Annotated in this window: 39 protein-coding genes (1 of these 39 running past the window's edge); 19 read left to right on the top strand and 20 right to left on the bottom strand. The window is 67.9% G+C overall.

Going from position 1 to position 57,671, the window contains the following annotated elements:
* The 6 genes from KEG57_RS00195 to KEG57_RS00170 all read right to left on the bottom strand — a co-directional run.
* Positions 1-1,129, bottom strand: partial view of a cytochrome P450 gene (locus KEG57_RS00195; protein ID WP_272418707.1) — the 5' portion only. The gene continues 107 nt to the left of window position 1, outside the view; the window shows 1,129 of its 1,236 coding nt (coding positions 1-1,129); its start codon is at positions 1,127-1,129; the stop codon falls past the left edge of the window.
* 52 nt (positions 1,130-1,181) lie between these two features.
* Positions 1,182-1,511, bottom strand: a complete 330-nt coding sequence (locus KEG57_RS00190; RefSeq protein ID WP_272457972.1) for a 2Fe-2S iron-sulfur cluster-binding protein — start codon at positions 1,509-1,511, stop codon at positions 1,182-1,184.
* A 30-nt stretch (positions 1,512-1,541) separates the two neighbouring features.
* Positions 1,542-2,786, bottom strand: coding sequence for an NAD(P)/FAD-dependent oxidoreductase (locus KEG57_RS00185; RefSeq protein ID WP_272418709.1), 1,245 nt, complete (start codon positions 2,784-2,786; stop codon positions 1,542-1,544).
* Positions 2,787-2,866: 80 nt separating this feature from the next.
* Entirely contained in the window at positions 2,867-3,655 is a 789-nt protein-coding gene (locus KEG57_RS00180; RefSeq protein ID WP_272418710.1) for a sigma-70 family RNA polymerase sigma factor, read from the bottom strand.
* A complete protein-coding gene (locus KEG57_RS00175) occupies positions 3,652-5,235 on the bottom strand; it encodes a DHA2 family efflux MFS transporter permease subunit (RefSeq protein WP_272418711.1) in 1,584 nt (527 codons plus the stop codon). Before KEG57_RS00175 ends, KEG57_RS00180 begins: the two co-directional genes overlap by 4 nt.
* 10 nt (positions 5,236-5,245) lie before the next feature.
* Positions 5,246-6,490: an HlyD family secretion protein gene (locus KEG57_RS00170; protein WP_272418712.1), complete on the bottom strand. Its 1,245-nt coding sequence runs from the start codon at positions 6,488-6,490 to the stop codon at positions 5,246-5,248.
* Between the two features lie 124 nt (positions 6,491-6,614).
* Between KEG57_RS00170 and KEG57_RS00165 the strand changes: the two genes are divergently transcribed.
* Positions 6,615-7,268, top strand: coding sequence for a TetR/AcrR family transcriptional regulator (locus KEG57_RS00165; protein WP_272457971.1), 654 nt, complete (start codon positions 6,615-6,617; stop codon positions 7,266-7,268).
* Positions 7,269-7,282: 14 nt separating this feature from the next.
* Positions 7,283-8,650 (top strand): cytochrome P450 family protein, encoded by a 1,368-nt coding sequence (locus KEG57_RS00160; RefSeq protein ID WP_272418714.1) that lies wholly within the window; start codon positions 7,283-7,285, stop codon positions 8,648-8,650.
* A 2-nt stretch (positions 8,651-8,652) separates the two neighbouring features.
* Here the strand turns inward: KEG57_RS00160 and KEG57_RS00155 are convergent, their stop codons facing one another.
* The 5 genes from KEG57_RS00155 to KEG57_RS00135 form a co-directional block, all read right to left on the bottom strand.
* Positions 8,653-10,710, bottom strand: coding sequence for a sensor histidine kinase (locus tag KEG57_RS00155; RefSeq protein WP_272418715.1), 2,058 nt, complete (start codon positions 10,708-10,710; stop codon positions 8,653-8,655).
* A gap of 46 nt (positions 10,711-10,756) precedes the next feature.
* Positions 10,757-11,671 carry an STAS domain-containing protein gene (locus KEG57_RS00150; protein ID WP_272418716.1) on the bottom strand — a complete coding sequence of 305 codons (915 nt, stop codon included), beginning with the start codon at positions 11,669-11,671 and terminating at the stop codon, positions 10,757-10,759.
* A gap of 18 nt (positions 11,672-11,689) precedes the next feature.
* Positions 11,690-12,205, bottom strand: a complete 516-nt coding sequence (locus tag KEG57_RS00145) for a hypothetical protein (RefSeq protein WP_272418717.1) — start codon at positions 12,203-12,205, stop codon at positions 11,690-11,692.
* A 74-nt stretch (positions 12,206-12,279) separates the two neighbouring features.
* Positions 12,280-13,491, bottom strand: coding sequence for a glycerophosphodiester phosphodiesterase (locus KEG57_RS00140; RefSeq protein ID WP_272418719.1), 1,212 nt, complete (start codon positions 13,489-13,491; stop codon positions 12,280-12,282).
* A gap of 154 nt (positions 13,492-13,645) precedes the next feature.
* Entirely contained in the window at positions 13,646-14,461 is an 816-nt protein-coding gene (locus KEG57_RS00135) for a metallophosphoesterase family protein (RefSeq protein ID WP_272418720.1), read from the bottom strand.
* Positions 14,462-14,602: 141 nt separating this feature from the next.
* Between KEG57_RS00135 and KEG57_RS00130 the strand changes: the two genes are divergently transcribed.
* From KEG57_RS00130 to KEG57_RS00115, 4 genes are all read left to right on the top strand, one after another.
* Positions 14,603-15,802, top strand: coding sequence for a glycosyltransferase (locus KEG57_RS00130; RefSeq protein ID WP_272418721.1), 1,200 nt, complete (start codon positions 14,603-14,605; stop codon positions 15,800-15,802).
* A 191-nt stretch (positions 15,803-15,993) separates the two neighbouring features.
* Positions 15,994-16,989 (top strand): PEGA domain-containing protein, encoded by a 996-nt coding sequence (locus tag KEG57_RS00125; protein WP_272418722.1) that lies wholly within the window; start codon positions 15,994-15,996, stop codon positions 16,987-16,989.
* A gap of 22 nt (positions 16,990-17,011) precedes the next feature.
* Entirely contained in the window at positions 17,012-17,422 is a 411-nt protein-coding gene (locus tag KEG57_RS00120) for a hypothetical protein (protein WP_272418723.1), read from the top strand.
* 19 nt (positions 17,423-17,441) lie between these two features.
* The gene (locus KEG57_RS00115) at positions 17,442-18,704 is read left to right on the top strand and encodes a type 2 periplasmic-binding domain-containing protein (protein WP_272418724.1); all 1,263 of its coding nucleotides are present in this window, start codon (positions 17,442-17,444) and stop codon (positions 18,702-18,704) included.
* A gap of 19 nt (positions 18,705-18,723) precedes the next feature.
* Here KEG57_RS00115 and KEG57_RS00110 read toward each other — a convergent pair whose 3' ends face one another.
* Entirely contained in the window at positions 18,724-20,742 is a 2,019-nt protein-coding gene (locus KEG57_RS00110) for a serine/threonine protein kinase (protein ID WP_272418725.1), read from the bottom strand.
* A gap of 119 nt (positions 20,743-20,861) precedes the next feature.
* On the opposite strand from KEG57_RS00110, the gene KEG57_RS00105 reads away from it, so the two are divergent.
* Both KEG57_RS00105 and KEG57_RS00100 read left to right on the top strand, forming a co-directional pair.
* Positions 20,862-23,267, top strand: coding sequence for a PhoX family protein (locus KEG57_RS00105; RefSeq protein ID WP_272418726.1), 2,406 nt, complete (start codon positions 20,862-20,864; stop codon positions 23,265-23,267).
* A gap of 4 nt (positions 23,268-23,271) precedes the next feature.
* Positions 23,272-24,936, top strand: a complete 1,665-nt coding sequence (locus KEG57_RS00100) for an Aq_1262 family (lipo)protein (protein ID WP_272418727.1) — start codon at positions 23,272-23,274, stop codon at positions 24,934-24,936.
* A 21-nt stretch (positions 24,937-24,957) separates the two neighbouring features.
* On the opposite strand, the gene KEG57_RS00095 is transcribed toward KEG57_RS00100, so the two are convergent.
* Complete coding sequence (locus tag KEG57_RS00095) at positions 24,958-25,614, bottom strand: 2-hydroxychromene-2-carboxylate isomerase (RefSeq protein WP_272418728.1); 657 nt, start codon at positions 25,612-25,614, stop codon at positions 24,958-24,960.
* 633 nt (positions 25,615-26,247) lie between these two features.
* Between KEG57_RS00095 and mxcG the strand changes: the two genes are divergently transcribed.
* The 5 genes from mxcG (at position 26,248) to KEG57_RS00070 (ending at position 36,789) form a co-directional block, all read left to right on the top strand.
* On the top strand, positions 26,248-30,618 hold the full coding sequence (mxcG, locus tag KEG57_RS00090; protein WP_272418729.1) for a myxochelin non-ribosomal peptide synthetase MxcG: 4,371 nt from the start codon (positions 26,248-26,250) through the stop codon (positions 30,616-30,618).
* Positions 30,619-30,653: 35 nt separating this feature from the next.
* Positions 30,654-31,973, top strand: coding sequence for an aspartate aminotransferase family protein (locus KEG57_RS00085; protein WP_272418730.1), 1,320 nt, complete (start codon positions 30,654-30,656; stop codon positions 31,971-31,973).
* Between the two features lie 7 nt (positions 31,974-31,980).
* Positions 31,981-34,536, top strand: coding sequence for a TonB-dependent siderophore myxochelin receptor MxcH (gene mxcH / locus KEG57_RS00080; RefSeq protein WP_272418731.1), 2,556 nt, complete (start codon positions 31,981-31,983; stop codon positions 34,534-34,536).
* 31 nt (positions 34,537-34,567) lie between these two features.
* Positions 34,568-35,821 (top strand): DUF4374 domain-containing protein, encoded by a 1,254-nt coding sequence (locus tag KEG57_RS00075; protein ID WP_272418732.1) that lies wholly within the window; start codon positions 34,568-34,570, stop codon positions 35,819-35,821.
* A 74-nt stretch (positions 35,822-35,895) separates the two neighbouring features.
* On the top strand, positions 35,896-36,789 hold the full coding sequence (locus tag KEG57_RS00070) for a PepSY domain-containing protein (protein WP_372518165.1): 894 nt from the start codon (positions 35,896-35,898) through the stop codon (positions 36,787-36,789).
* A gap of 19 nt (positions 36,790-36,808) precedes the next feature.
* Here KEG57_RS00070 and KEG57_RS00065 read toward each other — a convergent pair whose 3' ends face one another.
* From KEG57_RS00065 to mxcK, 6 genes are all read right to left on the bottom strand, one after another.
* On the bottom strand, positions 36,809-37,585 hold the full coding sequence (locus KEG57_RS00065) for a 2,3-dihydro-2,3-dihydroxybenzoate dehydrogenase (RefSeq protein ID WP_272418734.1): 777 nt from the start codon (positions 37,583-37,585) through the stop codon (positions 36,809-36,811).
* A complete protein-coding gene (locus tag KEG57_RS00060; RefSeq protein ID WP_272418735.1) occupies positions 37,569-38,498 on the bottom strand; it encodes an isochorismatase family protein in 930 nt (309 codons plus the stop codon). Before KEG57_RS00060 ends, KEG57_RS00065 begins: the two co-directional genes overlap by 17 nt.
* Before the next feature lie 19 nt (positions 38,499-38,517).
* Positions 38,518-40,164 carry a (2,3-dihydroxybenzoyl)adenylate synthase gene (locus KEG57_RS00055; protein WP_272418736.1) on the bottom strand — a complete coding sequence of 549 codons (1,647 nt, stop codon included), beginning with the start codon at positions 40,162-40,164 and terminating at the stop codon, positions 38,518-38,520.
* A complete protein-coding gene (gene dhbC / locus KEG57_RS00050) occupies positions 40,164-41,390 on the bottom strand; it encodes an isochorismate synthase DhbC (protein ID WP_272418737.1) in 1,227 nt (408 codons plus the stop codon). The genes KEG57_RS00055 and dhbC overlap by 1 nt, the downstream gene beginning before the upstream one ends.
* 86 nt (positions 41,391-41,476) lie before the next feature.
* Entirely contained in the window at positions 41,477-42,943 is a 1,467-nt protein-coding gene (locus KEG57_RS00045) for a 3-deoxy-7-phosphoheptulonate synthase class II (RefSeq protein WP_272418738.1), read from the bottom strand.
* A gap of 19 nt (positions 42,944-42,962) precedes the next feature.
* Positions 42,963-44,171: a myxochelin export MFS transporter MxcK gene (gene mxcK / locus KEG57_RS00040; RefSeq protein WP_272418739.1), complete on the bottom strand. Its 1,209-nt coding sequence runs from the start codon at positions 44,169-44,171 to the stop codon at positions 42,963-42,965.
* Between the two features lie 381 nt (positions 44,172-44,552).
* On the opposite strand from mxcK, the gene KEG57_RS00035 reads away from it, so the two are divergent.
* Positions 44,553-45,008 carry an STAS/SEC14 domain-containing protein gene (locus KEG57_RS00035; RefSeq protein ID WP_272418740.1) on the top strand — a complete coding sequence of 152 codons (456 nt, stop codon included), beginning with the start codon at positions 44,553-44,555 and terminating at the stop codon, positions 45,006-45,008.
* A 7-nt stretch (positions 45,009-45,015) separates the two neighbouring features.
* Here KEG57_RS00035 and KEG57_RS00030 read toward each other — a convergent pair whose 3' ends face one another.
* Positions 45,016-48,129, bottom strand: coding sequence for a GAF domain-containing protein (locus KEG57_RS00030; RefSeq protein ID WP_272418741.1), 3,114 nt, complete (start codon positions 48,127-48,129; stop codon positions 45,016-45,018).
* Between the two features lie 305 nt (positions 48,130-48,434).
* On the opposite strand from KEG57_RS00030, the gene KEG57_RS00025 reads away from it, so the two are divergent.
* The 5 genes from KEG57_RS00025 to KEG57_RS00005 all read left to right on the top strand — a co-directional run bounded on the left by KEG57_RS00025 (position 48,435) and on the right by KEG57_RS00005 (position 57,547).
* Positions 48,435-49,835 (top strand): hypothetical protein, encoded by a 1,401-nt coding sequence (locus KEG57_RS00025; RefSeq protein WP_272418743.1) that lies wholly within the window; start codon positions 48,435-48,437, stop codon positions 49,833-49,835.
* Positions 49,836-49,854: 19 nt separating this feature from the next.
* Positions 49,855-54,213, top strand: coding sequence for a sigma 54-interacting transcriptional regulator (locus KEG57_RS00020; RefSeq protein ID WP_272418744.1), 4,359 nt, complete (start codon positions 49,855-49,857; stop codon positions 54,211-54,213).
* Positions 54,214-54,225: 12 nt separating this feature from the next.
* Complete coding sequence (locus KEG57_RS00015) at positions 54,226-55,326, top strand: hypothetical protein (RefSeq protein ID WP_272418745.1); 1,101 nt, start codon at positions 54,226-54,228, stop codon at positions 55,324-55,326.
* 173 nt (positions 55,327-55,499) lie between these two features.
* Positions 55,500-56,903: a selenium-binding family protein gene (locus tag KEG57_RS00010; protein ID WP_272418746.1), complete on the top strand. Its 1,404-nt coding sequence runs from the start codon at positions 55,500-55,502 to the stop codon at positions 56,901-56,903.
* A complete protein-coding gene (locus KEG57_RS00005; protein ID WP_272418747.1) occupies positions 56,900-57,547 on the top strand; it encodes a hypothetical protein in 648 nt (215 codons plus the stop codon). The genes KEG57_RS00010 and KEG57_RS00005 overlap by 4 nt, the downstream gene beginning before the upstream one ends.
* Positions 57,548-57,671 lie beyond the last annotated feature (124 nt).

Here is a 57,671-nt window from a genome sequence, read left to right as displayed (position 1 = left end):
CCTGGTAGAACACCTTCATCTCCAGGCGGGCCAGATTCAGACCGACGCACCGGTGCGGGCCCGTGTTGAACGTCATGTGTTGCTCGGTCCGGCCCATGATGAACTGCTCGGGGTTCGGGAACGCCGCGTCGTCGTAGTTGGCCGCCGGCAGGAGCAACAAGAGCGCGTCGCCTTGCTTGAGGTTCACGCCGTGACAAACCACGTCACGCGTCACCCGCCGGGGCGTGCACGCGACGCCATAGAGACGCAAGAGCTCCTCGATGGCTCCCGGCAGGAGGCTCGGGTCGGCCCGGAGCTTCGCCTGCAATTCCTGATCACGCGCCAGGTGCCGGACGCCGAAGCTCAGGGCATTCACCACGGTGTCGAGCCCCCCGAGGAACAGGGTGATGCTGTAGCCCAACATCTCCGGGAACGTGGGGTTGCGGCCCTGGATGTTCGCGTCGAGCAGCCGGCTGATCAGGTCATCCTCGCGTTTCTCCTGCCGGGCCTTGATGGACTCCGCCAGGATCCCCGCAATTTGTTTGAAGATCCCCTCGCGGGTCGCGTGATCCACCGCGGCGGACGTGGCCTGCGTGGCGAGCTCACGGAACTCGGCGAGGCGGTTGGTCGGCATGCCGGCCAGCTTCATGAACAGCGTGACGGGCAGCGGCTCGGCGATGTCCGAGAGGAAATCGCAGCGTCCCGCGTCGAGCACCTTGTCGATGAGCTCGTTCGTCATGGTCCGAATCGCCGTCTCGAGCCCGGCGACGGATTTGGCCGCCAGCGGCTGGTTGAGCGGTGCGCGGTACGCCGTGTGCTGCGGCGGATCCACCGCAATGGGCAGCATCATGAAGGCCGGCTTCGGCGCCTCGTGTTCGCCTCCATGTGCCTCCGAGGCACCGAAGAGGGCGTTGCTATAGACCTCCGGGTTCATCGTGATGTCCACGATGGCCTGCTTCCGGGTCACGAACCAATGCCCCCCATTGTGGGGAGAGAAAAAGATGGGCGGGGCCTCGAGGATGAGGGAGCGCATCCGGGCGTGCGGATCCTCGAGCATCCGCGGATCTTTGGTGCTGTCGTATTCGTAGACCAGCTCCGGGGGGACGTGCGCGGGAATCGTGTCCAATTTCTGTCCGCTGAACGGGGGCATGTTCGAACCTCTTTCGGGGGTTGGAGAAAAAAGGAGGCGGCCTACCAGGTTCTCAATCGCTCGTCTGCGAGACGGGCAGACGGACCACGAGACCATCGAGCGCGGGCGTCACCTTGAGCTGACAGGTCAGACGGCTATTGGGCCGGACGTGATAGGCGCACGCGATCATTCCCTCTTCCGCCGCATCGGGCGGGGGGACCTCCTTCAGCCAGGCCTCGTCGACGTAGCCGTGGCAGGTCGCGCAGCTGGCGAAACCTCCGCACTCGGCGACGATTCCGGGCACGAGGTTGTCCATCGCCGCCTGCATGACGGATTGTCCCTCCTCTGCCTCGACCTCGTACTCCTTCCCATCCGCCTCGATGAATTTGATCTTCGGCATCATGTCCTCCTGGATTTGGGTGATGGATTGTCTTCAAGCGGCGAGGCTCGCGAGCGGGACGGCCGCGTCGCCCAGGCGGGTGACTTCCACCTGCGCCCGGCTCGAAACCAGCCGTTTCGCGGCCATGAAATCCGCGGGGCGGCCGATGACGTCCGCGGCGATGACGCGTTTGTCCTTGAGATAAAACGCCGAGAATTCCTTGCCCCCGGCGGAGCCTCGCGTGATGCATTGCTCGTAGCCGGCGGAGAGCCCCACCATCTGCAGCTTCAAGCCGTACTGGTCCGACCAGAACCAGGGAATGGCGGCATAAGGCTCCCGCTTGCCCATCAGGGTGGCGGCCGCGACGCGTGCGTGCTCGATGGCATTGGGCACGGACTCGAGCCGGATACGTCCGCCCATGTAGGCGCTGGGCTGATTCGCGCAATCCCCGATGGCGAGGATGGCCGGATCGGCCGAACATGCGTATTCGTCGACGACAATGCCGTCGTCGACGGCCAGGCCTGCCCCGGAGGCGAGCTCCGTGTTCGGGACGAGGCCGATTCCCACCAGCACGAGATCCGCATCGAGCCGCTCGGGCACGCCGTGACGAGCGACGTGGACGCCGCGCACCTTTTGCCGCGCCTCGTCGAGCTCGAGGCCCCGCGCCTCGCAGGAGAGCCGGAACTCCACGCCTCGCTCGTGGTGAAGCTCTTCGATGAACGTGGACACCTCCGGACCCGTCACGCGGGAAAGCAGGCGCGGCGCCGCCTCCAGCACCGTCACCTGCAACCCGAGCTGCACGGCCACAGCCGCGACCTCGAGCCCGATGTAGCCGCCGCCGATGATGAGGAGCCGGTTGCCCGCGACGAACTTCGCGCGCATCGTCTCGATATCGGAGATCGATCGCACCGAGAACAGGTTCTCGAGCTCTGCCGTCTCCATTCCGGGAAGGCTCAAGCGACGCGCCCGGCCGCCCGTGGCCAGAACGAGTTTGTCATAGCCGAGCCGGCTCCCATCCTGCAGGGAGAGCTCCCGCGCGGAGCGATCGATGGCCTCGACGCGCGTGCCGAGCCTGAGCTCGATGTCGAAGCGTTCATAGGTCGAAAGCGGTTTCAGGTAGAGGTCGCTCAGCGCCACCTTTCCCTGCAAAAATCCTTTCGAGAGCGGGGGGCGCTGGTAGGGCGGATGCGGCTCGTCTCCCAGCAGGACGATACGCCCTTGATGGCCCTGCTTTCGTAATCCAGCCGCAAGCTCGCCACCGGCCTGGCCGGCTCCCACGATGACGATGCGCTCTTCCATGACCGCGACGCTCCTCTCTCCGTGCGCCCGGGATTCCGGGGATTCCGCTCGATGCTCCGATCACCTTCGAATGCAGCCGCTCAGAGGCTCCCCGCGAGCGTGCGCAGGTGACCACGCATGCGCTGTTTGGCTTGCTCTTCGACCTGCCGAACGCGCTCCTTGCTCACGCCGAACGCCGCCCCGAGCTCCGCCAATGTCGCGGGTTCGTCCGACATGATGCGGCGTTCGAGCACCTGCTGCTCCCGGGGCGAGAGCTCCGAAAGCGCGGACTTCACGGCGCGCGTGATCTGCGCGCGCTCGTCGGCCCGACAAACCTCCGCCTCGGGCGAGAGCGCGCTGTCCGCAGGACCGTCGCTCTGGGCCCCGGTGTCGATCGGCGCGTCGGGCCCCGCGAGGAGCGGGATCAATTCGTGGGCGCGCTGCTCGGACAAACCCGTCCTCGCGGCGAGCGTCGCCGCATCCCTCACGAATGCCCGGCGGAAGAAGCGCACCGCGCGCCGCTCCGCCTTCGACGTGCCCAGGCGCACGATCCGGTAGTTCCGCGTCACGTAATCGCGGATCTCCGCGCGGATCCAGTAATTCGCGAACGTCGCGAGCCGATATCCGCGCGTCGGATCGAAGCGCTGGGCCGCCTGGAGCAGGCCGATGTTGCCCTGCTGCACGAGGTCCTCGAACGGCGCGCCCCACTGCCGATATTCGCGGGCGATCGTCATCACGTACGACAGGCACGCCTCGATGAGCAGCCGCCCGGCCTCACGATCGCCCGCTTTCCAGCGGATCGCGAGCTCCCGCTCGACCTCCGCGGAGAGGATTCGCCGCCTCGCGATCTCCGCGCGGTACATCGACAACGCGTCGGGTTGTGCGTTCAATGCCCTGCCTCCACCTTGACCCCTTGCTGCGGTTTTCCGAGCAGCATCACCAGGGGCAAAAACAGCACGATGAGCATGCCCGCGAGCCAGAACGTGTCCGCGAACGACATGATCGAGCCCTGCTGCGCCACCGTCCCGGAGAGCAGCGAAAGTGCGCGCTGCTTGGCCTCCGCCGCCGACGCGCCTTTGGCCATCATCGCGCCCGTCAGCATGTTGACCCGCTCGATCGTCACGGGATCGTTCGACACGAGCTTTTCCGCGACCACGGCCATGTGAAACGCCTGCCGCCGGGTCAGCATCATCGAGAGCAGCGCGACGCCGACGCTGCCCCCGAGCATGCGCGTCAAATTGAAGAACCCCGTCGCCGAGGCGACGTCCTTGCGGGGAATGGGGCCGAGCGAGGCCATCGAAAGCGGCAAGAACATGAACACGGTGCCCAGGGAGCGCACGATGAGCGGCCAGAAGAGATCGTCGCCGCTCGTCATCGGGTTCATCGTGGAGAACATCACGAGCGAGCTCGCCAGGATGAGCGCCCCGATCACCAGCATGAGCCGCGGATCCATCTTGCGCGCGAGCCTCCCCGCGAATTGCATCATCACCGCCGTGGCCAGCGCGCCGGGCAGCATCATGAGGCCCGTCTGTTGCGACGTGTAACGCAGGATCGATTGCGCGAAGATCGGCACGGCGAAGAGCCCGCCGTACAGGGCCATGCCCACGACCACCGAGAGGATGCTGCCTGCCCATAACGAGCGGTACCGGAGCACGCGCAGGTCCACGACGGGCTCGTCCGAGGCGAGCGCGCGACGCACGAAGAGCACGAGCGACACGATCGACGTGACGCACAGGACGACGATCATCGGATCATCGAACCAGTCGTGGGAGTTTCCCTCCTCGAGGAACGTCTGCAGGCAACCGAGCCCGAGGGCCAGCATGGCAATGGAGGCCCAGTCGATGCTCTTCGGAGGCGTTTGATGCGGCTCGTCGGGCGGGAGCGCCGAGAGGCAGAGGATCACGGCGAGCACGCCGAGCGGCAGGTTGATGAAGAAGATCCACCGCCAGCCGATGTTCGTCACGATGTACCCGCCCAGCGTGGGGCCGATCGCGGGGCCCGCGATGACGATGGCCCCGAAGAACGATTGCGCCGTGGCCTGCTCCTCCTTGGGGAACGTCTCGAAGAGGATCGACTGCGCCTTGGCCATGAGGCCGCCGCCCGTGATCCCCTGCAAAACACGAGCGATGACCAGCATCGGCAGGCTCGTCGCGAGCCCGCACATGATCGAGGCGATCGTGAAGCCCACGAGCGAGAAGAGGAAATAATTTTTCTTGCCAAACCTGTGCCCGAGCCACGCGGCGAGGGGCAGGATGATGACGTTCGCGACGGCGTAACTCGACACGATCCAGCTCGCCTGGCTGAGCGACGCGCCGAGCGAGGTCTGCATGTCGGCGAGCCCGACGTTGACGATGCTCGTGTCGATCACCTCGAGCAGCGCGCCAATGGCCACCGCGATGGCCACGGCCCACTTGTTGTTCTTGGGCGCGGCGGCGGTGAGCGCGGGCGTTGCAACAGCGAGCTGGGCCACGACGAACCTCCTATCCGCGGGTATCGATGGACAGCTCGACGCTCATGCCCGGCCGGAGCACGAGGCCCTGCGGCACGTCACGCAATTTCACGCGTACCGGCACGCGCTGCACCACTTTCGTGTAGTTGCCGCTCGCGTTGTCCGGCGGCAGCAGCGTGAAGCGCGAGCCGGTCGCGCCGGACAAACTCTCGAGCTCGCCGTGCAATGTGACGCCGGGCAGAGCGTCGACCACCATTCGCGCCGGCTGGCCCGCGTGCATCTTCGCGACCTGGGTCTCCTTGAAGTTCGCCGTGACCCAAAGGAGCGGCGTCACGAGCTGCACGATGGCCTGCCCCGCCGCGACCTGTTGCCCCACGGCAATCGTCTTCTTCGAGGCCACGCCGTCCGCGGGGGCCACGATGCGCGTGTACGAAAGCTCGAGCTTCGCGAGATCACGCGTCGCCTTGGCGATGGCCACCTGCGCGCGCGCCGTCTTGGCCCGCGCATGCGCTTGCGCCACGAGCGCGTCGACGTTGCTCGATTGCTTCAGTTTTGCCGAGGCTTCCGTCGTGCGGCTCTGCGCCACGGCGATGTTTGCCCGCAGCGTCGCGAGCCGCGCCTTCGCCGCCTCCAGGTTCGCCTGCGCCACGGCGAAGCTCGTCTCCTCCTTTTCGAACGAGGCTTGCGGAAGCGCGCCCTGCTCGAGCAGCTTGCGGTTGCGGTTGAGATCGGCCTCGGCTTGCTTGAAGGCCGTCTCCGCGGACTTGACCGACGCCTCGGCCTCCTTGCGCTGATCGGCCGCCGACACCACGCCGCCCTGCGCCGTCTGCAGCGACGCCTCCGCGACGGACTTGTTGCCGAGGGCGTTGATCTCGGCCACGCGCGCGTCGGCTTCGGCCGCCTCGGCCGCCGCCTCGGCGGCTTCCACGTTTGCCTCGGCTTGCGCGAGCTTCGCCTTGGCGCTCTCGTCGTCGAGCACGGCCAGCGTATCGCCGGCCTTGACCGCTTGGTTCTCGGTGAAGAGCACCTGCGCGATCGTCCCGCCCGTGCGCGCCGGGACCGCGATCACCTCGCCGTCCACCTGCGCGTTGTCCGTGCTCTCCAGGGTGCGGTGCGTCCACCCGTACCCCCCTCCGCCGAGGACGGCGACGAACAGCAGGACGAACAGGAGCGCGCGCCCTTTGCTCTTCGGCTTTGCGGAGGCGCCCGCAGCAGCGCTTCCCTGCACGGCAGGGGCTTGGGGAACGACGTCGGAAGGGGATGTCGCGGTGCTCATGCGTGACCCTCAAGGCAACTTGTTGTTGCCATAGTACCCATCTGTGAGTGCATGGCAACAACAAGTTGCCTTTGTGGCGGAACAGCGCGAAAGTTCTGGAGGAACCGTTCGGTAGACTCAGCCCATGCGTCACGACAGCACCCCCCCGCCCGCTCAACGAACCCGTCGAACCGAGGGCACCCGCGTCCGTGGACGCGCGGAGCGCGTGGTGTCGGCCGTGCTGACCGCGACGCACGAGGAGCTCGGGCGTGTGGGCTACGGCGCGCTGCGCATCGAGGATGTCGCGGCGCGCTCAGGGGTGAACAAGACGACGATCTACCGGCGCTGGCCGACGAAGGCGGAGCTCGTCGCAGCATCCATGCGTGCGGCCGCCGAGGAGGAGGAGTTCCTCGATACGGGCACGCTGCGCGGGGATCTCCTGACCGTGGTGATGAGGACCGTGCGGACGTGCCAGACGCCCACGGGCCGGGGCATCGTGCGGATGATGCAGATGGAGCGCGCGGATCCGGAGGTCGAGGCCCTCTCGAGGATCCTGCGCGATCAACGCCGGCGGCGTAACACGGCCTTGCTCGAGCGCGGCATCGCGCGCGGCGAATTGCCCGCGGGCGTGAATACGGAGCTCATCATCGACCTGATCTTCGGGGGGATCTATACGCGCCTCATCCATCGCGGCGAGGACGTCAGCGAGGACTACGCCGCCGCGGCCATCGACACCGTGATCGCGGGCGCATGCGCAGGTGCGGCGCGCCTTTCGAACGAGTCACAGCAGCAGAAGTAGCCAGAGAGGACGATATGACCACGTCATCGAACGAAACGAGCGCAGAGCACGCGGGCAAACCGGACACGAAGGAAGTGCCCGTGCTGGAGTCCGTGGTGCTCGACCGATCCGATCCCGAATTTCTCGCCCGATCTCCCGAGATCTACGCGGAGGCGCGGGCCAAGGGGCCCGTCGTGCGCGCCCGTCATTATCCCTTCCCCCGAGACGAAGAAGAGCGCAAGAGCGTCGCTTCGGGCCATCGCCCGGTCGGCGACGTGCTCTTCGTGAGCCATTACCAAGAGGCGGCGGGCGCGCTGCTCGACGATCGCCTCGCGTCCGACCCCTACGCGCGGATGACGCCGGAGCAGCGGGCGCACATGCCGCCGGTGCCGGAGGAGCTCCGGCCCATCGTTTACTCGCTCCTCATGCTCGATCCGCCCGACCACACGCGGCTGCGCAAGCTGGTCCAGCCGAGCTTCAATGCCCGCGTGATGGAGGCGCTCCGGCCCCGCATCCAGCGCCTCACCGACGATCTGCTCGACAAAGCCGAGCGAGAAGCCGCCGCGCGCGGCGAGTCGGGGCCAGAGCGGCGGATGGATCTGATCAAGGCATTCGCGTTCCCGCTGCCGGTGACGGTGATCAGCGACATGCTCGGTATCCCGGAGGAGGATCGCGAGACCGTCAGTCGCCTGGGGGAGCTCCGCATCGAAAACCGGGACCCCGTGGCCATGCAGGAGACGCGCAAGCAGCTCGTGCAGTTCAGCCACTACCTCGTCGAGCTGTTCGAGCGGAAGCGGCGCGCGCCGGCGGACGACATGATAAGCCAGATGATCCAGGCCCAGGAGGACGGCGACAAGCTCAATGACAGAGAGCTGCTCTCGATGGTGTTCCTCCTCTATTTGGCCGGGCACGTGACGACGGTGAACCTCATCGGCAACGGGGTCGTCGCGCTCTTGACCCACCCTGAGCAGCATGCCCGCTTCAAGGCGGATCCGGCGGGCCTCGCCAAAGGCGTCGTCGAGGAGACGCTCCGGTACTGGGGGCCGGTCGATTACCTGGGCGCCGTGCGCACCGCCAAGGAGGACATGGAGATCGCCGGGGTGTCGATCCCGAAGGGAGGGCAGGTGATGCTCGGCCTCGGCTCGGCCAATCGGGATCCCGCGCAATTCGATCATCCCGAGACGTACGATATCTCGCGCGCCGATGCCCACCGTCACATCGCCTTCGGCAAAGGCATTCACCTCTGCCTCGGCGCGCCGCTCGCGCGCATCGAGGGGCAGATCGCCTTCGAGACGCTGTTCCGACGTTTCCCCGATCTACGCCTCGCCGTACCGGCCGAGACGCTGCGCTGGGGCGGCGCCGCGGGGCTCCGCGGGTTCCGGGAGCTGCCGGTGCTGTTCTAGTCCTACGCCGCCTGCGCGGATGGAGCCGCCGGAAACCACAGCCGGAAGGTCGAGCCCTGGCCCTGCGCGCTCTCCACGGCAATGGTGCCGCCGTGCGCCTCCATCAGCCCCTTCGTGATGTAGAGACCCAGGCCGAGCCCCGTGTTTTTCTCGCGCGCTCGCTGGGCCTGAGAGAAACGGTCGAACAGCCTGCCTAAATCCGCCGCCGAGATACCCGGGCCGCGATCCTCGACCGAGAGCCCCGCGCCTCCTGCCTCCGGTCGGATGGTCACCCGGATCGGCGCGCCGGCGCCCGAGTACTTGGCGGCGTTGTCGAGCAGGTTCGTGAGGATCTGCGCCAGCCGGGCCGGGTCCACGAAAACCTCGGGCACACAGTCCTCCACATGAAGGGTCACCGGGTGCTGTCCGAGGGTCGGCTCGATTTCTGCGAGCAGCGAACGCGTCGCCTCCTCCAGCGACACGGGCAGGCGATCGAGAGATAGCCGCCTGAGCTCGATGCGAGAGACGTCGAGCAGGTCCTGCGTCATGCGCGAGATCCGGCTGCCGATTCGACGCAAACGTTGGAGTTGCTGCACCGATACGACGACCGAATCGTTCTCGGGTTTTGCGAGCAGCGCGTCCAGAATCAGCGTCATGGCCGCGACGGGGTTGCGGAGATCATGAGCGATGACGGCGGCGAACTCGTCTCGCAGGCGGTCCATTTCGCGATGGGCCTCCTGCGTGCTCTCGAATTGCTGGGCGTAGGCGATGGCCAGCGCCGATTGCGCGGCGAAGAGCCGGACCATACGCTCGTCCTCCTCCGTGAACTCGACGCCGCCGTCCTTGTCGCAAAGGTAGAAGTTTCCGAACACCTTTTGCCCGATGAGCAGCGGGACGCCCAGGAAAGACGTCATCGCGGGGTGATGCGCGGGGAAGCCGACCGACCGCGGATCGGCGTGGATATCCGCCACCCGGCTGGGCCGCGGTTCGTTGATGAGCGCGCGCAAAAGCCCTCGGCCCTCGGGTAAACTGCCGATGTCGCGGGCGACCTTTTCGGAGACGCCCACGTAAACAAAGTCGGAAAGGCCGGTGCCCTTGGCGTCGAGCACTCCCAGGGCGCCATAACGGGCGCGGGTCAGCTCGCAGGCCTGCTCCACCAGGCGGCGCAGCAGCTCGCGCAGGGGTATGGCGGCCTCGATGGCCATGGCCACGTCGCGGAGCAAGCGCAACCGGCGGGCCTCGCGGCGTTCGGCATCGCGCTGCCGGGCTTGCCGCAGCCCGAGAGCACAGGCGCCCGCCACGCCCCGGAGCAAGCGGCGCTCGATCGGGCTGAGCTTCCCCGGCTGCCGCCGCGCGAGCCCCAGCACCCCGACCAGCTCGCCCCCTGCGTTCAGGGGGAACGCCGAGACCGCGTGGAGCCCGAGCTCGAGCAGGCGCAGGGTGCCGCGGAAGGTGCCCTCCGGCAGATCCTCGATGCGCGCGATCTCCTGGATGTCGCCGGTCTCGGCTGCCAGCCCCGCGACGGTGGTCGCCAGGTTCAGATTGTAATCTTGCGCGAATGCCGCGGGAACCCCGACCGAGGCGACCAGCCTGAGACGTTCACCGCCCTCGGTGGCGATGAGAAACACGGCATCGGAGCGAACGGCGGCGGCCACCTCGTCGAGCAGCCCATGGGCCAGGGCCGAGGGTTCGTCCGCGCTGAGAAGCGCGGCGCCGATGCTGGCCACGAGGTCGGCGAGCCGGATCGCGAAGGGCTCGTCGGCGACGTTTTCGAACGCGAGCAGCGCCTCGCCGGCCGCCGCGCGGCAGCGCACCAGGAGCAGGAGACGGCGGGCGGTCTGTTGATCGTACCAGACCTCCTCGTCGCTGAAGGACTCGCCGCGAAGGGCACGCCGCCACGGCAACTCTTTCTCGGGGAGGACCGCCCGGCTGCCGAGCCGGGATACCTCGAAGCGCTCCGACAGCCGTTCCGGGGTCGGTGACTCCATCTCCAGGAGCTCGCTCAAGGACGCGCTCGCCAGGACCTCACCCGTGCTGGTCAGCCTCATCATTGGCCAGGGGAGCAAGGACTCCACGATCATGCAGCAGCTCTTGGTACGCCCGAGGGCAACCGTCGAGGCGTGAAACTCACCGCCCGCTCGATGCGCGCGGAGGAGCCGTGGGCGCGATTCGCAAGCCGAGCTTCCCGAGGGCGCGCGCGAGCCCGGCTGCGAGGCTGCTCCGCGTCGACAAACCCGAAAGATCCACGCCGAGCGCGAGGACGGTCCGTGCGACCGCGGGCGAGAGCCCGACGAGGACGAGCTCGGCGCCGAGCAGCCTCGTGGCCTTTGCGGTATTGAGGACGTGTTCTGCCGTCGCCGCGTCGAACACCCCGACGCCCGAGATATCGACGATCACCACCCGGGCCTGCTCCGCGACGATGCTATCGAGGAGCTTTTCGGTGAGCGCCTGCGCGCGATTCTCGTCGACGATCCCGACGAGCGGCACGACGAGAATCCCCTCGTGGACGGTCGCGATGGGCGTCGAGGCTTGACGGATCTGCTCGAGCAGCTGCGTCTTGTCCGCGTAGGCCGCCTGGAGCTCGTCGAGCTGCGCTTTCATTTGCCGCACCTCGATTTCGACGGTCTGTTCCTGGAACACCCGCTCGCGCTGGACCAGGAGATACATCGGGCCGGAGAGCGCGACCTGGAAAAGCCATGATTCGACGAGGCCCCTGCTTTTCGCATCCACGTCGGGGGCCTCTGCCATCGCCGCGAGCAGGGCGCTGCGCAGCGAGGTCGTGAGCAGGCGCAGATCGTAATGTCCGAGCCCTTTCGGAGCGAGGTCCTCGATCAAGCTACCGAGGACGTCGCGTCCCTCCCCGTCGCCCTCGGCCGCGAGGTCCTTGCGGAGGGCCGTGAGGAGGCGCGACACGGCATCGCGCGTCGCGTCCGGGCCGATGGCCCGGAAGATCGTGCCAGCGCGCGAAACGAGGCGCGACGACAGATCCTGCGTGAGCGCGTCGGCCGAGCGATCGAGCCGTGCGAGCAAGGTGGCGCTCATCGTGGTCCCTCGCGTCGATCACCAGCTCACGCGGTAAATGCAGGAGGGCGCGCCGTGCTCCATGCACCCCGTCGCGCCGTGCTCGACGAGGGGACGTGCGCCGACGCGGCTGCAGCAGCCCTGGATGATGCCGATGTTGAGCGCGCAAGGACCCGCCGCCGTCCAGTCGAGCGTGGCGCTGCGGTCGTCGTCGAACGTGCACGTGATCCCGCCGATGCTCGGCCCGCGCGCATTCAGGCGGTATGCCGCGTCGAGGCCCGACAGCATGCTGCGGACGTCGTCGAGGCCCGGCGGGAACACGGCCGCCTCGATCATCTTCTTGCCGACCGCGAGGATGGCGCTCGGCCCGATCCGCGCGACGACCTCGCCGTAGACGACGTTGCAGCCCCAATGAAGATCGTACCAGCGGTCGGGCTCGATGCGGTCGACGCCGCAGCTCTTCAGGATCTTCTCGACGAGCGCTTCCGAATGGCCGAGCGCAAGCAGGAGCGACTGCAGAGCAGCGCCCCGGTATTCCCCCTCGTACTTGTTCATGTGACTCCCCCCGGGATGCCGCGTGGCGCCCCTTCATTCCCCCCGGCGCCATCCTATCCCGGTGGGCGGAGTTCTCAAAGGCCCAAACGGGCGCGCGCCTTCACGGCTTCGTCGGGAAAATCGCTGAACACCCCGTCGATGCCGAGGCGGTAGAAGACCTCGTACTCGGCCGCCGGGGTCGCGCCGTAGTCTTCGGCGAGGAACATTCCTTCGCTACGGAAAGTCCACGTATGGACGAACAGGCCTTTCGCGTGCGCGCGCGTGACGAGATCCGTCGGCGCGAGCGCCTTTCGATCCGCGTCGTCCACGGTCCCGTCGCCATTGACGTCGTCCGCTTCGCCGTCGCCGTTCGCGTCGACGCCCTCCACGGACACGATGTACCGCTTCCACGGCGACACACCGTCCGCGTATGTCGCGACGAACGTGAGCCCCTCATCGGTGAGCAGATCGGCGAACGTACGCGGATCGTTCTGCTTCGCGAAATCGTACGGTTTGTCGTGAGGCGGCGCGAGCTTGATTTTCCCGTCGAGCGCGACGCCGTCCGCGTCGACGAGCTGCACGAGCGGGAGCGACGTCTTTTGCCGCAGGTATTGCAGATTTCCGACCTCGAACGACTGGATGATCACCTTCGCGCCTTCGCCCGTGAGCCCGGCCTGCTCGAGCGCCGCGAGGAGTTTGTCCTCGAGCGGCAGGCCGAGGTCCGCGTGGTAGGTCGGGTGCTTCGTCTCCGGGTAGATGCCGATCACGCGCCCGGTTTCCTCCGACTTCTGCTTGGCGAGCGCGATGATTTCTTCGAGTGTCGGGATCTCGTACTTGCCATTGTGCTCCTGCGGCCTGTAGCTCCGCGGCTGGACGGCGCGGAGCTGCTTGATCTCCGCCAAGGTGAAATCGCTCGCGAAAAACCCTTCGACGGGGGCGCCGTCGACGGTTTTCGTCGTCTTCCGATCCGCGAACTCGGGCTTCGACCCGACGTCGGTCGTCGTCGAGATTTCGGGCTCGTGGCGGGCGATGAGGTGACCGTCCTTCGTGGCCACGAGGTCCGGCTCGATGAAATCGGCGCCTTGCTCGATGGCGAGCGTGTAGCTCGCGAGCGTGTGCTCGGGCAGGTACCCGGAGGCCCCGCGATGGCCGGTGACGAGCGGTTCCTTGCCGTTCAACGTCTTCCAGACCTCGGGCGGGGTCGCATCCGGACCCCCGCTGCTCGTCCCATTGCCGCAGCCGACCAGGAAGGCCAAAAGGAGCACGCCGAGGACGGCCGTCCTCGCTTCGACGCAATTCGTTTTCATGAGAATCCTCGCCGTGGATTGCAGGCGGCGGAGCGCCGCCGCGCCGATGGTCTCGCGATGCGGGGGCGATGGCAAGGCGCTTCACGCCGAAGTCACGGTGGCTTCGCGAGCGCGACGCGGAGAGCCTGCGCGCTTCAGGAACGCCTGAGCGGCGTCAAGCCGCCAGCGCTACATCCATCTCGGGCAAGAGCCGCCCGTGCGTCGCCCGATACAGACGCACCGTGGTCTCCCCATCCACCACGGCTTCCGCACCAAAAACACGCGGCGATGCGCCCGCCCGGATCGATCGATTCTCTGATCGATGCGCATGTCCATGCGCCACGTAGAGCCGCTCGCAGCGCGCGAGCAGCGTGTCCATCGCCTCGTGCGCCTGCAATCCGTCGACCCAGTGCCATGCCGCGATCGCGTGCCGCCCCGGAGGATGATGTTGCGCCGAGAGGACCACCTTCCAGGTGAAATGAGGATCCTCCGCGAGCTTGCCGAGCCGCTCGAGGGTGTCCTGCTCGATGAGGCCACTCGATCGCGTCACGGGCAAGGGCACGGCGGTCGATACGGGTACGATCAACGCGTCCCGGAGCTCGGTCATGGCGCCTCGCCGGCTCGTCGTTGCATAGGCGCGGAGGGGGCCTTCGAGGGCACGCGCGAAGGCCCGCCCATCGTCGTAGAGATCGTGATTGCCGGGGACGAGCGTCACACGCTCCGGCGAGAGCTTGCTTTCGGCGAGCACCTCCGAAAGCACCTCGAACTGCGCCGACACGCCATCCTCGGTGAGGTCCCCCGTCACGATCACGTGATCCGCGTCCGTCATGCGCGCGCGTACGAGCGCGTCCAGCGCGCGCTCGCGCCGCCGACGCGCGCAGGGCGATCGACCGAACGTCAAATAACGCAGCCTCCACCGCTCCATACCGCTGCGGCTGTCGTGGCGATCTTCCAGCAAATGCAGATCCGTCACATGAGCAATCCGCGTCATGGCGCGCGAGCATGCACGGCCAAGTTGACATTCCTGCGACGGCCACGAAAAACCTCGGCGAAAGCTCCGTCGCCGATTGTCACACGAGCAGACACCGGAATGTGACGAACGACCGCTAGCGTGCCCTCCCGAGGTGAAACGATGAAGAGCACACTGGTGGCGCTCCTCGCGGGGGGAGCCCTCTCGTCGATCGGGATGACCGTGGCCTCGCAATGGGCCGCGCTGCGGATTCTGGGTCGGGTCCCATCCGGGGAACGGCCGACGCCGCCGATCACGATCCTGAAACCGCTGAAGGGCGTGGACGATGGGCTACTGGACAACCTGCTCTCCTTCGCGTCCCAGGAATACCCCACATACGAAGTCCTGCTCGGCGCGGAAGACGCGGAGGACCCGGCGCTCGCCGCGGCGCGCGAGGTGATGGCGCGTGTTCCCCATGCGCCGTTCCGGATCATCCATTGCCCGCGCCGGACGGGCATGAATCCCAAGGTCAGCATCCTCGAAGCGCTCGCGGCCCGCGCGCGCCACGAGCACGTCCTCATCTCGGATTCGAACGTGCGTGTGGGGCCGGGCTATTTGACCGCGATGGCTGCCGAGCTCGCGGATCCACGCGTCGGCCTCGTGACGAGCATCATCGTGGGCACGGCGGAACGAACCCTCGGGGCCGCGCTCGAGAACTTGCACCTCAACTCGTTCATCGTGCGCTCGACGCTCGCGGCGAACGTCTTCATCGGGCACGCGTGCGTCATCGGGAAATCGATGCTCTTGCGGCTCGGTGATCTCGCCGCGGTGGGCGGGTTCGCCTCGGTGCGCGACGTACTCGCCGAGGATTATCTGCTCGGAAAAGCGTTCCAGGAGGCGGGCTTTCGCGTCGCCGTGTCGACGGAGCCGGTGCGCACCGTGAACGAGCGCTGGCGCCTCGATCGGTTCGTGAGTCGGCATGTCCGCTGGACCCAAATGCGAAGGCGCGTGCACCTCGGTTCATATCTGGTCGAGCCGCTCTTCAATCCCGTCCCGCTTCTCCTCTTGCTTTCCATCGTGGCCGGCGGCGCGCTCGCGTGGACCGCGCTGCTCGGCGTCGCGCTGAAGGTCGCCCTGGATGCGGCGCTCTGGTCACGAATGCGTGGCGAGGGTATGTCATGGCGGTGTGCCTTCCTCGTGCCCTTCAAGGATGTGCTGGCCACGTGGACGTGGGTCGTCGGGGGACTTCGGCGCACGGTGGATTGGCGGGGCAACCGGATGCGTATCGGCGAGGGCACGCGGCTCGAACCGATCCACGGAGCTGTGAACGTGAGCGAGCAAGCGGAGGTCGCCACGATCGTCGATCAACGATGGGCCGCGTGATCCGCGTCGGTGTGGGGCGCCTGCCGTGGGCCCGAACCCCGACGAGCCTCGAATGAAACGGCCCTGCAACGATGGGGTGACAATCATGTGAAAGCCGGCCCAGGGCAGGGGGCTCGGGTTGAAGTTTCCGCGGTCGTTCATCTACCCTGAACAAACCACCGCAGAAGCTTGCCTGCGTACCCTGGACCTCGATGCGATCCTCCATTCTCCTTGCCCTCTCCTGCGCCCTCTGCGTCGCGCTCGCGGCCCCGTCCGCGCTCGCCGCCGGCCCGAAAAAGCAGCCCACCAAGGAGGAAATGCAGGAAGCGCAGCGTCGCTACCAGCGTGGTCGCGAGCTTTACGAGGACAACGACTTCACGGCCGCGCTCGTCGAGATCCGCCGCGCGTACGAGCTCGCGCCGAGCTACAAGCTCCTCTTCGACATCGGGCAGATCTGTTATCAGCTCCCGGATTATCCCTGCGCGCTTCGCAGCTTCAAGCAATACCTCGAGGAGGGCGGCGGGGAGATCAACCCGCAGCGCCGCGCCGAGGTCGAGAACGACGTCCGCAAGCTCGAAGGCCGCGTCGCGACGCTCAAGATCACCACGCGTCGGCCAGGCGCCGAGATCCTCGTGGATGACGTGGTCGTCGGCAAGACCCCGCTCGACGCGCCCGTCATCGTCGGCGCAGGTAAACGCAAGGTGACGGCGCGCGTCGAGGGCGCCGAGCCGGTGACCCGGGTGATTGAAGTGGCCGGCACTGACGTCGTCGATGTCGCGCTCGACGTGGGCGGCGGGAGCACCGCGGCCGCACCTTCATCGGGCGACGGGACGTCCGCGCCGGGCTCGGGTGAGCCGGGTGGGGACAAGGGCGCGGGGCGCAAAGTGCCTGTCGTCCCCTGGATCATCACGGGCGCGCTCGCTGTCGGCACGGGTATCGTCGGAGGCCTCGCGCTCCGCGCCAGCTCCGATTACCGGAGCCAGCTCGACACGTTTGGCACGACGCGCCCCACGCTCGACGAGTCGTATGGCAACATGAGAAACCTCGCCATTGCGACCGACGTCTTGCTCGGCGCCACGGCGGTCGCGGGCGTGACTTCGTTGATCCTCACGCTCACGGCCGGGCCGAGTGGTCCCAAAAAGGCCGGGCTCGTCCCTGTCCACGTCGGCGTGGGCCCAGGCAATGTGTGGATCAAGGGCACCTTCTGATCGAAGCTCGTACGGGACGAACATGAAAGAGACCAAGGTCCAATCGCCGCATCGTCGCGGTCAGCCTCCCGCCTTTGGCTGGCTCCTCGTGGCTCTCGCGTTTCTGGCCATGGCGGGACTCGCGGGCGCCTGCAACCTCATCGTCGAGGGCGCGACGGATCAGTGCACCACGGACGCCGATTGCAGCAAATTCGGCAATGGCTCCGTCTGCCAGGAGGGCGTGTGCGTCCTGCCCGGCGGCTCGAGCTCGAGCAGCGGCTCGGGCGGCTCGGGCGGCGGGGAGGCGTGTTTCTCCGGCGAGCCGACGAACGACGAGCAGTATCTCAACAAATGCACGGACGCCACGTGCGTCGATTTCGACAATTGCGCCCGTCTCGGGCTCTGCAACGGCGCCGCGTTGCCCCCGCTCGTCGAGCCAACCCCCGTTCCTTGAGTCTTCCCGAGGCATGGTCATGAACGAGATCCGATTCCCCAGCACGAAGACGATGCGTCATCTCGGGGCCGCGCTCGCCCTCGGCCTCGCGGCGACACTCGTGGCGGAGGGCGCATCCGCCGTTCCCACGAAAAACTGCTTCGACTCCGTCGAGCGACCCAAGGTCGTCTACGTCGCCGGATCGAGCGCGGTGAGCGGCTTCCTCGGCGTCATTCAGGGTATCCTCGCGGCCGAGGGGTCGCCGTATACGATCGTGTATCAGTCGCAGGGCTCCTGCACGGGCGTCTCGGCGGTGTATTCCGAGGACCCCGCCGCGCGGCTCATCAAGGACATCCCGGCCGCCGGCGGCAAACCCGCGAACTATGCCAGATTCTACAACGCCGACGGCACGACCGAGGAGTGCTTCCTCGATCCAGCTGGCAACACCGTCGACGTCGGCGTCTCCGACGTGTACGCCAACACCTGCGATTTCCCCACGGCGCCCGCTGGTGTGCAAATCGCCGATTATCAGGGCCCGATCCAGCCGATGACCTTCGTGGTCCCGGCCCTCTCGACGCAAAAATCGATCAGCGCGGAGGCGGCGTACATGATCTTCGGCACGGGCGGCCACATGGGCGCCGCCGCGCCGTGGACGGATCCCACCTATTATTTCGTTCGAAATGCGAGCTCCGGCACGCAGCAGATGATCGCGCGTGCCATCAACGTGCCTGCCGACAAATGGTGGGGCAAGGATCGCGGCGGATCGAGCGCGGTTCGCGACGGACTCAAGATCCTCCTCGACGCCTCCCTCGCCGAGCAGGCGATTGGCATCCTCTCGACGGACGTCGCGGACGATGCCCGCTCCGATCTGCGCGTCCTCGCATTCAAAGCGTTCGGGCAGAATTGCGGATATTACCCGGATTCGACGCCGTTCCTCTTCGACAAACGGAACGTGCGCGACGGGCATTACCCGATCTGGGGCCCCCTTCATTTCTACACCCGCGTCAGCGCGGGCATTCCCACGGAGCAGGCGGGCGTGCTCGTCACCCGCTTCGCCGCGCCCAAGCTCTCGAATGCGCTCGTCGAGGCGATCACGAAGAAGCACCTCGTCCCCAAGTGCGCGATGCGCGTCGACCGGTCCGCGGAGATGGGCCCGCTGAAGACGTACACGACCGACTCGCGCTGCGATTGCTACTTCGAGGAGATCGTCAACGGAAAGACGAGCTGCCAGGCGTGCACGCAGTCCTCGGAATGCCCCGCGAGCGCCCCCGCCTGCAGCTACGGTTATTGCGAAATGCCGTGATCGCCCCCGCTCGGCTCGATCACCAGGGACTCTGGCCGTCGCCGAGCGCGCGCTTCTTCCCCGTCGTCGTGGCCGTCGGCGCAGCCGTATTGAACGGATCTCCATCCCCGAGCTTCCGCTTGGCGCGTGTGCTGGTTGTCGCGGTGGACGCGGGCGCCGGCGGCGGCGTGGGCGTCGCCGCCGGCTCTTCGGACGGCTTTTCGCCCGTCGCCGTATTGTTTGCCTGAGCTGCGCCGCTCTTCGGCTCCAGCACGAGTTCGATCTTCGCGTCCTTGTCGAAGGTGACGATCTGCGCGGCCGATCGATGATCCCGCGCCTCCGCATGGACGCGGTGGCTCGCTCCATCCGCGGGGAACTTGCCGGTGAACGGGTTCGTCGGCAGATGCGCGCCGTCGAGGAAGAGCTCCGCTTGTGCCGGGATCGCGCGCACCTTGATCTCCACCATCGCCGTCCCTTCGGGCGCGTTTGTCGTGGCAATCGATGCCGTTCCGACGGGCGCGGCCGACGGCGCCGGTTGCGGAGCCGCTTCCGCTTGCGTGCTCTCGGCCAACGGCGCCGCCGCATTCGGGGCCGGCGTCCTCGACTTCATGAACGCGAACGCGCCGATCGCCGCGGCCAGGACGATCGCGGCGCCAATGATCATGCTCCCTCGGTTCGACACGGGGGCCGCCGCCACCTGCATGGTCGTTTCTGGCGGCGCCCCGGGGGGCAAGCTGCTCGGGCCTGGAATACGCGCGTTCGATCCCGTCGCGCCCTTCGGATTCGATCCCGAGCCGTTCATGCTGTGCCGCCCGGAGCCTCCGAGGTTCGGGATACTCAGCGAATCGGGGGCCGCGTCGGGCGGGCCCGCGACGTCGGGGATCGCCAGCCTTTCCCCCGATTGTTGCGCCTTCAGCTTGCTGATCTGCTGGTCGATCACCCTCCGGATGTCGGCCCGTTTGTCCCCGAACGCGCCCGTCACGTAACGACCCACGTCCTCGCTCGAGACGCGCAGGCCGGCTCGATCCAGATACGCGAGGATGTCGGCGCGCATCTCGGACGCCGTCGCGTATCTATCGGCCGGATCTCGGGCCATCGCCTTGGCGCAGATCCGATCGATCTCCTCGGGCGCGTTTGGCTCCACGTCGTGGACGCGGGGATATTCTCCCGTCGCGAGCCTGTGGAGCACCTCGATGTCCGTGGCCTTGTCCCAGAGCTTGCGGCCCGCGGCGATTTCCCAGAGCACGATTCCGAGCACGAAGACGTCGGCGCGCCGATCGAGCGGCTTGCACCGCGCCTGCTCGGGCGCCATGTAGCCGACTTTGCCCTTGACGATGCCGGCGCGTGTCTCGCCCGAGCGCACTTCGGACTTCGCAATGCCGAAATCGAGGATCTTCGTGTGCCCGTCGTACGTCACGAGGACGTTGTGCGGGCTCGCGTCGCGATGGACGATGTGGAGGGGCGTGCCGTCGTAGTCGGTGAGCTCGTGCGCGTAATGCAGGCCCGCGAGCGCGTCCGCCACGATACGATAGAGCAGCCCGGGCGGAGGCGGGTCCTTCTTCGCACGATTGATGATGCGGTTGAACGGCTGGCCCTCGAGGTACTCCATGGCCATGAAGTATTCCCCGTCGGACTCGCTCACCTCGAAGGTCTGCACGACGTTCGGGTGGTTCAGCCGCGCCGCGAGCCGCGCCTCGTCGAGGAACATCTCGACGTGATCGGGATCCTCGACGTAATCGCGCCGGAGCCGCTTCACGACCTGCAGCTTGTTGAAGCCGGCCGGGCCGGGGACGACCGCGAGGTAAACGTCCGCCATTCCGCCGTGACCGAGGCTCGCGATGAACCTGTACTTGCCTATGCTCGAATCGCCGTCGTGATGGGGCAGGGGCGGGGCAGCAGACACGGCGTCATGATCCGCTCGTTCCGGTGACGAAGCAAGCACGATCCCGTGTTTCGCGTTTTTCTTCGCGCTTGCAAACGTGACGAGTGTCACGCCGTGAAAATCGTGGCGCGCGGCGTCGATGTGGTTGTCACACAATCGTAACGAGAACGTCGACAACGTGAAACTTGCGTATGCGTCACGCAATCGTGACAGGCTCCACGCCGCTCCGCAACGGAGACGCGTCACCCTCGCGCGCGACCGTTCCAAGAGGAACGAATCAAGCGAGGTGCTTGCGAATGAAACGAAGGATTGCTGGAGCCGGGCCGCGCCATGTCTTCATGTTCGCGAGCGCCGGTGTGCTGCTCGCCGCAGCGCTCGGGGCCTGCGGGAGCGACGGGAAAGACGGGGCGAATGGTCGGGATGGCCTCGACGGGCAGGACGGGGCGCAAGGGCCGCAGGGCGAAACGGGCCAACAAGGGGAGCAGGGGCCGCAGGGTGATCCCGGGGCGCCCGGGGAGCCGGGGACCCAAGGGCCCGAGGGCAATCCCGGGGCGCCCGGGGAACCCGGTCCGCAGGGACCCGCGGGAGAGCCGGGGATCACGTGGCCGGACCCTTCGCGGCCGCTCTCCGGAATGGTCGCGCTTGCGTTCATGGATGACCTCGGCACGGGCGCGGCGGATCTCGGCCAGTACGTGCGGACGCGCGTGGATCAAGTCGCGAAGGGCACCTTGCCGCCCGGCGTGCAGTTTCCGTTGGCCAATGCGGCGACCGACAGCGTGCGCGCCATTGCGGGCCTCTCGGGCAACGTGGTCGCGACCTGGCTCGATCCCCTCACGTTCGATCAGAGTCACACCGCGCCGCGGTTTGGCGCGAACAACGACTACGTCGCGTTCTTCGGGGACGGCTGGGACGCCGCGGCCGGCGCGGCGCCGCAATGGAACGGCAGCGGGGCCTCCGGCTGGATGTGGGTCAACCACGAATACATCTCGAACACCGCCCCGACGGCGACGACGGCTCCGGTGGGGCAACACCTCACGCTCGCGACCTATCTCCGGTCCATGGGCGTCCTCGAGAATGACGTCACCTCGAACGAATGGTCGGACGCGAGCCGCTCGACGTACGTGCAGGAGGCGAAGCGGCAGAACGGCGGCTCGTGGTTCCACGTGGTGCAGGATCCGGCTTCGGGCGAATGGGAAGTTGATCGCGGTGCGAAGGCGGTGCGGTACGACGCGACGAGCCATACCCTCTTGCGCATCACGGGCATCACGGCGGTCGCCGACGATCACGACGATCAGGGCAATGCATTGCCCTCCGGTGTCGTCAGCGGCATCATGGGAGATTGCTCCGGAGGACAAACGCCCTGGGGCACCGTGATCACCGCGGAGGAGAACGTCCAGGATTTTTATGGTGATCTCGAGGCCTTCTGGACCAGCGAGCAGAAGCTCGTCCTCGGGGCCGGAGCCGATCCGGGGGGGCCGATCACGTTCGAGACGAAGGCAAGCCCGACGAGCGAATATGGGATGTCGCCGGATCCGCTGACGCACCACGCGCGGGATCTGTATGGATACCTCGTGGAGATCGATCCCGGGCAGCCGGAAGGCGAATACGAGGGCAAGACCACGAAAGGCGTGGGGCACAAGAAGCTCGGCGCGATGGGGCGCGCGCGCTGGGAAAACGCGACGTTCGCGGTCGACGCACAGTGGAAGCTCGTGCCGAACCAGCGCATCGTCGTCTATGCCGGGGACGATCGACGGAGCGGCCGCATCTTCAAGTTTGTCTCCAAGAACCCGTACACGGCCGGCATGACGAGGGCGGAGACACGCGCGCTGCTCGACGAGGGCTCGCTTTACGTCGCGCATTTCGCCGGCCTCGACAGCACCACCGGCATCACGATGCTCGCCACGGGGCAGGCGCCGACGGAGTCGCAGCCGGGCACGGGGCAATGGATCCTCCTCAGCACCACGAGCACGGCAATCGCGCCGAACGCGGCCGCGCTGGGCGAGCCCGGCAAGACTGTGGGCGCCGCCCTGATGGACATCGACTACAATGGCCTCGGCGGCTTCCTGAGCGACGACGACGTGCGCCGCGCGCTCTTCACGGCCTGCGCGAAGGTCGGCATCATGGAGCTGAACCGGCCCGAGGACGTCGAATACAACCCGAAGGATCCGAGCGGCACGCCTCGGCTCTACGTGGCCTTCACGAACCACGGCCGCAAGACGCAGCTCGATCAGCAAGGCAAGCTCATTGCGCCCGCGGAGCACGACGCGACCTCGCCGAAGCGCCCCGACGCGCTCGGAAACGTCTTCGCATTCCAGGAGGCGAATCCGGCCGATCCGGGCGCGTCGACGTCCTTCACGTTCTTCCGTGTCTGGGCGGGCACGAAGGCCGCAGGACCGTACGACGCGGCAAACCCGGACAACCTCGTCATCGATCGGGACGGCGGCGTCTGGTTCGGCACGGATGGCAACTTCGGCACGAACAAGACCGCCGACGCCATTTATTTCCTCGACCTCGATCCGGCGCACGCAGCGGGGCAGCCCGGCGTCGTCTCGGCGACGTTTGGCAAGGCGTTCCGCGTCGTCGCCGTGCCGAGCGACGCGGAGGCCACCGGCCCGGCGCTCGGTCCGGACATGCGCACGCTTTTCGTGAGCGTGCAGCATCCCGGCGAGAGCGTATGGAGCGTCTGGCCGAACGGAGGGTAGAGCCATGAAGAGGACGCACGAAGCTCGCCCCGGATCGTGGCTCGCCGTCACGCTTTTGTTGTCCCTGGCGGCGGCGGCTTCGTGCGGCCGCCGCGAAGAGCGCGGCGCCGAGGCCGGATACGACCCGCTCGCTCGCGCCCGCGAGGCCGCGGGGCGCGTGCTGAACCCCGAGGCCTCGGTGCCGCCGCTTTGTTATACCAAGACGAACGGCACCTCGAATCCTTGCTGGGTCTGCCACACGAGCGCCCATGGTCCGAATACACGCTCGGACTGGGAGCTCCAGGCCGAGTATTCGTTTTCCGAGGCGGCCCAGAAGAACCACTACGAAAACCTCTTCGTCGATCGAACGGCCGACATGGCGACCCTTTCGGACGAGGAGATTCTCCGCTACGTCCGCGAGGACAATTATGGTCCGCTTCGGCGCGCACTCGCCGGGGCCCGAGGATTCGAGGGCTACGTGCCGGACCTCGACCTCGAACGTGGCTTCGACGAACAGGGATTCGCCAGGGACGGGAGCGGCTATCGCGCGGTGCGGTACAAGCCCTTCCCCGGCGCGTTCTGGCCGACGAACGGCAGCACCGACGATGTCTTCATCCGTTTGCCCGAGCCCTTTCGACGGGACGTGCAGGGAAACACGTCCCGCGTGATCTACGCGCTCAACCTTTCGCTGCTCGAAGCCGCGATTGCCTCGGATCCCGATGCCCCGACGGATCGAATCGATCGCGAAATCGAACCCGTCGACGAGCGCCTCCTCGGCTTCGACCTCGACGGCGACGGGGCCCTCTCGCCCGGCGTCACGCGCGTGCGGCGCTTGCCGAAGACCTACGCTGGCGGCGCGTCGAACGTCCCACTCGAACGAGGCCTTTATCCGCGCGGCGTCGAGTTCTTGCATTCGGTCCGCTACCTCGACCCCGACGCGCCCGGGTATGCCGCGCGGCGAATGAAAGAACTCCGGTATGCGAAGAAGGTCCTCGCCCCCGATCGATGGGCGCTCCTGCGCGCACAGGAGAAAGAGCAGGACGAAAAGGACGAGGGGCTCCTGCCGGTGTATGCCGGGTCGGCGATGAGCGGCCTTCGGAATGCTTTCGGCTGGCAGCTCCAGGGGTTCCTCGAGGACGAGGCAGGGCGGCTGCGCCTCTCGACGGACGAGGAGCATCGGTTTTGCATGGGCTGCCATTCGAACCTGGGCGTGACGGTCGATCAAACGTTTTCGTTCGCCCGCAAGGTGCCCGGCGAAGCGGGCTGGCGCGTACAAGACCTCCGCGGAATCCCCGACGTTCCGCAACTCGGGCACGCGGAGCCCGAGGTGCTCGTGTATCTCCAGCGCGTCTTTGGCGGCGACGAGCTCCGGGCAAATGACGAAATGACGGCGCGGTTTTTCCCGGGCGGCACGCTCGCCGAGGCCGAGGTGAGGCGTGCGGCCCCCGGCGGCGATCGAGATCTTGCTTTCCTCCTGCTCCCGTCACGCGCGCGTGCGCTCGCCCTCGACAAGGCCTATCGCGTGCTCGTACGCGGGCAGCGCTTCGATCTCGGCCGCGACGCGCTGCCCACGGCCGCGGTGAACGTGCATGCCACCATCACGAATGGCTCGACGGGGCTCGGAGAAGCGAATCGGATTTACAGGGACGGCCGCCTGCGCCTCGATTGGGGGGTGGCCAGGCCCCGGTGAGAAAGGCGCGCCGACCGGTGGCTACACGTTTTTGCGGTCCGCTGCGCGTGGCCGCGCGAGCCGCTCCTCGATTTCGGCCTTGTCGATACGGAGCCCGCCGGTGAGATACGTCTCGAGGAAACCGAGTCGGTCATTGCCCCAGAAGAGCTGATCGTCGACGAGGAACGTGGGGACGCCAAAGACGCCCTCGGCGATGGCCTGTTCGGTGTTCTTGCGGAGGCGCTCCTTCACCACTTTCTCTTCGGTGGCGGCGAGCAGCGCGGACCCGTCGAGGCCTGCGTCATCGGCGATGGCGCGGAGCTCGGCGTCGTTCATCAGGTCGCGCCCATGTTCCCACGTCGCGACAATCAACGCGCCGGCGAGGCTGCGCCGCGCCTCGGGGTCGTCGAGGGCGGCGCACATGCGCTGCGCCTTGAGCGGATTGAATGGATGTGCCGGCGGGCCCGTGTAGGGCCGCTTCAATGTCATGGCCCAGCGCGCGATGTCGTGGAGCATGTGGACGCGCTTCGATGGAATCTCCGCAGGCCCCTTGTTCTCGTTCGCCTGGAGGAGCCCCGCGAACAGCACCGGCTGGAGGTCGAAGCGCGCGCCCGTGCGCGCCTCGACCTCGGGAACCTGGGCCCACGCGAGCCAAACGTACGGGCTGATGACGTCGAAGTAGAACCGGACGGTACGCATGCGGAAAAACGATAGTACGTACCGCTCGGGCTGTCGACGATTCGATGCTCGTCCGGTCGTGAAGCGTCAGCTGCCGCAGACGAGCCAGCCATTCTGATTCGAGATGTCGCCGCGGCAGGCGCGCGCATTCGGCAGACAACTATAGTGAGCGCGACCGTTCCGCGTCCGGCACTGCGAGCACAGATCCCCGTTTCGCTTCCATTTCTAGTCCCAGCACGTGCGCTCGAACGAATGCGTCCTCGCCTCTGCGACCCGCGTCGGTGCCATTCCGACCCCCACGGCCGACAGAGACAGGAGCGCCAGCGTCGTGATCACCTTTTTCATGATTCCCCTCCCTTTTCGGTTGGTCACCCTCTGCATCTCCTTGGGCGAACGACCGGACGGGGCAAGTGGGAGGATCGGGCACCGGTCGCGGACCCAGCCCTCCCTCTTCAACCTTCGTTCTACGCTCCTGTCGTAAATTTCCTTCGTCAACAGATGGATGGTTGTTGAGTTCACGCAATTTGTGGAAGAGATGGTCTTGACTTTGAACATCATTTTCAATAAATCCTGTGGAGCTCATGGTGAAAAGTGTCCGTGCAAACATGTGCAGACGACACGCTCCAACCCGTCTTCCTCCGGGAGGACCGGGCAATGCCTGATTCCCGGAAAGAGCGCTGGCCTCTCTCGGCAGCGCAGCACGGTATCTGGCTGGGCCAGGCGCTCGACCCGGCGAGCCCGCTCTACAACGCCGGCGAATGCATCGAGATTCGTGGAGCCGTCGATCCGGCGATCTTTGAGGCCTCCGTACGCCAGGCGGCCTCCGAGGCCGAGACGCTGCACATGCGGTTTGTCCCGACCGAGGACGGCCCGACGCAGATCCTCGAACCATCCCTCGACTGGCCCATGCATCGAATCGACGTCGGTGCGGAGGCCGATCCATGGGCCTTCGTGCAAACGTGGATGCAGGCGGACCTCGAAAAGACCGTGGATCTCATGCGCGGTCCGCTCTTCACGGAGGCGCTTTTCACGGCCGGGCCCGACCGGACTTACTGGTATCAGCGGGCACACCACATCGCGCTCGACGGTTTTGGATTCTCGCTCATCGCGCGGCGCGTGGCGGAGCTCTATACCGCCCGTATCGATAGCCGCTCCCGCGTCGGCCCGCCGTCCGGCTCGTTGCTCCGGGTCATCGAGGAAGACCGAGCCTACCGCGCGTCGCCCGATTGCGATCGCGACCGTGATTTCTGGCTCCGACGTTTCGCCGATCGCCCCGCGACCGTGAGCTTCGGCGGTCGACCCACCATGGTCTCTCGCCCTGCATTACGAAGGATGACCTCGCTTTCGCCCTCCACGATGGAGCGAATGCAGGCGGCGGCACACCGCGCGGGCGCGAGCTGGCCCGACGTGTTCGTCGCCGCGACGGCGGCGTATGGGCATGGCCTCACCGGCGCGCCGGAGCTCGTCCTCGGTCTCCCCGTCATGGGCCGCCTGGGCTCCGTGGCCGTGCGTATCCCGGGCATGGTGATGAACATCGTGCCCTTGCGCGTCCCGATTCCGAAGGGTGCGAGCCTCTCTGCGCTCGCCCAGCACGTCGCGGGGGAGATGCGCGCGAGCCGGTCCCATCTGCGCTACCGCTATGAGCATCTCCGCCGGGATCTCAAGCTCGTCGGCGGGGAGCGGCGGCTGTTCGGCCCGGTCGTGAACATCATGCCGTTCGATTACGATCTGCGGTTCGGCGGTCACCGCGCGATCGCGCACAACATTTCTGCCGGGCCGGTCGAGGACATCTCGATCAACGTGTACGCGCGCTCGGACGGACGCGGGCCCCGCATCGATTTCGACGCAAATCCGGACTGCTATACCTCTGACGACCTCGCGGCGCACGAGCAGCGATTCCTCGCGTTTCTCGACGCGGCCCTGTCCGCGCCCGCGCAGCCGATCTCCGAAGTCAAAATTCCCGGCTTCGCGGAGCCTGCTCCCTCCGTGGCGATGGATTCGCCCGGCGTCATTCTCGACGGCGGCCCACTTCCTTCCCCCGCGCGTGACGTCGTCGAGCGGATCCTGGAGCACGCGCGCGAGCAGCCCACCGCCATTGCTCTGGAGCACGAATCGCGGCGAATGACGTACGCAGAGCTCGTGCTCGCGGCCCAGAGGCTCGCGGCCCGCCTCGCGGCGCTCGGCGCCAAACCGGGCACGCTCGTCGCGTTGCTCTTGCCTCGCAGCGTGGAGGCCATCACGGCCATTCTCGCCACGTTGTTCTCCGGCGCCGGATACCTGCCGCTCGATCCCCAGGGGCCGAGCAGCAGGACAGCGGCGATCCTCGCGGATGCCGGCCCTACGTTGCTCGTCACGACATCTGCGTACGCCGAGCAAGCGAGGCAAGCGACGCGAGCCCGCGTCGTGGTGCTGGACGAAGAGGTCCTCTCGGACGCACTCGAAGCGCCGATCCGCGAGGGCGACGAGCAGCCGGCGTACGTAATTTACACGTCCGGCTCGACGGGCCGGCCCAATGGCGTCGTGATCAGTCGCGCATCGCTTGCGCATTTCGTGGCCGGCTCTGCTTCACGTTACGGATTCCACCGCGAGGATCGCGTGCTCCAGTTCGCGCCGATGCATTTCGACGCGAGCGTGGAGGAAATTTTTCTCAGCCTGTGCGTGGGCGGTACGCTGGTGCTCCGTACGGACGAAATGTTGCAATCGGTCCTCAGGTTGCTCGACGCTTGCGCCGAGCACGCGATCACCGTGCTGGACCTGCCCACGGCGTTATGGCACGAGGTGGCCTACAGCCTCTCGACCGGCGCGTCGCTTCCACCCAGCGTTCGCATCGTCATCATCGGCGGGGAGGCCGCGCTCCCGGAGCGCGTCGCCCGTTTTCGTCGCGCCGTCGGGCCCGCGGTCCGATTGCTCAATACGTATGGTCCCACGGAGGCGACCGTCGTGGCCACGTGCGCCACGCTGTGCGGCGACGAATCCGTGGCCGAGAGCGCGCAGGAAGTCCCGATTGGCACGCCGCTGCCCGGCGTCTGCGCGGCCGTCCTCGGCGCGGATGGACAGCTCGTCGCGCGAGGCGCCGTGGGGGAGCTGTATCTGATGGGCGAAGGGCTGGCCACGGGGTATCTCGGGCAGCCGGAGCTCTCCGCCGCGCGTTTCCGGATGCTCGAAACGCTGCCCGGACAGCCGCGCGCGTATCGCACCGGAGACCTCGTCCGGCAAAACGAGGCGGGTGAGCTCGTTTTCGTCGGCCGCGTCGACGAGGAGCTCAAGATCAGCGGGCATCGCGTCGATCCGGGCGAAATCGAGACCGTTTTGCTTCGTTTCCCCGGCGTGCGCGAGGTCGCGGTGGTCGGATCCGCTTTGCCAGGTGGTATCAAGCGCCTCGCAGCGCACATCGTGGCCGATACGCCCCCTTCGTCACCGGCCGAGCTCCGCGGCCACGCGCAATCGGCATTGCCTCCCGCCTCCGTCCCTTCGGCCTTTCTGTTCACGGATCGATTGCCGAGGACCAGCACGGGCAAAATCGACCGGGCCGCGCTTCGCGACGCGGCCGCCACCCGCACGGCCACGTCGGCGGCAGCGACGACGGACCTCGAAAAGGTCGTCATGGCGGTCTGGGAGCAAATCCTCGGGGTCTCTGATCTCTCCCTGGAGGACGATTTCTTCGAGCGCGGCGGGCAGTCGCTGCAAACCATTCAGGTCGCCACGCGCCTCGGCCTCACGCTCGGCCGCGAGATCCCCGTGGCGATGGTGTTTCGTCATCCGACGATCGCGGAGCTCTCGCGCGCCCTGGAGCAATCCGCGGGCGTCACGAAGGTCGCCGCGGGGCTCACGGATGCAATGCTCGCCGACGCCGTGCTCCCGGAGGACATCGTCCCGCCCTCGCTTGCGCCCGCGACGTTGCGCCCGTCGCCCCGACAGGTCCTGCTCACCGGCGCGACCGGGTTCGTCGGGGTGCATCTCTTGCATGCGCTCCTTTTGGGGACGGTCGCGCGTGTGGTTTGTCCGGTACGCGCGGCGGACGAGAAGCAAGCGGCCGATCGGCTCCGCGCGGCCCTAGAAAAACAGCGTCTGCCGCTCGAGCATTTCGAGGACAGGGTGGTGGCCATTCCGGCCGACCTCTCGTTGCCCCGCCTCGGGCTGCGGGCCGAGACGTGGGACCGCCTGGCCACGGAATGCGACGTGATCTATCACGACGCCGCGATCGTCAGCCTCGTGCGTGATTACCGCAGCATGCGCGCGGTGAACGTGCTTGGGACACGCGAGGTGCTGAGGCTCGCGGCCGCGGCGCGCCCGAAGCCCGTGCATCACGTGTCGACGCTGGCCGTGGCGCCTTCGATCGCCAGGAGCCCCGAGGTCCCCGAGGCGTTCGTCCCGCCGCACCCGGAGCTTCTGGACGGCTACAAGCAGAGCAAATGGATCGCCGAGCGGCTCGCGGAGCAGGCAAGCGAGCGAGGAGTGCCGGTCGCCGTGTATCGCCTCGGTCGTGTCGTCGGCGCTCCCGATTCCGGGATCGTCAATGAACAGGACCTCGTCTTTCGTCTCCTCCTCGCCGGCATTCCGGCAGGGGTCTTGCCCGACCTCGACGTCGCGGAGACATGGACGCCCGTCGATTACGTGGCGCGCGCGATCGTTGCGCTCTCCCTCACCCGTCCGCAACGTGGCACCGTGTATAACCTCGCTCCCGCGCCCGACGTCCGACTGAGGGACGTGTTCCGCTGGGTACAGGAGTATGGGTATACCGTCGAAACCTGCTCGGTCCCGGCCTTCCGCGCGCGCCTGGGGAGCGGCGCCAGCGCCGCCGAGAGCGCCACGCTCGCCTTCTTCGATCTCCAGGCCGACGCCGGAGATCAACCGCAAAACTTCGGCCTCGGGCGCGTGCGCTGCGACAACGTGATTCGTGGCCTGTCCGACAGCGGAATCGATTGCCCCGCCGTCGATCGTTCGCTCGTGTTTCGTTATCTGGATCATTGCGTCGAGACCGGCAAGCTGCCGCGCCCTTCGAATGGGCGAGCGGGCCGAGCCTGAAGCGACGCCTCCACCCGAACCAAAGGAAATCACCCATGACCTCACGGACCCTTGGTGTAGACGTCGACAGCCGGGAGCGTGGTCTCCCGCGACCCATCGCAGGGGAATGGAAGCTCGATCGATCGAATGCGCTGCTCGCGGAGGCGCGCAGGCTGATCCCCGGCGTCACCCAGTCGCTCATGAAGCGGCCGGAGATGTATGCCCTCGGCTCGTTCCCGGTGTATCTCGAGGGCGGCGAGGGCGCGCTCGTGCGCGACGTCGACGGTAACGAGTACATCGATTACATCTGCGGCCTCGGGGCGAACACGCTCGGGCACAACCACCTCGCCGTCGTCCGCGCCATTCGCGAGAGCCTCGCGAATGGCGTGCTGCATTCGTTGCCGACGGAGATCGAGGTCACGGCCACGCGCACACTCGTCGATCTCATCCCCGGCGCGGAGATGGCCCGCTTCTTCAAGACCGGCGCGGACGCGACCTCGGCGGCGATTCGGCTCGCTCGACACGTGACGGGGCGAGAGAAGGTCGTCACCATCGGCTACAACGGCTGGCACGACCATTTCATGTTCGACACGCCCGGCGTGCCGGCGGTGCTGCGCGACTACACCTATCGCATGCCGCTCATGGCCGAGGCGGAAGAGAAGCCGTTGCTCGACTTGATCGCCGAAAAGGGCTCCGAAATCGCACTGGTGCTGCTCTCGTTGCCCTACAAGCGTGTCGTCTCGGCGGAGTTCTTGCGTACCTTGCGCGAGACCTGCCACGCCCACGGCGTGCTCTTCGTGCTGGACGAGGTCGTGACGGGCTTCCGGCTCGCGCTCGGCGGCGCCCAGGAGTATTACGGAATCGTGGCCGATTTCGTGTGTCTCTCGAAGGGCATCGCGGCGGGCATGCCGCTCTCGGCCATCGCGGGCCCGCGGGAGGTGATGAGCCGCCTCGCGGAGCTGCAGGTATCGACGACGTTCGGCGGCGAGATGCTCTCCCTGGAGGTCTGCAAGGCGGTCCTCGGCGAATACCGGGATACCGATTACATCCAGCGGATCGCCTCGCTCGGCAAGCGGCTTCGCGAAGGCGTCAACGAGAAGGCCACGAAGGTCGGGGCGCCGCTGCGCGTGGTGGGCTACGACGCGATTCCGTTCTTCCTTTTCGCGGACGATCTCGCGACGCACACGAAGTTCGCCGCGCAGTTCGTCGGCGCCATGGCGAGGCGCGGCGTTCTCCTGCGCCGTGACGTGAGCTTCATCTCGGGCGTGCACACGCAGGCGCAGATCGATTTCACGATCGAGGCGGCGCACGACGCGCTCGTCGAGATGGCGAAGCACGGCGCATTCGAGGGAAGCCTGGCCGGCGCGAGGTCCTGAATCTCTGATGGTTCGTACGCGCCGTTTTTCGTGCACCGGATGGGCCGGGGGCCTGGCCCTCGTCCTCTCGGTTTGTCCGACCGCCCTCGCGCAGGACGCGGAGCCGAGTGGCCCTTCGCCTGCGCAGACGAGCGCGACGACCGAGCGCACGGTGCACCCGCCCGAGCTCATCGAGGCGGTCGAGGCGGCGTATCCGGCGGAAGCACGCGCTGCCCGGCGGGAAGGCCGCGTGGTGCTGAAGCTCCGCATCGACGTCGCGGGGCGTGTCACGAAGGCCGAGGTCGTGGAGCCGGGCGGAAACGGGTTTGACGAGGCCGCACAGGAGGCGGCGCTGCAATTCCGTTTCACGCCAGCTCGTCGGGGAGACAAGGCCGTCGCGGCGATCATCCTCTACGCTTACGAATTCAGGTTGCCGCCAGAGTCAGCCCCGCCCCCGGAGGCGCAGTCCGCCATAACCCCGGCCGCGAGCGAGCCCGGGCCCGAGCCGGCGGCGCCTGCAGCGCAGGCCATGGTCGGTCCTGCCAAACCATCGATCGACGTCACGGTCCGCGGCGCGTCCGAAGGCGATCGACTCCGCCGGTCCGCGCAGGCGGTCCAGGTCATCGAGACCGAGGAAGCGCAGCGACGAACCGCGGACCTCGGCGAGGTGCTGGCGCGCTCCGAGGGCGTGGGGGTGCGCCGGGAAGGTGGGCTCGGATCGAACGCGCGCCTCTCGCTCAATGGTCTCACGGGCGATCAGATCCGCTTCTTTTTGGACGGTGTGCCCCTCGATCTCGCCGGGTATGCGCACGGGATCACCAATGTCCCGGTGAACCTCGTGGAGCGCATCGAGGTCTACCGCGGCGTCGTCCCCGTGCGTTTCGGCGCCGATGCACTCGGCGGCGCGGTGAACCTCGTGACCGATGCGGACGTCCGCGGCACCCACGCCTCGGCGTCCTATCAGGTCGGGTCCTTCAAGACGTACCGATTGACGCTGAGCGCTCGGCATCTGCACGAGCCCACCGGGTTTTTCGCTCGCGTGAATGGGTTCTATGATTACACCCGAAACGATTACCCGATCGACGTCGAGGTCTTCGACGAGCAAGGCCGCCTCTCGCCGGCCCGCGTTCATCGGTTCCACGACGGCTACCGCGCCGGCGGCGGGAGCGTCGAGGTGGGGTTCGTCGGGCGTCCGCGGGCGGAGAAGCTCCTGCTGCGCGCTTTCTACACCGAACACCGGAGGGATGTTCAACACAACGCCCTCATGTCCGTTCCTTATGGCGCGGTGACCTACGGCAAGCAATCGGCGGGCGCACACCTGCGATATGCGAATCCTTTCTCCCGGAGGACGCGGTTCGACGCGGTGGCCGGGTACACGTACACGCACAGGGAATTCCAGGATCTCTCCACGTGTCGTTACGACTGGTTCGGCCGTTGCGTTTTCGAGCTCCCGCAACGCGGTGAGATCGAGGCCCGCGCGATCGATCAGGCCATCGAGCAACACAATGTCTTCGCCCGCCTCAACCTGGTGTGGAACCCAGCGCCCTGGCATTCGCTCCGGTTCGGGCTCTCGCCCACCTATGCCATCCGGACGGGGAAGGACCATGCCATTCCCGCGGACGAATACGACCCGCTCACCGCGCAGCGGGCGCTCCTGAGCAGCGTGGTCGGCGCCGAATACGAGGCGCGCCCGTTTGCGGGAAAACTCGCGAACATCGCGTTCGCCAAGGCATATGTGCAGATGGCCCGGACGAAGGAGCAATTGCCGAACGGGAATCTCCGCGATCTCGACCGAACGACCCAGCGCGGGGGGATCGGCGACAGCCTGCGATTCCGCTTCACCGAAGCGTTTTACGCCAAGGCATCGTACGAGTACGCGACCCGTCTGCCCAACCCCGAGGAGATGTTCGGCAATGGCGCGCTCATCATCGAGAACCTGCACCTCGAGCCGGAGGCGAGCCACAACGTGAACCTCGGCCTGACCCTGGAGCGCGCCGAGACCGCCGCCGGCCTCTTTCGGTTCAACGTGAACGGCTTCGGGCGCTTCGCGGAGAACCTCATCGTCCTGCTCAGCAACGGCAATTATTTTCAGCACGAAAACGTCCTCTCGGCTCGGTCGGTCGGCGTCGAGGCGTCCCTCGGATGGACGTCCCCGGGAGATTGGGTCGCGCTCGACGGATACGCCACCTGGCATGATTTCCGCAACACCGCGAGCGAAGGCGCATTCGGCAAATTCGAGGGGGATCGTATCCCGAACCGCCCTTACCTGTTCGCCGGCGCGAGCGCTCGCGTGCAAGGTTCCGATTTGCTCCGTCCGCGCGACGTCCTTTCGCTCACGTGGCAGGCGCGCTACGTCGAGGCCTACTTCCGCGGCTGGGAGAGCATCGGGGCCATCGATTCCAAGCTCGTCATTCCCTCGCAGCTCGTCCACGCGCTCGCGCTCACGTACTCCATGAAGCACGGCGACGGGTCCGTCAGCGGGACCCTCGAGGTGCAGAACCTGACGGATGAAAAAGTCTTCGATTCGTTCGGGGTCCAGCAACCGGGGCGAGCGGCGAACGCCAAGCTCGTTCTCGAGCTCTGACCCACCCATTCCTTCCCGAGGAGATACATCCATGAAAAAAGTCACAGCGCTCCTGATCACCCTTGTGTTCCCCGCTCTCGCCGCCTGCAGCGGCGGTGACGGCGACGGCGCCGGCGGCACCGGCGGCACCGGTGGCCAGGGCGGCCAGGGTGCCGGGGGCGGTTCCGCGACGGGACCCCTGTATGCCCTCACGACTCAGGTCTTTGGCGCCAATGGCGGGGACAACACGAGTTATATCCTCGTGACCGACAAGCTCGGGGGCGACGCCGCGCTCACGCTCGACAACGGCGTCGAAATCGCGGGCCGCGCCCTCGGCGTCGGGCCCGAGGACGGGGGCGCCGTATTCATCGCGGGCGAAGCCGGGCCGACCGTGACGCGTTACGACCTGCAAGCGGACGGCACCTTGCGCTTGGGCACCACGGTGAGCTTCCAGGGCAAGGGAATCGCCGCGCTCGGCGAGTATCACGGTCAATTTCAGTTCGTCTCCGAGACGAAGGCATATTTCTTCGACGGCCCCACGGCCCAGGTCGTCGTCTGGAATCCGAAGGACATGACGGTCACCGGGGACATTTCCCTGAATGAGCTCGTCATCGCGGATACTACGTTGACGTTCACGGCTGCGCCGCTGCGCCTGGGCGACGACGTGATCACCTTCGCCGGGTATCGAAAGGGTCCGGAGGTCCCGAGCAAGGCGGTGGTCGTCGTCGTGAATGGCAAGACGGATCAGGCGACCATCGTCACGGATGATCGCTGCGGCTACGTGCGGGATGGCATCGAAGGGCCCGATGGAAAGATTTATCTCGCCACGGAAGCCTACGGCGCGGCCGTGCACCGGCTGAACGAAGCCAATGCCGCGCCGCCTTGCATGCTGCGGTTCGACCCGGCGACGAAGACGTTCGACGCCGCGTTCCATGTCGAGCTGAACACGCTCTTTGGCGGACAAACCGCCGGCTCCCTGCTCCGCGGGCCGGGCAACGAGGCCTTCCTGCGGGTGCTCGACGAGAGCGCCTTCCCGATCATGCCGGACACGCACCCGCGCGTCCTCGCGAGCGCGGCGGCCTGGAAGTGGGCGACCGTGACGCTCGGGGATACCCCGACGGCCGAGGTGCTCGACGCCGCGCCCAGCAATGGAAGCGTCATTCCGCTGCAGTTCGGCGACCGGAGCTTCGTGTCGCTCTTCCAGGGCCAGGACTCGACGAAGCTCCTCGAGCTCGAGGCGAAGGGCCCGGGTGAAGTGGCGCTGAGCACGCCGGGCCTCGTTTTCTCGGCCCTGAAGATCCGATGACGAATCCGGCTTCCGCGAAAGAGGCCCCGCCGCCCCGGGCCGAGCCCCCTCGCCGCCGAGGGTATGGCGCCGTCATGAAATTCGTCCGGCGCCTGCACATGTATCTCGGCCTGCTGGTGTTCCCGTGGGTGCTTCTCTTCGGGCTGAGCGGCGCGCTCTTTAATCATCCCCAGATCGGGCGAGATATCGAGGAGCGGGACCTCTCCGCGGCGGAGCTCTCCACACTCACCGGAATGAAACCCTGGGATCCGAACGAGATCGCGCAAAAGGTCGTCGGGCAGATCAACGCCGGATCCCCGGGGGGGTACGCGCTTGATCCGGGGGCCCCGAGCTCCTTCTCGGGCTGGCCCCTGCTCGCGACGCCGAGCCGCGCGGGAGGGCGTCACGTGCTCATCCTCAGCCTCGACGGCGGCGGCGCGACGGTCTCCACGCATGCCCCGGAGCCGAAATCCGATCCTCCTCCCTTTGCCGGCGCGACCATCGAATTGCCCGAATACAAGATGGCGGCGGTGCAGGAGCAGGTGAAGGAGCTCCTGCCCAAGCTGGGGATCGACGCGGAGGGACCCTTGCGGGCGCATCCGAAGGTCCACCCCGAGCTGCGCTTCCGTGTGCGTGATCAAAGTGGCCGCGCTTGGAACGTCGTCTACGATCTCGGCTCGGGTCAAATCGACGGGCGACCCGCCGGTCCGGGCCAGCTCCGCTTCGTGGAGCTTCTGGAGAAGCTGCACACGACGCACCATTTCCCCGTTCACGGCGACATGGCCTGGTTCTTTGCGCTCTTCGCGGACATCACCGGCATCACGCTGGTCGTGTGGGCGCTCAGCGGCCTCGCGATGTGGTGGCAGATGAAGCCCACGCGGGTCCTCGGCGCGCTCGCCATCATGATCGCCGTGGCCGCCGCCGCCTTCGTCATGCGCGGGACGGCCTCGGAGGTTCAATTCGGCCGCGTGCAGGGCGACGGCCCCTGAGCGCCGCACGGCGGCGGCGTCACACGCCGAGCGTGGCGCCGCCGTCGACGCAGATATCGTGCATGGTGATGTGCCGTGCCCGATCCGAGAGAAGAAACAACACCGCGTCCGCGACGTCCGTCGGGTCCGCGATTCGTTGCAGGGGGATTCCCACTTTATAAGCGCCGGGCGCGCCGTCGATGGCGGCTTGCGCTCCGTTCTCGTCCTTCCACAACGATCGTTGCATCGGCGTATCCGTCGATCCCGGAGAAACGACGTTGCACCGGATGCCGTGCTGCGCGAGCTCGAGGCCGATGCACTTCGTGAACATCGCGGCGGCCGCCTTCGAGGCCGCATACAACGACATGTGCATGCGTGGCGTCCGCCCGGCATTGGATCCGACGGTCACGATGGCGCCGGATTTGCGCGGCACCATGCGCTGGGCCACGGCACGGCAAAGGTAAAACACTCCCCGGGCATTGACCGCGAAAGTCTGCTCCCAGTCCTCGTCACGCAGCGCTTCGACGAGACCGACGCGCAGCACACCCGCGACATTGACCAGGAAATCGATGGGGCCGAGCTCGCTCTCGATCTGGTCCACCGCGGCGTCGACCGCCTCCCGGTCCGTGACGTCCGCAGAGAATGATGCCGCGCGGCCGCCGCTTGCCCGTATTTCGGCGGCCACCACGTCGAGGCGGTCGCGGTTCGAATCCACCGCGGCCACGCTCGCTCCACGCGCCGCGAGCGCTCGCGCGACGGCCGCCCCGATTCCCTGGGCGGCGCCCGTCACGAGCGCGATTTTACCCTCGAACTCCATGGGCTTGCTCCTCGGCTCCGGTCCATCGCCCGTGCGGCATTCGCGCGGAGAGGATCTCCCACCAATCGTCGAGCGTCGTGCGCTCCGCGAGCTCCACGAACGAAATGTCGAAGTTTGCGGCGCGCAGCCGTTCGACGAGCGTCATGAGGCGGATGGAATCGAGGCCCAGATCGAGGAGCGAATCGCCGCTCTGGATGTCGGAGGCGGGGCGCTCGAGGAGCCCGGCGACCTCGCTGCGCAGGTGCTCGAGGTCGAACGTCGCGGCGCCGGACGATTTCTCTGCGAGCGCGTCGAGCACGTCGCGGGTCGACACGACCACGCCGCACCGCTGCGCCACGTACGTCATGGCCATCTCGTGCCAGTTCCGCGTGAAATCGGAGGTCGCGTCGGCCACGAAGAACGGCTGCACGTCGTTCATGAAGGCCTCGCCGGCCGTCAACATGCATCCGATGTGCGCATAGACGCCGCAGATGATGAGCTGATCGCGCCGCCACCGGCGCATGAGTTCGAGCAACTCGGTCCGTTGAAACGCGCTGTAGCGCCATTTCGTGAGGACGGTGTCCGACTCCGCCGGCGAGAGCTCGTGCACAATCCCATGTTTGTGCGGCTGCGCCGTCAGCCCGGGACCCCAGAAGTCGAGGAGCAGGCCACGTTCCTCGGCCGTCTGCTCGGAGGGCTGCATCGTATACACGACGGGGATCCCGAGCGCACGGCACCGCTCTCGCACCTGCCGGATGTTCTCCAGGAGCTCGACGACCGGTGAGGCCCGGATATCGTAATAATCGAGGAAGTACTGCTGCATGTCGTGGATCAGAAGGACGGCGCGGCCCGGATCCGGCGTCCACGACATCCGGTTCTTGGGCAGCTCCTCTTTCCGAGGCATGAAATAAGGCTGGATGCTGGGGATTCCCATGGTCGATGTCCTCCGGTCGTCATTGGCCCTTCTGGGCGATCTTGTCGGCGATCCAGCGACGGAGCGCCTGTTTGTCCACCTTCCCCACGTTCGTCTTGGGGAGGTCGCCCGTGAGCTCGATGCGGTCCGGGATCTTGTAGGCAGCGAGTCCGCGCTCTCGCAGGAATGTGGTGAGCTCACGCGGGGCCGGCGGCGTCTCGCGGGGGACGACGACTGCGCACGAGCGCTCCCCGAGGAAAGCATCCGGCATGGCGACGAGCGCCACGTCCCGCACCGCTGGATGGGCGAGGAGGTGATTCTCGATCTCCTCGGCCGCAATCTTTTCGCCGCCGCGGTTGATCTGATCCTTCGCGCGTCCCTCCACGACGAGATACCCCGCCGGCGTACGCCGCACGACGTCGCCGGTCCGGTAAAACCCGTCGCGCGTGAATGCCTTCGCGTTGTGGGCTTCGGCCTTGTAATATCCGCGAATGGTGTAGGGACCCCGCGTGAGCAGGTGGCCCACCTGGCCGACCTCGACGTCGCGGTCGTCCTCGTCGACGACCCGGACCTCGTCGTCCGCAGAAATGGGCCGCCCCTGCGTTTCGATGATGACGTCCTCGGGATCGTCGAGGCGGGTGTAATTGACGAGCCCCTCGGCCATGCCGAACACCTGTTGCAAGGTGCATCCGAGCGTGCCTCGCACGCGGCGCGCGACCTCCGCGCTCAGCTTGGAGCCGCCCACCTGCAGCAAGCGAAGGCTCGAAAGATTCTGCCGGGCATTCCGCGCGGCTTCGAGCCAGACCGCGCAGAGCGGCGGCACGACGGCGGTCACGGTGACGCGCTCTTTTTCGATCCAGCGGAATGCCTCGTCCGGGCTCGGGCGCCGGCTCAGCACGACGCGGCCGCCGGCATGGAGCACGCCCAGGCTGCCGGGAGAGCTCAGCGTGAAGTTATGCGCGACGGGCAACGCGACGAGAAAGACGCTGTCTCCATCGAGCGCGCAGATGTCGGCGCTGGCACGGACACTGTAAAGGTAATCGTCGTGCGTGCGGGGAATCAGCTTGGGGATTCCCGTGCTACCACCCGAGAGCTGAAAGAAGGCGACGTCTTCGGGCGCGAGCGTCGGGAGCGGCGCAGGCTCGTCATAGAGGCTCTCCAGCGCGGTGAACGGCCCTGGCTCGCCGGCGACGAGGACGTGCTTCACGGTGCTCGCTTCGGCCTGGATCTCCTCGGCGAGCTTGCGATAATCGAATCCACCGTCCTTGTCGGCGATGATGTACGCAACGGCCTCCGTGAACTGACAGAAGTACGAGATCTCGGCCCGCCGATGCGGGGGCAGGGCGAGCACGGGGAGCGCGCCGAGGCGGAACAGGGCAAAGCAGACCTCGAAGAACTCCACGATGTTCGGGAGCTGCACGACAACGCGATCCCGCGGCTTGATGCCCAGTCGCGCGAGGCCGGCCGCGAGGCGCGAGGCGCGGGCATCGAGCTCGCGATAACTCAGGCGGCGCCGGTCGTCGACGAGCGCGGTGCGATCACCGAATCGTTCCGCTCGGTCGCGCAAGAAATCGCCGAATGTCTCGCCGATCCAGTAACCCGCTCGCCGGTACCGCTCGGCGAAATCGGCAGGCCAGGGCGTGAACCCCGCGAGCGTCCCCGTTTCCCGCAATTCGTCCGTGCGCATCAGAGATCCTCCGGCAAGGGATCGAGGCCGAGCGCGGTGAGCATGGTGCGCATCTTGGCCGCAATCTCGGCGCGCTCGCGTTCGGGCGACGAACCGGCGACGACGCCGGCCCCGGCATACACGCGAAGTGCGTCGCCGCCGATCTCGGCGCAGCGGATGGTCACGGCCCATTCACCGTCGCCGGCCGCGTCGCAATAACCCACGAGGCCCGTGAAGAAGCCACGATCGAAGGGCTCGATCGCTTCGATGGCCGCGCGCGCGCTCGTGGTAGGGTATCCGCACACGGCCGGCGTCGGGTGCAAGGCCATTGCGAGCGCGAGCGACGAGGTCGAGAGATCCGCGAGCTCTCCCGTGATCGGCGTCGACAGGTGCCACATGGCCGGCGTGTGCAAGAGCGAGGCGCGCGGCGGGACGACGAGGCGCTTGCAGAAGGGGCGAAGCGCTTCGACGACGGCGTCGATGACGACCGCGTGCTCGCGCCGGTCTTTCTCGGAGGTGAGGAGCGCGCTCGCCCGCCGCTCGTCTTCCTCGGGGTCGGTGCTCCGGGGCGCGGAACCCGCGAGTGGATTGGCGAATACCGTGTTCCCAGAGCGCGACACGAGGAGCTCGGGGCTCGCGCCGATCAATGTACGCGGCTCGGGCGCGAGGGCTCCGCGCGCCTCGGGGAGCTTGAGCGCGAACGTGTACCCGGAGGTGTTCCGTTTCGACAACCGCTCGAGGAGGAGAGCGAGATCGACCGGCTCCGAGGAACGCAGCTCCAGCATTCTGGAGAGGACCACCTTCGAGAGCGCCTCCGTGCGTATCAAGGCGAGGGCGCGCTCGACGCCGCCCAGAAACCCGTCGCGGTCGGGCGACAAACGCATCCATTCTGCAGAGACCCGCGGCGGTGCGGGGAGCGATATCGACGCCGCATCCAGGGGGCCGGCGATGCGGGTGGTTCGCGGCACGAGGAGGTGGGCCGGGGATCGGGTATCGAAGGGCACGGCGCCGACCGCCAGGGGGCGCTCGTGCCCGGACTTTTCGAGCGACGCGAGCACCGCCGCGACGCGCTCGGGAATGCCTTCGCCGTGCGCCGTTCCGCCGACGATCTCGCGTACACCCTGCGCGAGAACGGTGCGGGTCGGGGACGAGAAGAAGAAAGACGATTCCTGGTTGTACGCCTGGAGGAGCTCCGTGCCGCTGCGCACGGTGGCGGCGAAGGCTTCCGGCGTCGAAATCGAGGTCATCGAGCGACTCTCCTTGCTGGCCCGGACGGGGCCATGAACGAATTCTTCCTGGGCTCTCGCGGAAAGGGCGCGCCGCGGCGCCACGGTCATGGGCGCATCGCCCGCATGCGCCGCGCGATGCAATACGAGAGCTCGAGTGCCTGCGATTGATTCAATCGGGGATCGCAGACCGTCTCGTATGCGTGGGAGAGGTCCTCCTCACGCACGCTCCCGCCGATGCATTCGGTGACGTGGTCGCCCGTGAGCTCGAAGTGGACGCCGCCGAGGTAGGTGCCGCAGGCGTCGTGCGCGTCGAACGTCCGATCGATCTCGCGCACGATCGCCGCGAATTCACGCGTCTTCACGCCCGAGCTCGTGGTGATCGTGTTGCCGTGCATGGGATCGCACACCCAGAGCACGCGCCGGCCCGCGCGTTTCACGACCTCGAGCAAGGGCGGGAGTGTGGCGTCGACGCGCTCGGCACCCATGCGCGTGATGAGCACGATGCGTCCGGGGATCTCGGTGGGGTTCAGCGTATCGAGCAAGCGCAGGACCTCGACCGGCGTGACCGACGGGCCGAGCTTGATGCCGATCGGATTGCTGATGCCCCGGAGAAACTCGACGTGCGCGCCGTCGAGCGACCGCGTCCGCTCGCCGAGCCACGGCATGTGCGCGGTGAGATCGTAATACTCGTCCCGGTGCGGCGCCGCGCGGGTCTGCGCGGACTCGTAATGCAGGTTGAGCGCCTCGTGGGACGTGAAGAACTCGACACGCGAGAGCTCGCTCCCCGCGCCGCCGAGCGCGTCCATGCATCGAAGCGCGTCTTCGAGCTGCCGCGTCGTCGCCTGGAAGCACTCGCGCACGGGGGCGGGCAGATCTGTGCGCTCGGAGAACGAGAGATCCCAGCGATCCGGGCGTTCGAGACCGGACAATCCGCCGGCCGAGAGGGACCGGACGAAATTGAGCGTCATCGCGGCGTGGTGATAACAGGCGAGCATCCGTTCGGGATCCGGGCGCCGCGCCTCGGGCGTGAACTCCGATCCATTCACGAGATCACCAAAATAACTCGGCAGCTCGATCCCGCCGCGCACCTCCGTGGGGCGCGAGCGCGGCTTCGCGTATTGCCCGGCGAAACGCCCCACGCGCACCACCGGCTTGCCGCCGCCGACGATGAGCACGAGCGACATCTTGAGCAAGATGTCGAGCTTGTTGACGATCGTCTCCGAGCGGCATTCGCGCATGGTTTCGGCACAGTCGCCGCCCTGGAGCAGGAAGCGCCGGCCGAGCTGCGCCTCCGCGACGAGGGAGCGGAATCGCTCCACCTCCCACGAGCTCACGAGCGGTGGCAGCTCTTCGATGCGCGAAGCGATGCGCTCGACCGCGGCGGGATCGTCGTATCGCACGGCCTGCGAATCGGGCCTCGATCTCCAGGACGTAGGGCTCCATTCGCTCGTGCGCGAACGCGAAGGCGCGCGCGGGCGCGAGGGCGGGATGTCTCCGGGCGGATGCTGCACGGCGGCCTCGTGGTTCGAGGAATTCCTCACCGGCGTGCCCATGGCGATTTCGTGAATCATCGAAAGTTGCTCACGGTTTTCAGGTCTGCGCTGCGCGCTGCGGGGCGGCGCTGCGCCCGAGCACCCACAGAATACAAAGTGCGAGGAGCGACACGCTCGACGCGAGGAATCCCATAGGGCCGAAGCCGACCAGCGCGCCCTCGGGGGTCGTCGTGATGAAGAGACCGCTCGTCCACGCGGCGAGGCCGGAGGCGCCGTCGCTCGCTGCCATGTTGACCGCGAGGTAACGCCCGCGCAGCGCAGGCGGCACCCGGGACGTGATCAATGCGATCGTGGGAATGGCGCGGCCGGAGGTCAGGGTCATGAAGAGGACGAAGAGCGCGGCCACGCCCGCCTTCGGAAGGATGGGCAGGTGCGTGAAAAGGAGAAACGGCGCCAGGGTGGCGACGAGCAGAATGCCGAGCACCCGGGGCGGACCGTGACGGTCCACGAGGGCGCCAATCCAGCGCGACGTGAAGAGCGTCGCCGCGCCGCCGCATAGATAGATCCAGGGCAGGTCCGAGAGGCGGAGCCCGAGATTGCCCACCATGAACGTGCTCAGGTAGGGAATCAGCAAGAAGCCCGCGAAAACCACGCTGAACGTGAGCGCCCAGCCGAGCGGAAGCCCTGGCATCGAGAGGAGCGGGGCGGGAGCGTTCGGGCCCTTTCCGCGCGCTCCCGTGAGGTGATGATCGACAGCGGGCAGGATGCGCCACGAAAGGAGCCACAGGATGCCGGCGAGCGCGCTGATGGCCCAGAAGGGGGTACGAAAGCCCCATTGATTGGCGAGCGCGAGGCTCAGCGGCACGCCGCCGACGGCCGAGATTCCGTAGGATGACATCACCGTGCCAATGGCGCGGCCGCGGCGCTCGGCCGGCACGCGATCGGCGAGAATGGCCATGACGACGGCGCTCATCAGGCCCGCGCAGGCGCCGGCCACGGTCCTCGAGAGGAGCAACCACGTCGGGCCGTTCGCGACGCCGCACGAAAACGTGGCCGCGATGAAACCCATATAAAGCAGCAATAGCGCGCGCTTGCGGTCCCATCGATCCAGCCAGAGCACGCCGAGCAGGCCCATGGCGGCCGAGGCGAGCGTGTAGGCCGACACCATGGCCCCGAACTCCGCCGCCGAAATATTGAACTTGCCGATGAGCTCCGGCCCGAGCGGCATTAAGATCATGAAATCGAGCGTATGCGTGAGTTGAACGGCACCGAGAAGCCAAACGAGGTGGCGCTCTTGCCGTGTCATGGGGGAATCGGCCACGAAAAGACTCCAGGGACGCCCGGGGGTGTGCGAACTGTTGCGTTGCCTACCCTCACCTACAGAGAACCGCGATCTTGATGAAAGTGATAATGAAACCCATTATCAACTGTCAAGGTGATCGTGTGGAGGCGTGCCAGAATTTCGTCCGAAGGGGTGTAATTTTACGTCTTTGTTGGAAGTTTTTCGTACAAAATGAGTGTTGGGACACGTTTTCGGGGGACGAGCACGCGTCGAACGACGCTGTCGCGTCTTCCCCGATCGCCTTCGAGGGATGCCCGTCGAGGTGGTCCAGGGCGAGCCGGCGCTTCACGTCGGCTTCGGTCGTTGCTTCACTCGTGTGGGCGAATCGTGGTATCTGCACTGCCCATGCGTCCGGACCTCCCGACGAATGATTTCGGCTCCGAGGGTTGGTACCGCACCGGTGGCCACACGTATCGGTGCGAGGACGCGGGCATCTTGTTCATCCGCACCGGGGGGGATCTCGCCGAGGACCACGTGGCCGCCCTTTTCGACGCATTCGCGTGGCTCTGCGACGAGCGCGGGCATTCGCACGTGTTCTGGCTCATCGACATCGGGCGGCTCGGCGCCGTCTTACCCGGAGCGCGCACGCGCGCCGCGACCACGCCGGTGCGACCTGAAAACAAGGGCATGGTGCTCTTCAATGGGAGCTTCCGGCAACGGGTGGTCGTGAAGCTCGTCGACAAGGCCACGTCGCTGCTTCAACCGAATACCCCGCCGCTCGTCTTTTCCAGCACCGAGGCGGAGGCGCGCGCCTGGATCGACGAGCGCCGGCGCGTGCTCACGATGCGCGAGAGCCAGTGACGCCGCTTCAGGCGACCCGCTTCATCTTCGCCGCCACCCCGTCCACGATCCGCTGCACCTCCTGGAGGTCCACCGGCTTCGTCAGGTGGTAATCGAATCCCGCCTCGCGTGCTTGCCGCCGGTCTTCCTCCGTCCCCCAGCCCGTCAGCGCCACCAGCACCACCCGACCGAGCCCTTCCTCGGCCCGCAGCCGCTGCGCCACCTCGTAGCCCGTCATTCCCGGCAAACCGATATCCAGGAAGACCACGTCCGGCTCGAACGCGCGCGCCGCGACCAGCGCCGAGGGGCCCGTGTGCGCCACTTCGGTCGTGTGTCCCGTCAATTGGAGCAGCTCTGCCAGGCTCTCCGCGCCGTCGACATTGTCGTCGACCACCAGCACCTTCAGACCGCCAGTCGCTCCTTTGGCCGGCGCATCCCCGCTCGGACCCACCGCTTTGGCTTCCTCGGCAGCTCCGAGGGGTAGGCGCACCGTGAAAATCGAACCTCGGGACGGACCATCACTTGCGGCTTCCACGGTGCCCCCATGGAGCTCCACGAGTCGCCGCACCAGGGTCAAACCGATGCCCAGGCCCCCCTGCGCTCGCTCGATCGAGCGGCCGACCTGCGTGAACATGTCGAACACTTTGGGCAGCATTTCCGGCGGAATGCCTACGCCGGTGTCCTCCACGCGCACGACCACGTGCGCGCCTTCCCGCTCCGCCGCGACGCGGATCCGGCCCCCTGCCGGCGTGTATTTCGCCGCGTTGTTGAGCAGGTTCGCCAGGATCTGCGAAAGCCGCGTCGGGTCGGCCATGAGCCACAGCGGCTCGGTCGGCAGCGACACCGATAACACGTGCCCGGCCGCCTCGATCAGCGGGCGGCTCGTCTCGAGCGCGCTCTCCAGCACCGTCCCGAGCTCCACCCGCGCCTTGCGCAGCTCCACCTTCCCCCGCGTGATGCGCGAGACGTCGAGCAGATCGTCCACCATCCGCACCATGTGCCCGACCTGCCGCTCCATCATCTCGCGAATGCGCCGCGCCTGCGCCTCGTCGCGGGCCATTTGCAGGAGCGTCAGGCCCGTCCGGATCGGGGCAAGCGGGTTTCGGAGCTCGTGGGCGAGCGTCGCCAGAAACTCATCTTTGCGCCGGTCCTGATCGCGCAATTCATCGTAGAGCCGCGCGTTCTCGATCGCCACGGACGCGATGTGCGCGAGCTGGATCAAAATGGCCTCGTCCTGCTCCGTGAACTCGCCTTCGTACTTGTCGGAGAGCTGGATGAGGCCGAGGTTTTTCCCGCTCCGCCCGATGAACGGCGCCGCCAGCCAGCCTCGCATCGGCGGGTGCCGGTCCGCTTCGCCGCTGAAGTTTCGCCACGCCGGATGGGACACGAGCTCGGCCTGCGTGAGCCGCATCGGGCGGTTCGTCTGGCAGACGAGCGCGTAGATGCCCTTGCCCGTGGGCGCCCCCTGGTAATTGCGAAATGCCTCGTACTTCGGCGACAGGGACGGGGCGCTGACCGCCTGGGACCAGTCGTTGCCGAGCGTCAGGCTCGTGACCGACTGGTGCGCGCCGATGATGCGCCGCGCCTCCTCCGTGATCACCCGGAGCACGCTGTCCAGCGACGCGGTCGCGTGAATCGTGAGCGCCGCGTCGGCCACCTGCTCGAGCAGCCGGGCCTGCTCGCGCTCTCGTTCGAGCAACCGCGCGAGCCGCTCCTCGTGGAGCTTGCGGACCGTGGCGTCGACCGTCACCCCGTCGAAGCGCCTGGCCAGCCCGTCCGGCCCGTACGCCGTCCCGCCGAGCGCGCGGATCCATTTGATGGCCCCGGTCTCCGGATCGACCGTCCGGTAATCGATGTCGTACGGCGTTGCATTGTGGATCGAGGTCTCGATGGCCTGCCGCGTCCGCGCCCGGTCGTCCGGGTGAATGCGCTCGTAGAACGTGTCGATCGTCACGCGGGCGTCGGGCGGGAGCCAGAAATGCTCTTTGACGCGTTCGTCCCAGTTGAGCTCGTCGAACGGCAGATCACAATGCCAGAAGCCGATCCCGGCGAGCTCGACCGCGAAATCGAGCCGCTCGTCTCGCTCGCGCAGGCTACGCGCCGTCCGGGCTCGCTCGAGGGCCTCCCAGCAGCGGCCCACGACGGTCCGGACGAGCTCGACCTCCTCGGACGTCCAGCGCCGCGGCCTCGCTTGATCGACGGCCATCAATGCGATGAGCTTGCCGGCCTTGTGTAGCGGGACGCAGATGCCGGCCTGGATCCTTGCCGCCCGATAGGCCGAGAGGTCGTTCGCGGCCCGCGGATCCTGGTCCACGTCGTCCATCACGTACGGCTGGTTCGCCTGCATGGCCTGCTCGAACGCGGGCCCGAAGCCGTCCAACGGCCACCGCCCGGCTATGCTCGGGACGCCCTGCGTGTAGTCACCTGTGACGATGAAGACACGCTCGTCCTCGATTTCGGCATAAACGCAGCGGTCGACGCCGAGGTGCTGGGCGAGCAGGCGTGCCGTCGTGGCCATGATCTCGTCGGGATCGGTGAGCGGCTGCGTGGCGGCGGCGAGCTCCGCGAGGAACCGAAGGCGGCCTTCGCTCGCGCGGAGCGCCTCGTTCGCCTGCTTTCGCTCCTCGGCCAGGGTGAGGACCTTCGTGGCGCTCCCGGCGAACCGCGACAGGCTCGTGAGGATCCGGGCGTCTTCCCGGTCGAACTTCCGCGTCTCGTTGCGTGTGAAGACCCAGACCGTGCCGACGGGTTTGTCGCCGTCGTGAAAGGGGACGGTGAGCGCTTCGACGATGCCCATGTCGGGCACCCCTTCGCGCGGGAACATCTGCGCGGGGTCGCGGAAGAGCAGGGGGGCATTGCGGGCGACGACGACGCCGCAGGGGCTGTTCCACCGATGCATCACCGCGCCGAGGCTGCCCGCGTCCGCTCCTGCGAGGGCGCGCCACCGGAACACCTCCTCGTTGCCGTCGCGCTCGATGACGCTGACGCCGGCCGTGTCTGCCTGGCAGAGGGAAAGGGCGAGCTCGACGAGCTTCGGGAGAATGGCCTCCGGGGCCCCGGTCAGCGTCTCGGCGAGCGCGACGAGGGCGCGGTTTTCGGCTGCATGATCAGGCTGCCTGGACGTGCGACGTGCGAGCTCCACCTCGCAATCTTGCAGAGAGTCCCCTGCGCTCGGGGGGCCCGGCTGTACACGCATGACCCTGGTCCGTGGAAACCTGAATAGGAAGCCAGAGTAACTGACCTAATGGTTCGGGGCAATGAGTAGGGGGGAAAGGATGAGGTAGGGATTTCTCTGAGGGGACCGCTCGCGCGTCTGCCGGCAACCAGCCGGGGCCGGTTCCCACCGGCGCTGGGAACCGGTTCCCACCTGCCGGCGCGTGATGGCCCGAAAACCCGAGGATTTCCGGATGGCACGTGCCCTGCTCGGGTGGGGCGCGGAGGCTTACCATGACCCTTCGTTCCTTCGGTTCCCGTCTCGCCCTGCTCCCCCTCGTTCTCGCGCTCGTACCGGCCTGCGCTGTCGAAATCGTCTCCGGCGGAGGCGCAGAACCCGGCGAGGGAAACCCGCCCAGCGTGCCCGAACCCTCGAACGAGCCCGCGGCCTATGCGGGCAAGGGGTTCGTCGTGCACGAATGGGGCACCGATACCGTGGTCGTCGGCTCGGACGGCTCGCTGCAACGCGGATTGCACCACGAGGAGGAAGATCTCCCGGGCTTCGTCTACGACCGCGTCCGCGCCGGCACGTTGCCGGGCTCGACCTCGGTGCATCTGAAAATGGAGACGCCCGTCACGTACTTTTACGCGGACAAACCGATGAAGGCGCGCGTGCAGGTGGCGTTCCCGAGCGGCGTGCTCACGCAATGGTACCCCGCGGTGGCGAGTTTTTACCCGTGGGTGGCCGAGGCGTACGCGGTGCCGGGCCTCGTCGCCGCCGGTGATCCGGTGCTCGATCCGGCGTTTCCCTGGAATGGGCCGACCTGCCAGGAGAAATACGGCGCCGTCGGGCAGGGGCTGCTCGACTGGGGCGAGGTGGAGATCCTGCCGCGTGGCGAGGACGTTCCGCTGCCCGAGGCCTCGCTCGACGCATTCACGTGGAGCCACGCGCGCGCCGTCGACGCGAATGCGGTGCGCGTGACGGCCGCGCCGACGGCGAGCGGCTCGCCCGAGGCCGAGCGTTTCCTTTTTTATCGAGGCCTCGGCAACCTCACGCCGCCCGCGCGCGTGACCGCGGCCGCGGGCGCGGTCCGCGTCGAGAACACCCTACCCGATGCGCTCGGGGCGCTCTTCGTGGTGAACGTCGGCCCCGCGGGCGGCGCGTTTTCCGTGGTCCCCGCGGGCGTTTCGCCCGGCCAAACCGTGGACCTCGACGCCCCGACGCTCGCCTCCGCCGCGCCGCTCGATGCGTTCGCCGAGGCGCTCGGCGAGGCCGTGACGAGCGCGCTCGACGGCGCGGGGCTCTACCACGACGAATCCCTCGCCATGGTGGCGACCTGGAAGCGGCAATGGTTCCGCACCCCGGGCCTGCGCGTGTTTTACCTCGCGCCCCAAACGTGGACCGACGCGACCTTGCCGCTCTCCGTCGACCCCGCGCCGGACAGCGTGACCCGCGTCATGATGATTCGCGTCGAGGTGATCACGCCCGACCTCGAGGAGGGCGACGTCGCCGCAGCGAAGGGCCTCGCGGATCCGGCGACCGAGGTCGCGTCGAAGGCTCATTTCCAGGGCCTCGGCCGGTTCGCCGAGCCACGCCTGCGCCGCGCCCTCGGTCTGCTCGGCCAGCCTTCCTGGGGCGAGCCGTTCCTCGCGGCGGTGACCTCCGCCGAGACGCGCGCCACGGTGGGCGAATGAGCGGATAGACTCGGACGCCATGGGACGCCGCGACCGAGATGCGCTTCTCGTGCATGCCCGATATGCGGCCGGCGAGCCGCTCGGGCGCGGCGCGCAAGGGATCGTACTGCGCGTGGTGGATCGGGAGGATCCGGGCCGCTCGCTCACGGCGAAGGTGTTCCGGCCGGGCGCGTTCGAGCCTTCGGCCTTGCTGGGCGAGTTCGCGTTGCTCTCGCGGCTGCGACTGCCCGGCGTGGTGCGGGCGCACGACCTCGGCCACGACGAGCGGACGGGAGCGCCCTTTCTGGTGGAGGATTTCGTGCCGGGGCTCGATGCGGCGACATGGGTGCGAGGCGCGACGGGCGACGCGGATCGCAATCGGCGGCTCGCGGACCTCTGCGCGGGTGTCGCGGCCTCGCTCGCGGCGCTGCACGACGCGGGCTTTTTGCACGGGGATCTCAAGCCGGCGCACGTGCGGATGCGGCCCGACACGGACCGCGAGCGGCCCGTCCTGCTCGACCTTGGCGCGGCGGTGTTTTTCCGGGCGCGTGCGCTGGGACAATCGATCGCGGCCTCGCCCGGGTATGCGGCGCCGGAGGTGCTGGCGGGCGCGGCGCCGACGATTCGTTCGGACCTGTATGGCCTCGGTGCGCTCGCCTGGGCCGCGGCGACGGGCGCGCCTCCGCCGCTGGGAAATACGAAAAAGAGGTTGTCTGCGTCGTGCCCGTGGCTCCGGCCCACGCTCGCCGAGATCGTCGAGGCGCTCGTCGAGGTGCACCCGCTCGATCGGCCCGAGGATACGCGTCGGGTTCTGTCGTTCCTCGGGGCCTCGGCGACAAGGGCGGGCGAGCGGCTCGGGGCGCCGCCAACGCCTGTCGGACGGGAGGCGGAGATCGCCGCGCTCTCCGCGCCGTCCGTATCGCCCGTTCGTTATGTCGTGGGGCCGAGCGGCGCGGGAAAAAGCCACCTCGCGCGGGAGCTCTTGACGCGTACGTTATGCGCGGGCCGGGCCGCGCGGCTTGTCTCGTTGCCCGCGGAGGCGGGCTCGATCGTGCCGCGTCTGATCGGGTTTTTCCGCGGAATGGAGCCGGCGCCGCCGCTCGCGCCCGCGGCGGAGGGCGGGACGGCGCTGCTCTTGATCGACGGGCTCGAAGCGGGTCCGCCGGAGCTCGCGGCGGCCCTCGATGCGTATCGTTGCCGCAACGCACGGGCGCCGGGGCTCGACGTGGTGGTGACGGCGCGCGCCGCGCCTGCGGGCGCGGATGTGCTCGGGATCGAGCCGCTCGCGGGGGAGGCGTTTGTCGCGCTTTGCCATTCGCTCGGTTTGTCCGACGCGGCGGCGATCGAACGCGCGCGGGCGGCCTCGGAGGGTTTGCCCGGGTGGCTCCTCGCGTCGCTCGGGCGGGTGCCGCTCGAACGGGATACGGCGCTTGGGCGGGCCTCTGGTTTGCCTCTGGGGGCGCGGGGCGTGCTCGCGGCGATCGCGCTGTCGGGCGGGGCCATGCCCGAGGGGGTTTGTCATGTGATCACGCGGCGTCTCGGGGGCGAGGGGGCGTCGCTGCTCGCGGAGCTTCTGTCGGCGTCCTTGATCGGACGTCGGGTATCCGGGGACGTGCGGTACGTGCTTTCCTCGCCCGAGCTCGGGCCCGATCTCGCGGCGGCGCTCGCTACACCGGAGCTCGTGGACCTCGTGGCCGAGGTTTGGCTGAGCGAGCCAAATGCCGATGCCGCGGCGCTGCTCTCCGTGGCGAAGGCGGCGGCGCTGTCCACGCGGCGGGACGAACTCCTCGCGCGGGCGGCGCGGGCGGCGCGAGAGAGCGGGCTTCTTTCGCTCGAAATCGAGGCGCTTTTGTTGCTTTTGCAAAACCCGGCGCAGCGCACACGGGACTTGCTTTGCCGCCTCGAGCGGCTGGTCCGCGACGCGGGTTTGCCCGGGGCGCATCCCGAGGTGCTCCGCTGGCTCGACGAGGCGGCCTCGCAGGACGCGAGCTTGCGCCCGCTCTCGTTGCGACGGCGCGCCGAGCAAAAGGCCCGCGCCGGCGCGACGCCGGAGGCGCGCGCGCTCGCCGAGGAGGCGCTCGCGGCGGCGCGGCGCACGCACGATCGGCAGGCCGAGGCGTTTGCCCACGGCACGCTCGGCCTCGTGGCATTGTTCTCCGCCGATTACACCGACGCGGCCGAGCATCTCGCCCGCGTGCAGGCGATCCTCGGCGAGCGGGGCTCGGACGATCCCGAGGAGCTCGCGCGGATCCACCACAATGCGGGCGTCGTGGCCCTGTATCGGAATCGCGCGGAGCAGGCAATCGAAACGTTCTCGCGGGCGCTCGGGGAGAAGCGGGGCCTCGGGGATCGCGCGGGGATGCGCTCGTGTTTGATGAACCTCGGCATGGCGCTCGGGCGCGCGGGACGGCATGCCGAGGCGGAGGCGGCGCTCGCCGAGGCGACGTTGCTCTCGCGATCCCTCGGGCAAGAGGCGGGGCTCGGCTGGTGCCTTTTTACGCGCGCGGAGCTCGAGGTTCGTCGCGGCCATTTCGCGGCGGCGGCGCCGTTCGTCGTGGAGGCGTGGGCGCTCGGGGAATCGCTGCCCGCGGTGGTGCGGGCCGACCTTTTGATCCTGCGCGCGCGGATCCGGGCGCGCGCGGGCGACGGCGCGGGCGCGCTCGCGGCGCTCGGTGAGCTCTCGGCCGAGGCGCGGGCGCGGGATGCGCTCGTCGATGTGCGGGCGCGACTCGCGGAGGTGGAGGCGAGGCTCGCGACGTTGCCGACAGAGCCACGGCGCGCGGGGCGGATCGCGATCGGGGCGCTCCGGCGCGCGCGGGAGGCGCGGCTCGTGGAGGGCGAGGCCGAAGCGCGGGAAGCCCTTTCGCGTGCGCTCGCGGCGCGGCGACCGGTTCGATATGCTCCGCGCATGGCGGCGGAGGACGCGGGGGAGGAAGCGCTCTGGGAATTTCTCGCCGGCGCGGCGCGCGCGTCTCCCGAGGAGCTTGGCCTCGACCTCGCGCGGCGCATCGCTTCGCGCGCGGGCGCGGAGCGGGCGTTCGTGGTGCTCGCCTGCGGGGCGGTGCGGATCGGCTCGGTGTACGGCGCGGATCTGGACGGGCTCGCCCTCACGGAGGCCGGGAAGCGGCTCGACGCGGGCCTCCTGCGAGAGGCGCTCGGCAGCGCGGAGCCATTGTATCAGCGGGACATACCCACCGCGGGCGGTCGAGGCGCGCGGCTCGTCGTCGCGGGACCCGAGGGGCCGCAGGGCAGCGCGATCGTCGTGGTCGAACATCGATTCCGGCCCGGCGCATTCGATCGCGTGACGGCCGCGGAGGCGCGTCGATGGGGCATTCTCGCGGCGCTTGTCTTTCGACTCTCGGCCGCTGCCGAGCCGGAGGAGGAGACGCTCGCCCCGCGCCCGGTGACCCGGAAGGATCCGGGTTTGGCAGGGAAACCTGCGCCGGATCCGCCGGGCGCGACGACGTTGATTCCGGTCTCCGGGCCGCGCCGCAGTTTTCCCGGGATCGTGGGCGATTCCCCGGCGCTCACGCGCGCGCTCGGGCGGCTCGAAGCGGCGCTCCCGAGTGATCTGCCGGTCCTCGTCGTCGGCGAGACCGGCGTGGGGAAGGAGATTTTCGCGCGGGCGCTGCATGACCTTGGTCCGCGGGCGCGGGGTCCGTTCGTCGCGATGAACTGCGGCGGGATCCCGGACACGCTTTTCGAGGCGGAGCTCTTCGGGCACGCGCGTGGCGCCTTCACGGGCGCGGAGCGCGCGCGGACGGGGCTCCTCGTGCAGGCGAACGGCGGGACGCTTTTGCTCGACGAGATCGGCGAGCTCTCGCTCCTCCGTCAGGCCTCGCTCTTGCGGGCGCTCGAAGCGCGGCGATTCCGGCCGATCGGCAGCGACGAGGAGCGCGCCTTCGACGTACGGATCGTGGCCGCGACGAACCGCGACCTCGAAAAGGCGGTGGCCGACGGAACGTTCCGGCAGGACCTCTTTTATCGATTGAATGCGATCACGATCCGCGTCCCGCCCTTGCGCGAGCGGGCCGAGGACGTGCCGCTCCTCTGCCGCGCCTTCCTTCCGGGCGCGACGTTCGCCGAGGACGCGCTCGCCGCGCTCTCGGCGCATCCCTGGCCCGGCAACGTGCGCGAGCTACGCAACGTGATGGAGCGGCTCGGCGTGCTCGGCGCGTCGCGGATCGAACGGGCGCACCTGCCGCGGGCGATCCGGGGGCGGGGCGCGGCGATCCCCGAAGCGGACGAGCGTGCGCCGATCCGGCGGGCCCTCGCGGAGACGGGAGGGAACATCAGCCAGGCGGCTTCGCTCTTGGGTTTGTCGAGGCAGGGGCTGAAGAAACGAATGGTGCGGCTCGGGATGCGCGAGCCGACCACTTCGCGGAAAAAGCTCGGGTAGGTGGTGGACGTGATGGGCAGGGATGCAATGCGGACATGGGTGGCGTTTTTCGGGGCGATTTGTCTCGCGGGTTGCGGCGCGGAGGCGGAGGGTTCGTCCGATGGAACGGCGCCGCTCGTTTGCGCGGCGACGGCGGCGGAGGGGATCGAGGTCGCGGCGACGGACGGCTCGGGGGAAAACGGGTATTCGCTGGGATATGCGCCGCACGCCGTGGCGAGTTGCCTTCTCGTGTACGTGCATCCGGATGGATCGCTGCGGGCGCGGGATCTCGCGCGGGGCGGCGAGGAGACGCTCGCGGAGGCGGTCGAGGCGCCGCGGCGGCCCACGGCGTTCGGCGGGGTCGTGGCCTGGGAAGCCCTGGAGGCGGGGCAGCGCGTGGTGCGGGTGCGCGCGGAGGGAGCGACGCGGACGGTGACGGGCCCGTTTGATCACGCGGGGGAGCCTCGCGCCGCGGGGGATGCGGTGGTGTTCACGGCCTGGCTCTCGGCGGAGGAGGCGGGGGATACGGATATTTTTCTTTACGAGCCGGGAAAGGCCTCTGTCATCGTCGTGGCGAGCGGACCCGGACAGCAGCGATTTCCCGATATTTCGGATACGTACGTGGCGTTTGCCGATTTCGCGGAGGACGCCGACGGCCGGTTCGACGAGAATGCGACCGACGCTTCGGATGTGGTCGTGATGGAGCGCGGGACGGGACGAACGACACGCCGCGCGCGGCCGGGAAAACAAGCCTTTCCGCTTCTCGGCGCCGACGAGCGTGTGGTCTACCTCGAATGGGGGCCGCTGCACCCGGAGCCGAAGTTCAGCGCGTATACGCTGATCGTGGGGGACGTGGGTGCGTCCGGGGAGACGGACGTGGCGGTCGTGGACATCGAGACGGCGCGGCCGTATGTGCGGCCGACGGCGCGGGGGGGCTTCATCGAATGGGTGCAATGGCGGAATGGAGCGCCCGCCACGCTGTTCCGGCAGCCGGCGGATCTGGGCGCGGAAGCGACGGTGGTGACGGGCATGGAGAGCGATGAGCTTCATGCGCCGGTCGCGGGGGAGGGGATGACCGTGGTCGCGGCGCGCGCGGCGGCCGGGGCGATGGTGATCCGCGCGGCGGAGCGGTGAGCTTCAGCGCCTGGTTTTTCGAACGAGACCACGTGCGGAGGCGAATCCACGTCGACGCTCGGGCCGCAGCCTGCCGCGGCAAACAGCGTTATGAGAGCAGCCTTTCGTGCATCATTTGTCTTTCAAGAAAGCACGACATGGCCCTATGCTCGCGCCGTCTCCCCGGAGAAGCCATGCCCTTCCGACCCGATCCCACGTTTTATCCGTCGCCGCGTATGGCCATGGACGCGCCGCGCGAGCGGCTCGCCTACGTCGCCGCCCCGGACGCGAACGCCGTGCTCGGACGCCCGAACCCGCTCCGCGACGGCCTCGCCACGGTCGACCTCGACCCGCGGTCGCCCACGTACAGCCAGATCATCGCCCTCGCCGAGGTGCCGAACTTCGGCGACGAGCTGCATCATTCCGGCTGGAACGCGTGCAGCGCCGCGCTCTGCCCGTACGCGCCGCACCCCCACGTGGAGCGCCGCTACCTGATGCTGCCGGCCCTGCGTTCGTCGCGCATCTACGTCTTCGACACGAAGCTCGATCCGCGCAGGCCCAAGCTCGTCCGCACGATCGAGGCCGAGGAGATCGCCTCGCGCACCGGCTACTCGCGCCCGCACACGCTGCACTGCGGGCCCGACGGGATCTACGTCTCGGCGCTCGGCAACCCCGCGGGCGAGGGCCCCGGCGGCATCTTCGTCCTCGACTGCGAGAGCTTCGACGTGCTCGGCCGCTGGGAGATCGACCGCGGGCCGCAGCACCTGCACTACGATTTCTGGTGGCACCTCGGCCACGACACGCTGATTTCGAGCGAGTGGGGCACACCGAACATGATCGAGAACGGCGTGGTGCCGGAGCTGCTCCTCGGCAAGAAGTACGGCCATCGGCTGCACGTCTGGGATCTCAGGCGCCGCAAGCACGTCCAGGCGCTCGACATCGGCGACGAGCACCAGATGGCCCTCGAACTGCGCCCGGCCCACGATCCCACGAAGGCCTGGGGCTTCATGGGCGTGGTCATCAGCGTCGCGGACCTCTCGGCCTCGGTCTGGCTCTGGTACCGCGAAGGCGAGCGCTGGGCGATCAAGAAGGTGATCACGATCCCGGCCGAGCCCGCCTCGGCGGACCTCTTGCCGCCGCTGCTCAAGGGCTTCGGCGCCGTGCCGCCGCTCGTGACGGACATCAACCTGTCGCTCGACGACAAGTACCTCTACGTGTCCTGCTGGGGCACGGGCGAGCTCCGGCAGTACGACGTGTCGAACCCGCACGAGCCGAAACACGTGGGCTCGGTGCACATCGGCGGCATCGCGCGGCGCACGCCGCACCCGCGCTCGGGCGGTCCGCTCACGGGCGCGCCGCAGATGGTCGAGGTGAGCCGCGACGGCAAGCGCATCTATTTCACGAGCGGCCTCTACACGACCTGGGATGAGCAGTTCTACCCGGACGGGCTCAAGGGCTGGATGGTCAAGGTCGACGTCAAGGAAGGCGGCGGGATCGAGCTGGATCCGGACTTCTTCGTGGACTTCGGGCCGCGCCGGGCCCACCAGGTCCGGCTCGAAGGCGGCGACGCTTCCTCGGATTCGTTCTGCTACCCGTGACCAGCATCTGGCCCTGGATCACGCTCGCGGCCCTCGGCGCCTACCACGGCTTGAGCCCCGGCATGGGCTGGCTCTTCGCGGTGGCGCTCGGGCTGCAAGAGAAGAGCGGAAAAGCCGTGCTACGCGCGCTCGTCCCCATCGCGATCGGCCACGCCGCGAGCGTGGGCCTCGCGGTGGGGCTGCTCGCGGCGGGCAAGGCGAGCATTCCGACGGGCATCTTGCCGTGGATCACCGGCGGGGTGCTCGTGGCGTTCGGCATCTTCAAGCTCGTGCGCCCGCGGCACCCGCGCTGGGTGGGCATGCGCGTGAGCGCGCGTGACCTCGTGGTGTGGTCGTTCCTGATGGCCACGGCGCACGGCGCGGGGCTCATGCTGCTGCCGGTCTTCGTGCTCGGCGAGGACAACCCCGCGCCTTGCCACGGCCCGTCGTGCCACGACGCCGCGGGGATCTCGCTGTCGAGTCCCGGCGGATACCTGGCCGCGATCTCGCTGCACACGCTGGCGATGCTGGCGGTCTCGGCGATCGTGGCGCTGATCGTCTACTACAAGGTCGGGCTCGCGATGCTCCGGCGCGCGTGGTTCGACCTCGATCGCGTCTGGGCGGGGGCCTTGATCCTCGCAGGGGTGATCGGGCTCGTGCTCTGAACGGCGCCGCGCCGGGGCTCTGCCCCGGACCCCGCGGGGGCTGTTCGCCCCTCGACCCGAACCAGGGCAAGCCCTGGACCATTTGGGGAAGAACTGCGCGATGCGCAGTTCTTCCCACAGGCCG

Source organism: Polyangium jinanense, from assembly GCF_028435365.1.
The sequence above is the reverse complement of the archived record's forward strand: the minus strand, read 5'-3'. Positions and strand labels throughout refer to the sequence as shown.

Bases quoted from the DNA above. Each gene is read 5' to 3' on its own strand.
- KEG57_RS00100 (WP_272418727.1), top strand. From the start codon at position 23,272: ATGAAGAGGACGCACGAAGCTCGCCCCGGATCGTGGCTCGCCGTCACG.
- KEG57_RS00085 (WP_272418730.1), top strand. From the start codon at position 30,654: ATGACCTCACGGACCCTTGGTGTAGACGTCGACAGCCGGGAGCGTGGT.
- KEG57_RS00020 (WP_272418744.1), top strand. From the start codon at position 49,855: ATGGGACGCCGCGACCGAGATGCGCTTCTCGTGCATGCCCGATATGCG.
- KEG57_RS00035 (WP_272418740.1), top strand. From the start codon at position 44,553: ATGCGTCCGGACCTCCCGACGAATGATTTCGGCTCCGAGGGTTGGTAC.
- KEG57_RS00190 (WP_272457972.1), bottom strand. From the start codon at position 1,511: ATGATGCCGAAGATCAAATTCATCGAGGCGGATGGGAAGGAGTACGAG.
- KEG57_RS00150 (WP_272418716.1), bottom strand. From the start codon at position 11,671: ATGAGCGCCACCTTGCTCGCACGGCTCGATCGCTCGGCCGACGCGCTC.
- KEG57_RS00120 (WP_272418723.1), top strand. From the start codon at position 17,012: ATGAAAGAGACCAAGGTCCAATCGCCGCATCGTCGCGGTCAGCCTCCC.
- dhbC (WP_272418737.1), bottom strand. From the start codon at position 41,390: ATGACCTCGATTTCGACGCCGGAAGCCTTCGCCGCCACCGTGCGCAGC.
- KEG57_RS00055 (WP_272418736.1), bottom strand. From the start codon at position 40,164: ATGCGCACGGACGAATTGCGGGAAACGGGGACGCTCGCGGGGTTCACG.
- mxcH (WP_272418731.1), top strand. From the start codon at position 31,981: ATGGTTCGTACGCGCCGTTTTTCGTGCACCGGATGGGCCGGGGGCCTG.
- KEG57_RS00135 (WP_272418720.1), bottom strand. From the start codon at position 14,461: ATGACGCGGATTGCTCATGTGACGGATCTGCATTTGCTGGAAGATCGC.
- KEG57_RS00065 (WP_272418734.1), bottom strand. From the start codon at position 37,585: ATGGAGTTCGAGGGTAAAATCGCGCTCGTGACGGGCGCCGCCCAGGGA.
- KEG57_RS00130 (WP_272418721.1), top strand. From the start codon at position 14,603: ATGAAGAGCACACTGGTGGCGCTCCTCGCGGGGGGAGCCCTCTCGTCG.
- KEG57_RS00025 (WP_272418743.1), top strand. From the start codon at position 48,435: ATGACCCTTCGTTCCTTCGGTTCCCGTCTCGCCCTGCTCCCCCTCGTT.
- KEG57_RS00160 (WP_272418714.1), top strand. From the start codon at position 7,283: ATGACCACGTCATCGAACGAAACGAGCGCAGAGCACGCGGGCAAACCG.
- KEG57_RS00010 (WP_272418746.1), top strand. From the start codon at position 55,500: ATGCCCTTCCGACCCGATCCCACGTTTTATCCGTCGCCGCGTATGGCC.
- KEG57_RS00145 (WP_272418717.1), bottom strand. From the start codon at position 12,205: ATGAACAAGTACGAGGGGGAATACCGGGGCGCTGCTCTGCAGTCGCTC.
- mxcG (WP_272418729.1), top strand. From the start codon at position 26,248: ATGCCTGATTCCCGGAAAGAGCGCTGGCCTCTCTCGGCAGCGCAGCAC.
- KEG57_RS00105 (WP_272418726.1), top strand. From the start codon at position 20,862: ATGAAACGAAGGATTGCTGGAGCCGGGCCGCGCCATGTCTTCATGTTC.
- KEG57_RS00095 (WP_272418728.1), bottom strand. From the start codon at position 25,614: ATGCGTACCGTCCGGTTCTACTTCGACGTCATCAGCCCGTACGTTTGG.
- KEG57_RS00075 (WP_272418732.1), top strand. From the start codon at position 34,568: ATGAAAAAAGTCACAGCGCTCCTGATCACCCTTGTGTTCCCCGCTCTC.
- KEG57_RS00155 (WP_272418715.1), bottom strand. From the start codon at position 10,710: ATGATCGTGGAGTCCTTGCTCCCCTGGCCAATGATGAGGCTGACCAGC.
- KEG57_RS00170 (WP_272418712.1), bottom strand. From the start codon at position 6,490: ATGAGCACCGCGACATCCCCTTCCGACGTCGTTCCCCAAGCCCCTGCC.
- KEG57_RS00060 (WP_272418735.1), bottom strand. From the start codon at position 38,498: ATGGGAATCCCCAGCATCCAGCCTTATTTCATGCCTCGGAAAGAGGAG.
- mxcK (WP_272418739.1), bottom strand. From the start codon at position 44,171: ATGACACGGCAAGAGCGCCACCTCGTTTGGCTTCTCGGTGCCGTTCAA.
- KEG57_RS00070 (WP_372518165.1), top strand. From the start codon at position 35,896: ATGAAATTCGTCCGGCGCCTGCACATGTATCTCGGCCTGCTGGTGTTC.
- KEG57_RS00125 (WP_272418722.1), top strand. From the start codon at position 15,994: ATGCGATCCTCCATTCTCCTTGCCCTCTCCTGCGCCCTCTGCGTCGCG.
- KEG57_RS00165 (WP_272457971.1), top strand. From the start codon at position 6,615: ATGCGTCACGACAGCACCCCCCCGCCCGCTCAACGAACCCGTCGAACC.
- KEG57_RS00140 (WP_272418719.1), bottom strand. From the start codon at position 13,491: ATGAAAACGAATTGCGTCGAAGCGAGGACGGCCGTCCTCGGCGTGCTC.
- KEG57_RS00015 (WP_272418745.1), top strand. From the start codon at position 54,226: ATGGGCAGGGATGCAATGCGGACATGGGTGGCGTTTTTCGGGGCGATT.
- KEG57_RS00115 (WP_272418724.1), top strand. From the start codon at position 17,442: ATGAACGAGATCCGATTCCCCAGCACGAAGACGATGCGTCATCTCGGG.
- KEG57_RS00185 (WP_272418709.1), bottom strand. From the start codon at position 2,786: ATGGAAGAGCGCATCGTCATCGTGGGAGCCGGCCAGGCCGGTGGCGAG.
- KEG57_RS00045 (WP_272418738.1), bottom strand. From the start codon at position 42,943: ATGATTCACGAAATCGCCATGGGCACGCCGGTGAGGAATTCCTCGAAC.